The sequence below is a fragment of the Streptomyces sp. NPDC042259 genome, assembly GCF_055582085.1.
The window spans coordinates 128363-186033 of record NZ_JBVJDW010000005.1; the positions used below are offsets into that span (position 1 = coordinate 128363).

Genomic DNA, 57671 nt, shown 5'->3' on the forward strand with positions numbered 1-57671 from the left:
CACTTGCCCTGGTTCTGACCAGTGGTGGAGAGGGAGGGGGGGGCGGGGCCCCCCCCCCCTCCCTCCCAAACCCCCCCCAAAAAAGGGGGGGGCCCCCTGCCACGGACGGTGTCCGTGGCAGGGCCCTCTCCTGTGGGGTTCCGCCGGGCCGATGCCGGGAGAACCCCGAACCTCACTCGCCGATAAGGGCGTCGACGAACGCCTCCGGCTCGAACGGCGCGAGGTCGTCGGCGCCCTCGCCGAGACCCACCAGCTTCACCGGCACGCCCAGCTCGCGCTGGACCGCGACGACGATGCCGCCCTTGGCGGTGCCGTCCAGCTTGGTCAGGACGATGCCCGTGATGTTCACGACCTCGGCGAACACCCGCGCCTGGATCAGACCGTTCTGTCCGGTGGTGGCGTCCAGCACGAGCAGCACCTCGTCGACCGAGCCGTGCTTCTCCACGACCCGCTTGACCTTGCCCAGCTCGTCCATGAGCCCGGTCTTGGTGTGCAGCCGGCCGGCGGTGTCGATGAGGACGACGTCCGCGCTCTCGGCGATGCCCTCCTTGACCGCGTCGAAGGCGATCGACGCCGGGTCGCCGCCCTCGGGCCCGCGGACCGTACGGGCGCCGACGCGCTCGCCCCAGGTCTGCAGCTGATCGGCGGCGGCGGCGCGGAAGGTGTCCGCCGCGCCGAGGACGACGGACTTGCCGTCGGCGACGAGCACGCGCGCGAGCTTGCCGGTGGTGGTGGTCTTGCCGGTGCCGTTCACCCCGACGACCATGACGACGCCGGGCTTCTCCGCACCGTTCGTGCCCACCCCGGGCTCGGTGTGGACGACGCGGTCGTAGTCGGTGCCGATGAGGGTGAGCAGCTCTTCGCGCAGCAGCTCGCGCAGGCCCTCCGGGGTGCGGGTGCCGAGCACCCGGACCCGCTCGCGCAGCCGCTCCACGAGCTCCTGCGTCGGCGTGACGCCGACGTCGGCGGTGAGCAGGGTGTCCTCGATCTCCTCCCAGGTGTCCTCGTCGAGGTGCTCGCGGGAGAGCAGAGTGAGCAGTCCCTTGCCCAGGGAGTTCTGGGAGCGGGAGAGCCGGGTGCGCAGCCGGACGAGCCGGCCCGCGGTGGGCTCGGGAACCTCGATCTCGGGGGCGGCCGGTGCCTCGGGGGCCTCCGGCGGGGCGACGGGTGCCTCCGCGGCCGGCACCTCGGCCGGCGGCAGGTCCACCTCTTCGATGGTCCGGCGCGGCTCCGCGCGCGGGGTCTCGGCCTCCTCGCCGACGTGTGGCTCGGCGGGCGGCGCGGTAACGGACGGGCTGCTCGGCGGGGCCGGGGGCAGCTGCTTCTTCTTGCGGCTGCTGACCACGAGCCCGCTGATCGCGCCGAGCGCGACCACAGCGATGACTACAGCGAGGATGACGATTTCCATAACGGACCCAGTATCGGACACCGGGGCGCCGGGGCTACTCCACCAACGGTGGCGCGCGTGTTCGATCTTGGTGGTGAGGACCAAAGCCACCAACCCGCCAAAGTTGGAGCAAACTACGGTGGCGTGCGACGATGCGACGCGCGTAGAGTCCCCACGTCCCCCTCTGCCCAGGCTTCCCGCCTCGCTTCACCCGCACGGAGCCCCACCTCATGGACAACGTCGTCCTCGCCGATTCCGAAGGCGCGATAGAAACCCGCGGCATCGAGCCCGTACCGGATCAGGAGCGGCACGGCAGAGTCCGGGAGCTCTTCCCGACCTGGGTCGCGGCCAACATCAGCGTGCTGCTGCTCACCATGGGCGCGGCCCTGGTCGTCTTCAACGCCCTGAACTTCTGGCAGGTGCTGATCGTCGCCGCGTGCGCCGCGCTCGCCTCGTTCGGCATGGTCGGCGTGCTGTCGGTGTCGGGCAAGTGGGGCGGCGCCCCGGGCGCGATGCTCTCCCGCGCGACCTTCGGCGTACGCGGAAACCTCTTCCCGAACGCGATCCTGTGGGTCGCCCGCTTCGGCTGGGAGACCATCAACGCGGTCACCGGCGCGTATGCGGTACTGACCGTTCTTGACCTGCTCTTCGGCATCAAGAGCAACAACGTGCTCATCGTGATCACGCTGTTCCTCTTCGTCGCCTGCACGTTCCTGGTCAGCGGCATGGGCCGCAAGGCGCTGAACGTGTGCAACAAGTGGTCGACGTACCTCTTCGGTGTCTTCAGCGTGCTGGTCCTCGGCTATCTGATCGCCACCATGGACTGGGACGAGGTCTTCTCCAAGCCCGCCGGCACCACGGCCATGATGATCACCGGCATCGGCACGATCGCCGCCGGTGGCATCAGCTGGGTGCCCACCGGTCCGGACTTCACCCGTTACCTGCCGCACGCGGCCTCCGGCAAGAAGATCGTCGGCGCGACGATCTCCGGCGCGGGCCTGGTCATGGTCCCGATGGTGCTGATGGGCGCGGTCATGGCCGTGGCCACCCCGGGCCTCGCCGAGGCCCCGGACCCGGTCTCGTTCCTGGGTGACATCCTGCCGACCTGGCTGGCCGTGCCCTACCTCGTCACGGCGATCGTGGGCATGCTGCTGATCAACAGCCTGTCGATGTACTCGGCCGGCTTCACCGCGCAGACCATGGGCGTGAAGCTGCCCCGCGCCATGGCCGTCAGCATCAACGCCGTGATCTCCCTGGTCGGCGGTCTGCTGCTGATGCTGGTCGCGAAGAGCTTCCTCAGCTCCTTCATCACGTTCCTGATCCTGCTCGCGGTCTCCTTCTCCGCCTGGATCGGCGTCTACGCCGTCGACATGGCCCGCCGTCGGGCACGTGCCGTGCGCTACGACGCGGAGGGCCTCATGGACACCGGCCGCACCAGCCGCTACTGGTACGTGGGCGGCTTCTGCTGGCAGGCGATGACGGCCTGGACGGTCGCCCTGATCGCGGGCATCTGCTTCACGAAGTGCGACTGGTTCACCGGGCCGCTCGCCTCGACGTTCGTCGGAAAGTACGGGCTGAGCTGGGCGGCGACGATCGCCATCTCGGCCGTGCTGATGGCGGTGCTGCCGGCTCCTCGTGAGAACGCTGCTGCCGCCTCTGCGGATGCGGCGGAGGCGGGGGCGGCCTCGCGGGAGAAGTCGGCTGTCTGACCGCCGACGTTCCGTCCCGACGTCCCCTTCGCCGCGCCGCGGCGGAGGGGACGTTTCGCTTGCTGCACCGCCCCTACGGCGGTGAGCGCCCTGCGGGCGCGTCCTCAAGCGCCGGACGGGCTGGATCGGGCCGGCCTCAGCCGTCAGCCTGGCCGGCTGTGGAGAACCGGCACGGCACCCCGTGCGGGGCAGCCCACCGGGCGCCTGAGGACACGGCTCAGCGGCCCGCTCGGCGGTACCCAAGCCCGCCCGGCGCTTGAGGGCACACCACCCCAGCCCGTCCGGCGATTGAGGACGCCGCCGCGCAGCGGTGGTGCGCACGGCACGGACCGGTCCGCGAGTCCCCAAACGTGCGGCAAACACAAACGCGCCCCGGCTCACACGGTGAGCCGGGGCAGCGTCCTTCGAGGAGACGGGCAGCGGGGGGGTTAGCCCATCTCCTCCAGCGCCTTGCCCTTGGTCTCCTTCACAAACTTCAGTACGAAGGGGATCGAGAGCACGGCGAAGACCGCGTAGATGACGTACGTACCCGAGAGGTTCCAGTCCGACAGGCTCGGGAAGCTCGCCGTGATGGCCCAGTTCGCGATCCACTGCGCGGCGGCGGCGACGCCGAGGGCCGCGGCGCGGATCTTGTTCGGGAACATCTCGCCCAGGAAGACCCAGACCACGACGCCCCAGGAGAGGGCGAAGAACAGCACGAACGCGTGGGCCGCGACCAGGGCCACCGTGCCCTGGGTGGTGGGCAGCGAGCCGTCCGCCGCCTGGGCGGAGAAGGCCCAGGCCTCCAGGGCGAGGGAAAGGGCCATACCGGCCGAGCCGACGAGGGCGAGCGGGCGACGGCCGACCCGGTCGACGAAGATCATCGCGATCACGGTGCCGACGATGTTGATGATCGACGTGGTGAACGAGTAGAGGAACGAGTCACTCGGGTCGATGCCCACCGACTGCCAGAGGGTCGCCGAGTAGTAGAAGGCGACGTTGATGCCGACGAGCTGCTGGAAGACCGAGAGGCCGATGCCGACCCAGACGATGGGCAGGAAGCCCGCCTTGGAGCCGAGGAGGTCCTTGAACGACGACTTGTGCTCGCTGCGCATCGCCAGCTCGATCTCGTTGACGCGCGCGTCGAGGTCGACGTGGCTGCCCTCGACGTCGGCCAGGACGGCCTTCGCCTTGTCGATCTTGTTGACCGAGATCAGGAAGCGGGGCGACTCGGGGATCGCGAAGGAGAGCAGGCCGTAGAGCACGGCCGGGACGACCATCACGCCGAGCATCAGCTGCCAGGCCTCTATGCCCATCAGCTTGCCGCGCTGGTCACCGTCGGCGAGGTTGAGGATGCCCCAGTTGACCAGCTGCGAGACGGCGATGCCGACCACGATCGCGGCCTGCTGGAAGGAGCCGAGGCGACCGCGGTAGGCGGGCGGCGAGACCTCGGCGATGTAGGCCGGGCCGATGACCGAGGCCATGCCGATCGCGATGCCGCCGAGCACCCGCCAGAAGGCGAGGTCCCACAGGGCGAACGGCAGGGCCGAGCCCACCGCGCTGATCGTGAACAGGGTCGCGGAGATCTGCATCACGCGGATCCGGCCGATGCGGTCGGCGATCCGGCCCGCGGTGGCGGCGCCGATCGCGCAGCCGATCAGGGCGATGGCGATGACCTGGGCGAGGGCGGCGGAACCGATGTCGTACTTACCGCGGATGCCCTCGACCGCGCCGTTGATCACGGAGCTGTCGTAGCCGAAGAGAAAGCCACCCATGGCCGCGGCCGCGGTGATGAAAATGACGTGGCCGAGGTGGTCCGGCTGGGCCTTGCGGCCCTCGGACCCCTGCGCCGTCGCAGTGCTGGTCAACGTGTACTCCTGAGACCCGGCCGCGTTGCCGGGCGTGGGGGGCTGGCCCTTCCAGTGGGACACGGGGCATCGGCACCCACCACTGAAAGGTAAAAGCAACGTTGCAGACCCTATGCCTTCAACTTTCGAAGTCAATAGGTCGTAACCAAGAAGTTTCCTGTGAGTTTGGCCGTGCTTGAGTTCAACACTTGAACTAGAGGGTTTTTGATCATCGAAGTCGCTGGCTGATGACCTTCGAGACGCCGTCGCCCTGCATGGAGACCCCGTACAGCGCGTCGGCCACCTCCATCGTCCGCTTCTGGTGCGTGATCACGATCAGCTGGGAACTCTCCTGGAGCTCTTCCATGATCCCGATCAGCCGCTGCAGGTTGGTGTCGTCCAGTGCCGCCTCCACCTCGTCCATCACGTAGAACGGGCTCGGCCGCGCCTTGAAGATCGCCACCAGCAGCGCCACCGCGGTCAGCGACCGTTCGCCGCCCGACAGCAGTGACAACCGCTTGACCTTCTTGCCCGGCGGCCGGGCCTCCACGTCCACGCCGGTGGACAGCATGTCGTCCGGGTCGGTGAGCACCAGCCTGCCCTCGCCGCCGGGGAACAAACGCGCGAAGACGCCCTCGAACTCCCGGGCCGTGTCGTGGTAGGCCGCAGTGAAGACCTCCTCGACCCGCCGGTCGACGTCCTTCACCACCTGGAGCAGATCGGAGCGCGTCTTCTTCAGGTCTTCAAGCTGCTCCGAGAGGAACTGGTGCCGCTCCTCGAGGGCCGCGAATTCCTCCAGCGCGAGCGGATTCACCTTGCCGAGTTGCTGGTACGCCCGCTCGGCCGCGCGCAACCGCTTCTCCTGTTCGGCCCGTACGTACGGCACGGGCTGGTTCCTCGGGTGGCCGGGGTCCTCGGGCAGTTCCTCGCCCTCGGCGGCGGGCGAGGGCGGCACGGGCAGCTCCGGGCCGTACTCGGCGACGAGAGCGGCCGGCTCGACGCCGAGTTCCTCCAGGGCCTTGGCCTCCAGCTGTTCGATGCGCAGCCGCTTCTCCGCGCCCAGCACCTCGCCCCGGTGCACCGAGTCCGTCAGCTTGTCCAGCTCGGCCTTGAGTTCCCGCGCCCGGTTCCGCTCGACGACCAGCTCCCGTTCCCGCTCGGCCTTCGCCGTCTCCGCGGTCCGCCGCTCCTCGTCGGCCCGGACGAGCGACACCTCGACGTGCGCCAGCAGCTGCCGCGCCCCGGCGGCCACGGCGGTGGCGACCCGGGCCTCGTGGCGCAGCCGCGCCCGGCGCTGTTCGGCCCGGGCGCGGGCCTCCCGCTCGGCACGGGCCGCCCGGTCGAGGGCCTCCGCCCGGCCGGCGAGGCCCTTGACCCGCTCCTCGTGCGTTCGGACCTGGAGCCGTGCCTCCATCTCCGTCTGCCGCGCGTTGGCGCCGTCGGCGGCGAGCCGGTCGCGCACGGACGAGTCCGGCTCGTCCGCCACTTCGTCCCCGTCGGCGGCCGACTCTTCCGCGACGGCCAGTTGCTCGGCCAGTTCCGCGGCCTCCTCGGTGGCCCGTTCGAGCGCCTCGACGGCGCGCTCGGCCGCCGCGGCCGTGCGTCCGGCCTCACCGGCCGCCGCCCGCGCCTGGCCCGCGAGCCGTCCGAGGTCCTGGGCGATCCGCGACGTGTCCCGGTCCGCGGCACTCCGCAGAGCCGCCAGTTCCTCGACCCGGTCGGCGCACTCGGCGCGCCGCCCGGCGGCGGCCCGCAGCGCGGCGTCCAGTTCCGCGCACCGCGCGTCCAGCTCGGTCAGCTCGGCCGTCGCCTCGTCGACGGCCGCCTGGACCTCCAGCAGACTCGGCGCCCCACCGGATCCGCCGTGCGCGAAGTGCGCGCCGAGCACGTCGCCTTCGGTGGTCACGGCGGTCAGCTCCGGCCGGGCCGTCACCAGTTCCTCGGCGTCCTCCAGGGTGGCGACGACCACGACGTCACGCAGCAGCCGGCGTACGGCGGGCATCAATTCCGCCGGGCCGCGCAGCAGTTCCGCCGCCGGGCGCGGGGCGCCTGGCTGCCGGGCGGCGCCGTCGGCCCCCGCCGGAACCGCGTCCGCTCCCCCAGTGCCCTCGGGGGCCTCGGGTGCCCGCGTCGCCATCGACACCAGCAGTGCCGCGCGGCCCGCGTCCTCCTTGCGGAGCAGGCGCAGGGCTTCGACCGCCGTGGCGGTGTCCGTGACGGCGATCGCGTCGGCCGCGGCGCCGAGGGCGGCGGCGACGGGCAGCTCGTATCCGGGGGTGACGGTGAGCAGTTCCGCGGCCGGGCCCAGCAGTCCGGACAAACGATCCTTCGCCGCCAGCAGCGTGCCCGTTCCGTCCTTGCGGCGCAGGCCCAGGGCGAGCGCGTCCCGGCGGGCCGCGAGCGCCGCGCGCCGCCGCTCCGCGTCCGTCGCCGCCTCGCGGGCCGCGTTGAGCCCGGCCTCCGCGGCGGCCAGCTCGTGCTTCGCGCTGTCGTGCCGGCCGGCCAGCTCGGCGTCGTCCGCGCCGCGGCCGTCCACCTCGCTCTGCCGGGCCGCGTACGCGGCCTCGGCCTCGGCGGCCCGTTGCCCGGCCTCGTCGCGGGCGGCGGCCAGCCGGTCGCACTCCGCCTGGGCGGAGGCGACCCTGCCGCGGGCGGTGGTGGCCCGGCCGTGCAGCCGGGCGAGGTGTTCGCGGCGGTCGGCGATGGCGCGGGCGGCGTCCTTCAGGCGCCGTTCCTCCTGCGTCAGCCGTCGCTCCAGCTCGGCGCGGTGCTCGGCCGTGTCCTGGAGCGCCCGGTTCGCCGCCTCCAACGCGGCCTCCAGCTCGGCTTCCTGCTCGCGGACCCGCGCCGCCTCGCGTTCCAGGTCCTCCGGGTCGCGACCGCGCCGCTCCTCCTCGGGGGCGGTGGTCGCGCTGGTGACCCGCGCGTCCGCGAGGCTCACCGTGCCCCGCACACGTTCGGCGAGCCGGGAGAGTTCGTACCAGGTCTGCTGTGCCTGTCCCAGCCGCGGCGTCAGCGTCCGGACCCGCTCCTCCAACGCCGCCTCGCGGTCGGTCGCCGCCCGCAGCTCCGTCTCCACGGCCTCCCTGCGGCTCTTGAGCGCGGCCTCGTCCGCGATCTCGGCGCGCAGCGCCTCGCGCAGGGTCACCAGGTCGTCGGCGAGCAGCCGCAGCCGGGCGTCCCGCAGATCGGCCTGGATGACGGCGGCGCGGCGGGCCACGGCGGCCTGCCGGCCGAGCGGTTTGAGCTGGCGGCGGAGTTCGTCGGTCAGGTCCTGGACGCGGGCGAGATTGGCACGCATCGCGTCGAGCTTGCGCAGCGCCTTCTCCTTGCGCTTGCGGTGCTTGAGGACGCCCGCCGCCTCCTCGATGAACGCGCGGCGCCCGGTCGGGTCGGCGTGCAGCACGGAGTCGAGCTGCCCCTGACCGACGATGACGTGCATCTCGCGGCCGATGCCGGAGTCGGAGAGGAGTTCCTGGATGTCCAGGAGGCGGCAGGTGTCACCGTTGAGCTGGTACTCGCTGCCACCGTTGCGGAACATGATCCGCGTGATGGTCACTTCCGCGTAGTCGATGGGAAGCACACCGTCGGAGTTGTCGATGGTGAGCGAGACCTCGGCGCGGCCCAGCGGGGGTCTGCCGGTCGTTCCGGCGAAGATGACGTCTTCCATCTTGCCGCCGCGCAACGACTTGGCGCCCTGCTCGCCCATGACCCAGGAAAGCGCGTCCACGACATTGGACTTTCCCGAACCATTGGGGCCCACGACGCAGGTGATGCCGGGTTCGAAGCGCAGCGTCGTGGCCGAGGCGAAGGATTTGAACCCACGCAGGGTCAGGCTCTTGAGGTGCACGCGGTGGGACTCTACCGCCCGCCCGTCTTCCCTCGCGTGCTGGCACGAGGCCGGGGCGACACCGCGTCTTCATTTCGGTTTCACCCGGGAAAGCGCAGGGCACATCAGACGTGAGGGGGGCGGCGCGGCGAAAATCGGACAGGTGCCCATACGGGGCGGCGGCCGGGGGGCCAACGACGAAGGGACGCCGAAGCGTCCCTTGCAGATCACAAGCGGCTGACAGTGCAGCCTGACCATACCCCCGTAGGAAGGGCTCGGGGTCAGGCGAGCGCAGGCTCCGCCTGGGGTACGTCGATGCTGTCGAGCAACGAGTCGCCGTGGTGCGCGGCGGCGGACAGTGCGTCGTTCTCGGCCTGCATCCGAATCAGCTCGGATTCGAGGTCCTGGACACGCTGCTGAAGCCGTCGCATCTCGGAGAGGACTCGGGGGTCGGAACCGCCGACGTAACCGAGAAGCGCCTTTGCCATGATGGATGGTCCTCCACACTGAGTGACCGACCGAAGCGGTGTGGGTCGTGAGGGAATCGCACCCGCGGTGTCTGCCATCAGCTACTGCGGTGCTCAATGCCAAACAGTTAAGGTGCGCGGGGCTTCCAGAGTCTCACCAAAAGGTTTGACGGTCAACACGATCACACCCCGTATCCACGGGCGTCCCAGGGGTGCGCGGCGGCGAATGCGCGGCGCTTTCCGCTCCCGGGGCCCAGGGGGGCGTGGAGATCATCCGTTGCCTTGCAGCCTTCCACGACGGGGCCGAGTTGGCAACCATCAGGCAATTTCTCCCGAGCGAATATGCCATTGGCATATGAATACGCCTTCCATGCCCCGTCGAATCACTTCGCTTCACCCCGGAAAGCGCTTTCCGGGCCGTCCGGTCAGCGGATCTCGAACCCCCCATAACCACCCTTGGGTGTGGCCCAGATCTCGGTGACACCGTCCACGCGCCCGGGCGTGTCTCCGTCGCGGAGCCAGTCGAGCAAGCGTTCGCACCGATCGCGGGGGCCCTCCGCGACCACCTGGACGCGTCCGTCGTCGAGGTTCGAGGCAAAGCCGATCAGATTACCGATGCCCAGAGCGTTCTCCCGCGTGAACCATCGGAAGCCCACGCCCTGCACATGACCACGAACCCAGGCGGTAAGACGGACATTCTCGTTCATGTCTGCACGTTAACCGGGCAATTGCGTAGGTAGCACCTCCGCCCCCCATGTCTTGGCGTACAGTCGCCGCTCGTTAAGACTCCGCCGTACGAGTGACGCACGATGACGCCGAGCACGTAAGGAAGGCAGCGGATGGGTCGCCATCGACGCTCTGCCCCCGAGAACTCCGACGACACGGCCGCGATTCCCCAGGCAGCCGGCGCGCCCTTGACGAGCGGGTCGACCGAACGCAGCGATCCGAACGCACCGACGCAACAGTTCACCAGGCCCTTCCCGGCGAACTCCCGCAGTCCCTTCGGCGCCTCCGTCCCCGCGGCCGGCACCGGACGGCACCGGAGCCCCCGCCGCGGGGCCCGGAGCCGGGCGAAGGGACCGGTGCGGACGGGACTGCTGGGCGCGTCCGCCGCGATGGCGATGGGCGCCGTCGTGGTGGCCTCCGGGCTGCTGCCGAGCGCCAGTGACACCTACACGCTCAACAGCGGCACCGGCAGCGAGAGCGCCCGGGGCGAACTGCGGGCCGAAGAGCCGCCCGAACCCGACCTGCCACCCGACCTCGGCGAGGACCTCCCCCGCGACCTCCTCGCCCAACGCCCCCGGCACGTGGGGCCCTTGGAGCGGGGGTGGCTCCCCGGGCACCGGGAGGCCGAGGCCCCGCCCACCCCGCCGGCCGCCCCCTCGGCCGCTCCCTCGGCGGCCCCGTGGCGGGAGCCGGCGCCCGAGCCCTCGGCGGCCGCCACCCCGTCGCCCCGGGAGACCGGCGTCGGCGCCGACCCACGCGAGGGGCAGGCGCCGCCGGAAGCGGCCCGGCCGGCCGCGGAGCCGTCCGCCCCGCCCTCCGCGTCCTCGCCGCCCCGGGCCGAGGACGCCGCGGCGCCGGACGCCGCCCGGGCGATCGCGGCACCCCGGGCCTCGGTCGCCGCCCATCTGCTCGCCCTGGTGAACCGGGAGCGGGTACGGGCGGGCCGCCGCCCGGTCCGCGCCGACACCCGGCTGGCCCGCCTCGCCCAGGACTTCAGCGAGGACATGGCCAAGCGGGGCTTCTTCGCCCACACCGACCCGGACGGCCGGACGCCCTGGGAGCGGGCCGCCCAGCGCGGCATCACCACGCTCGGCGGGGAGAACATCGCCCGTGGCCACAGTGACGCGGAAGCCGTGATGGAAGCCTGGATGCGCAGCCCCGGCCACCGGCGGAACATCCTGAACGGCGACTACCGGACGCTGGGCATCGGCGTGTACGACGGCCCGGGGGGTCCGTGGTGGACACAGGACTTCGGATACTGAGGGAGCGCCCCTCGCCCTGACCGGCGGCAGAACGTCCTCACCGCCGGACGGGCCGGACCGGTGGCCGTCTAGGACACGCGGGGCGGGCGCTGGCAGCGCGGGCAGAAGTAGCTGGACCGGTTCATCCACGGACGGCGGCGCATGGCCGTGCCGCAGCGGCGGCAGGGCTCGTCCTCGCGCCCGTAGGCGTCCAACGACCGGTCGAAGTAGCCGGATTCGCCGTTCACATTGACGTAGAGGCTGTCGAAGCTGGTGCCGCCGACGGCGAGGGCCGCGTGCATGACATCACGGATGTGGGTGAGCAGCTCGGCGCTGCGCGGCCGGGTCAGGGTCGCGGTGGGCCGGTCGTAGTGCAGCCGGGCGCGCCACAGCGCCTCGTCGGCGTAGATGTTGCCCACGCCGCTGATCAGCGACTGGTCCAGCAGGGCCCGCTTGAGGGTCGTACGGCGGCGGCGCAGCGCCGCGTGGAAGGCGTCCTCGTCGAAGGCGGGGTCGAGGGGGTCGCGGGCGATGTGCGCGATGACGTCGGGGAGCCCGTCGGGGTCGCCCGGGACGGTGTCGTGCAGCGACAGGCCGCCGAAGGTGCGCTGGTCGACGAAGCGCAGCTCGGTGCCGGTGGTGTCGGCGAAGCGGATCCGGATGCGCAGGTGCTTCTCGTCGAGCGCGTCGTGCGGCTGGACGAGGAGCTGGCCGCTCATGCCGAGATGGGCGAGGACGGCCCGGTCGGGAGCGGCCGCGCGGGACGTCCCGGCGGGGGGCCCGTCGGGGGTCTCGGCTTCGAGGGGCAGCCAGAGGTATTTGCCGCGGCGCCGGGCGGCGCCGAGCCGGCGCCCGCGCAGTTGCGCGGCGAAGTCGTCGGGTCCGGCGAGATGGCGGCGGATCGCGCGGGGGTGCAGCACGGCCACGTCGGCGACCGTGCGGTCGCGGACCCAGCGCTCCAGCCCGCGTCGTACGACCTCGACCTCGGGCAGTTCGGGCACGGTGCTCCTCCGGAGGGGTTCGCCGGGATTCGCCGGGGTGATCGGCCCCGCGCTGCCGCGACCGCCGGCCGGGCTCGGCGAACCGAGCCCGGCCGGCGGTCGGGGTGCGTCACGGGGCGGCGCTTCAGTGCGAAGCGCCCTGCGCGCCGTCCGTCGCGGCCTCGGCCGCCACGCCGTCGGCGGGCGTCTCGACCGCCGGGGCGGGGGCGGCCTCGGCCGCCGTCCGCGCGGCCGAGGCACGGGCCTCCGCCGCTTCGTGGATGGCGCGCCAGGCGGACTCCGCCGCCTGCTGCTCCGCTTCCTTCTTGCTGCGGCCGGTGCCGGTGCCGTACGCGACACCACCGACGCGGGCAGCAGCCGTGAAGGTCTTCTCGTGGTCGGGACCCGTCTCGGAGACCAGGTATTCGGGAACGCCCAGCCCCTCCGTCGCGGTCAGCTCCTGGAGGCTGGTCTTCCAGTCCAGGCCGGCCCCGAGGTTCGAGGACTTCTCGATCAGCGGGTCGAAGAGCCGGTGCACCAGTTCGGCGGCGGCTTCGAGGCCCTGGTCGAGATAGACCGCACCGATCACCGCTTCCAGGGTGTCGGCGAGGATGGACGCCTTGTCCCGGCCGCCCGTGCCCTCTTCACCGCGGCCGAGCCGGATGAAGGAACCGAGTTCAAGGCCGCGACCGACCTCCGCCAGCGCACGCGAGTTGACCACCGCGGCCCGCAGCTTGGCCAGCTGGCCTTCGGGCAGATCGGGGTGGATGCGGTACAGCGTGTCCGTGACCACCAGACCGAGCACGGAATCCCCGAGGAATTCCAGCCGCTCGTTGGTGGGCAGACCGCCGTTCTCGTATGCGAAGGAACGGTGGGTCAGTGCACGCACCAGAAGGGCGGTCTCGAGTCTGTACCCGAGCCGCCCTTCCAGAAGCGTGTGAGACGAGGCCGTGTCCGCCGGCGCCTTCTTCGGCGTAATGGCGTCTGACATGAAGCCTGTCACCCGCCGATCAGACCTCGAGGACCTGGCGCTTGTTGTAGGTGCCGCAGCTGGGGCACGCGATGTGCTGCAGCTTCGGCTCGTGGCAGCTAGCGCATGCCACCAGGGTGGGGACCGCAGCCTTCCACTGCGACCGGCGGTGGCGCGTGTTGCTGCGCGACATCTTCCGCTTCGGAACAGCCACGGCTACTTCTCCTGTGAGTCATCCCCGCCGGAGCGGGGTGCGTTGTCCATCTCGCCGTCCTGGTTGGACCCGGCGAGGCCCTGCAGTGCCGCCCAACGAATGTCGACGGACTCGTGATGGTGGTCCAGGTCGTCCGCCAGTCGCGCGCCGCACTCGGCGCACAGACCCGGGCAGTCTTCCTGGCACACCGGCTGCAGCGGCAGTGCGAGCACCACCGCGTCGCGCAGCACGGGTTCGAGGTCGAACAGGTCGCCCTCGAGGAAGAGCATGTCCTCCTCTTCCTCGGCGTCGTCGCCGGTGTCCGCGGGGCGGCTCCGGTCGTCGGCGTCGGGGTAGGAGAACATCTCCTGGAAGTCCACTTCGAGCTCACGCTCAAGCGGCTCCAGACACCTTACGCACTCCCCTGTCAGCGGTGCACGGGCGGTGCCTGTGACAAGCACCCCTTCCATGACCGACTCCAGCCGGAGGTCGAGCTCCACGGTCGCGCCCTCGGCGACCCCGATGACCTCGATGCCGAGGTCCTGGGGGGCCGGAATGGAGCGGGAGACCCTCTTCAGCGCACCGGGACGCCGACCCAGCTCACGTGTGTCGAACACGAGAGGGGCACGGTGATCGAGGCGGGTGTTCAGGGCTTCCTGCTTTCTACACTGCGGCGACGACGGCCCGGCGCTGAATGCGCTGAGGGCAGCCGAGATCGCGAACGTACACGCGACCGAAGAGCCAGGATACTGGACGGGCCGCCGTAGACCCAATCCGCACCCGCGAGGGGCGGCCGGGCCGCCGACGGGCGGCACCCGGTCCGGACCAGGTCAAGCCTGGCGGACGGAACCGGTCCGGTTTCACCCTACGGGGGCGGCCGCGGCCACGGGTCACCGGCCCTGCTCGTACCGCCGGAGCTGGTCGAGGTCGATCATGCTCGTGTCGAAGAGGCTCGTCTCGTCGAGCGAGCCGCCGCCTTGCTGCGGCACCGGGGGCTGCGGCGCGGACGGCTGCGGCGCGGTCTGCGCGGGCACGTACCCGCCGTGCGGGTCGTACCCACCGTGAGCCCCGTGGCCCCCATGCCCCCCGTGGCCTTCCTGGCCCGCGCCCTGGCCGCCGTCGTAGGGGGTCCAGGCGTACGGGTCCTGCTGGTAGCCCCCGTGGGCCGCGTACGGATCCGCCTGGGGGGTGTAGTGCTGCTGGTACTCGTACGGGTCCTGCTGGGCGTAGCCGCCCACGGGCGCGTAGTAGTCCTCCCGGGGCGGCGCGGGGGGCGGCACGGCCGGCCCCTGGGAGGCGGCCAGCTCGGAGAGGAAGTCGGCGTCGCTGGTGTGATGGCCGGCGGGAAGACCCTCCTGGGCGGCCATGTGCGCGCCCAGCTCGTCGGCCGGCCGGGCCCCGAGCAGCTTCTCGCGGCCCTTGCCCACGGCTTCGAGCGTCTTGGCCAGCACCGCGGCGACCGCGCCGAGCTTGGCGTCCACGTAGGCGTCGGCGTTCATCCGCTGGGTCCGGGGGTCGGCACTGCGTTCGGGGGCGTCCTCGGCCAGGCCGCCGGAGGGCCCGTACCCCGCGTCGTCCGCGTGACCGAGCAGCTTCTCGCGGCCGCGGTCGACGGAACCGATGGTCTTGGTGAGGACGACCTCGAAGTTGGCGAGCTTGCTGTCGACGTAGTCGTCGGCCTCCGCGCGGATCTCGTCGGCCTCCCGGCGGGCCTCCGCCAGGATGCGGTCGGCCTCCTCCTGGGACTGCCGGGCGACCTCGGTGTCGGAGATCAGCGACCCTCGATGGGCGCGCGCGGACTCGATGATCCGCTCGGCCTCCTCGCGCGCGTCCGCCACGAGCTGCTCCCGGCCGCCGATCAGCTCCCGCGCCTGGGCGAGGGAGCCGGGCAGGGCGGCCCGCACCTCTTCGAGCAGGGCGAGCAGCTCGGCCCGGTTGACCACACAGGAGGCCGACATGGGCATGGACCGGGCGCCGGAGACGGTCGCGACGATCTCGTCGAGCTTCTTCTGCACGTCCACCTTGGCGCTCGCCACTCTCTTTTGACGGATGGGCACGAACGGGGACGACTGTACGGCCAGCGGCCCCCGCCCGGCACCCACCGGCGGCGCGTCATCGGTACGGCCGGTACGTCAGCGCTGGGCGAGCCGCTCGGTGAGCGATTCCAGCACCAGCGGCGGCACCAGATGGGAGACGTCGCCGCCCCAGGCCGCCACCTCCTTGACGAGGCTGGAGGAGAGGAAGCTGTAGGTGGGGTTGGTGGGGACGAAGAGGGTCTCCACGCCCGAGAGCCCGTTGTTCATCTGGGCCATCTGCAGCTCGTAGTCGAAGTCGCTCACCGCCCGCAGCCCCTTGACGATGGCGGGGATCTCACGCTGCTTGCAGAAGTCCACGAGCAGACCGTGGAAGGACTCCACCCGCACATTGCCGTACTCGGCGGTTACCTGGCGGAGCAGCTCTATCCGCTCCTCCACGGTGAACAGGCCCTCCTTGGACTTGTTCACCATCACTGCGACGTGCACGACGTCGTACAGCCTGGAAGCCCGGGCGATGATGTCGAGATGTCCATTGGTGACGGGGTCGAACGACCCCGGACAGACGGCGCGGCGCAACGGTGGTTCCTCGCTCTCCGGTCCATTCATGACGTGCACGGAGCCGGGTCGGCGGTGCGCGTCGAGGCGGCGCGACCGTACCAAAGCGTCCCCTCGCCGTAGCGACGGGCCCTCAGGGCGTCGAAGCCGTCCGGCCAGGGGAATTCCCCTCCCCTGGTGCTCCGCTCCACAGTGACCAGCGCGTCGTCCGCGAGCCACCCCCCGGCACGCAGTGTGAGGAGGATCTCGCACAGTTCGGCGTCGGTGACGGCGTAGGGCGGGTCGAGGAAGACCACGTCGTAGGGGCTCCCCGGGGCGGCACCGGCGACGACCTGTTCGGCCTTGCCGCTGCGCACCTCGGCACCGGGCAGACCGACCGCGCGGACGTTGTCCCGGATGGTGCGGACCGCGCGGGCGTCGGCCTCCACCAGCAGGGCGTGCTCGGCACCCCGCGAGAGCGCCTCCAGGCCGACGGCGCCCGAACCGCCGTAGAGATCCAGGACCCGGCTGCCCTCCAGGGTGCCGTGCAGCGACTCCCAGGTGGAGAACAGGCCCTCGCGCGCCCGGTCGGAGGTCGGGCGGGTGCCAGTGCCCGGCGGTACGGCCAGGCGGCGTCCGCCGGCGGTGCCGGCGATCACGCGGGTCATGGGGTCCTCGGTCCTTCGCGATGGGATGACGGGCTGACGGGTGACGGGCCGCCCCGGTGAACGGTGGCCCGCCCCATCAGCCTAGGGCGTCGATGCCGCCCCGGCCCGGCCCGGTGACCCGGACCGCCCCCACCGGGCCGCCCCGGCCCCTCGCCGGCCCTCCGATCAGCCCTTGCACCCCTTGCCACCCCTTGTCACCCCTTGTCCAGGTAGCGCTCCCGCTCCTTGTCCAGCAGGGCGTCCAGCGCCGTGCGCAGCTCGGGCAGGTGCTCCAGCTCGGGGTCGGCGGCGACGATCGCGGTGGCCTCCTCGCGGGCGGCGGCGATGACCTCCTCGTCGTCGATGACGGTGAGCATCCGCAACGACGAACGGACACCGGACTGCGCCTGGCCGAGCACATCGCCCTCACGGCGCTGCTCCAGGTCGATCCGGGACAGCTCGAAGCCGTCCAGGGTGCCGGCCACGGCGGTCAGCCGGGCCCGCGCGGGACTCGCCTCGGACGCCTCGCTGACCAACAGACAGAGCCCGGGGGCGGAGCCGCGGCCGACGCGGCCGCGCAACTGGTGCAGCTGGGAGACGCCGAACCGGTCCGCGTCCATGATCACCATGACGGTGGAGTTGGGCACGTTCACCCCCACCTCGATGACCGTCGTCGCGACCAGGACGTCGACCTCACCCGCGGCGAAGCGGCGCATGACGTCGTCCTTGGCCTCGGGCTGCATCCGCCCGTGCAGGACCTCCACGCGCAGCCCGCGCAACGGCCCGGTGACGAGCTGCTCGGCGATGTCCAGGACCGCGAGCGGGGGGCGCTTCTCCGCCTCCGGTCCGTCGGCGGCCGCCTGCTTCTTCGCGGTGTCCCCCGGCCCGCCCGGCTCCTCCCCCAGGGTGTCGCCGATGCGCGGGCACACCACGTACGCCTGGTGTCCGCCCTCGGCCTCCTCGCGCACCCGCTCCCAGGTGCGGGCCAGGAAATGCGGCTTGTCCTTGGCGGGCACGACATGGGTGGCGATGGGCGACCGGCCGGCCGGGAGCTGGTCGAGGACCGAGGTCTCCAGATCACCGAAGACGGTCATGGCGACGGTCCGCGGGATCGGGGTCGCGGTCATCACCAGCAGGTGCGGGGGCTGCTTGCCCTTGGAGCGCAGGGCGTCCCGCTGCTCGACGCCGAAACGGTGCTGCTCGTCCACGACCACCAGCCCGAGGTCGTGGAACTGGACCTTGTCCTCGATCAGCGCGTGGGTGCCGATGACGATCCCGGCCTCGCCGGTGACGAGGTCGAGCAGCGCGTGACGGCGCGCGGCGGCGCCCATGGAACCGGTGAGCAGCACGACCTTGGTGCCCTGCTCGGCGCCGCCGAGCATGCCGCCCTCGGCCAGCGCGCCCATCATCTCGGTGACCGACCGGTGGTGCTGCTGGGCGAGCACCTCGGTGGGGGCGAGCATCGCGGCCTGGCCGCCCGCGTCCACGACGGCGAGCATGGCGCGCAGGGCGACCATCGTCTTCCCCGAGCCGACCTCGCCCTGGAGGAGGCGGTGCATGGGGTGCTCGGTGGCCAGGTCGTCGAAGATCTCCGCCGTGACCCTTCGCTGGCCGTCGGTCAAGGTGAAGGGCAGCTTGGCGTCGAAGGCGTCGAGCAGACCGCCCGCCACGGGTTTGCGGGCCACCGCCGGGAGCTGGGCGTCGGTGTGGCGCCGGCGGGCGAGGGCGACTTGGAGCACGAAGGCCTCGTCCCACTTCAGCCGGGCCCGGGCGTCCTCGATGTCGGCCTTCGAGGCCGGGCGGTGGACCTTGCGGAACGCGTCCGCCAGCGGGGCGAGGCCGCGGCCGTCGCGCAGCGCGGGGGGCAGCGGGTCGGCGATGCCCTGCCAGGCGTCCGCCTCGAAGAGGTCCAGCAGGGTGTCGACGGCCTTGGTGAGCTTCCAGGACTGGAACTGCTTGCACGCCGGGTAGATCGGCAGCAGCCGCCCGGCGAAGGACTCGGCGGCGGCCGCGCCGCTCTCGCGGTCCAGGAGTTCGTAGTCGGGGTGGAGCAGCTGCCGGGTGTGGTTGAAGACGGAGACCTTGCCCGCGAACATGCCGCGGCGGCCGGGCAGCAGCTCCTTCTCCCGCACATAGGCGCTGCGGCCGAAGAACACCAGGGTCAGTGAGCCGCTGCCGTCGGTGACCACGACCTCCAGGCGGACGCCCTTGCCGTGGTTGAAGGTCTTCATGGCGGCCTTGGCCACCTGGGCGACGACCGTGACGTGCTCGTCGAGCGGCAGATCGGCGAGCCGGGTCAGCTCGCCGCGCTCGGCGTAGCGGCGCGGGTAGTGGTGCAGCAGATCGCCGGCCGTGTGCAGGTCGAGGTGCTCGGCCATCACCTTCGCGGTGTTGCCGCCGAGGATCTTCTTCAGGGGTTCATCGAGCGCGGGCACGCGACCATTGGACACCACGGCACTGACATCGCGGAGGCACGCCCGGGAAGTCGGGGGGCCGGTCGCGCCGTGCCGCGGGCCGGCTCACTCCACCCCGATGAGCAGGGGCGCCGACTGCTGCCCGCCCCGGTAGACCACGGTGTCCACGGCGAGGTGGCCGCCTCGTACATGCCGCTCCAAGCGGTCCGCGACGGTGTCGGGGACGTCCGCGCCGAGGACGAGGGTGACCATTTCGCCGCCCGCCGCGAGCATGCGGTCGAGGACGGTCTCGGCGGTGGCGGCCAGTTCGGCGCCGATGACGGCCACGTCGCCGTCGATCAGGCCGAGCACGTCGCCGGCCTGGCAGACGCCGGCCATGGTCCAGGACTGCCGCTCGGCGACGGCCAGTTCGGCGTAGCGGGTGGCACCGGCGGCCGCGGTCATCGCCACGACGTCCTCGTCGAAGCGGCGGCCGGGTTCGTGGACGGCGAGGGCGGCGATGCCCTGGACCGGGGAGCGGGTGGGGATGAGGGCGACGCGGACGCCCTCGGCGCGGGCCCGCTCGGCGGCCGCGGTGGCGGTCCGGCGCAGCTCCGCGTCGTTGGGCAGCAGGACCACCTCGCGGGCGTGGGCGCGGCGGATCGCGTCGAGGAGTTCCTCGTCGGCGGGCTGTTGCCCGGGGCGGGCCGCGACGACCGTCGCCCCGGCCTCGGCGCACAGGTGGGCCAGTCCCTCCCCGGGCACGACCGCGACGACGGCCCGCTGGGCGCGTTCGCGGGTGCGCGTCCGCTCCTCCTGGGCCGCGCCGAAGTGGGTGACGCGGATCCGGTAGGGCCGGCCGGCCTCGACACCGGCCTCCACGGCCGCCCCGGCGTCATCGACGTGGACGTGGACGTTCCACAGCCCGTCGCCGCCGACCACGACGAGGGATTCACCGAGGGCGTCGAGGCGGGTGCGCAGCCGTGCGACGGCGGCGTCGTCGGCCTCCAGCAGGTAGATCACCTCGTAGGAGGGTTCGGCGCCTCCGGCGAGGTCGGCGGGGCAGCTCTCGGTCCGCCACGCGCGCGTGGCGGTCGCCTCGGCGGCGGCCTCGGAGGGCCGTCCGGTGCTCTCCCCCGCCAGTGCCCGCGTCAGCGCGCCCAGGACCTCGACCAGGCCGAGTCCGCCCGCGTCCACCACCCCGGCGCGGCCGAGGACCTCCAGCTGTGCGGGGGTGGCCGCGAGGGCGGTGCGGGCCGCCTCGTAGGCGGCCTGGGCCACCGCGGCGCTGTCGCCGGGGGCGTTCGCGGCCCCGTCGGCGGCGGCCGCGGCGACGGTCAGCACCGTGCCCTCCACGGGCCGGGCGACGCCTTCGTAGGCGGACTCCACCGCGCGGCGCAGGGCCCGTCGCAGCGGCTCGCCGTCGTCGGCGTGGGGCGGCGTCCCGGCGTCGCCCGTCAGGACCTCCGCCATGCCGCGCAGCAGCTGCGCGAGGATCGTCCCGGAGTTGCCGCGCGCTCCTATCAGCGCGCCGTGGGCCATGGCCCGGACGGTGTCGGCGAAGGCGGGGGGTGCGGCGGGGTCCGTGGTGGCGTGGCCGTGGAAGACGTCGTCGACGGCCCGGGCGGCGGACTCGACGGTCAGGTAGAGGTTGGTGCCGGTGTCGCCGTCCGCGACCGGATAGACGTTGATCGCGTCGATCTCCTCGCGGGCCCGGCCGAGCGCCTCGAGTGCCAGGGCGCACCAGGCACGCACCGCGTCGGCGTCCAGCATGTGCGACACCTGTGTCCTCCTCGGACTCCTGGGGGCTGTGGCAATGCTGGGCAGGTTAGTCCGTGGGGTGGCCCGGCGGGACCCTGACCAGCCAGGTCGGGGGCGGCCGGACGCCACCGGCACCACCACCGCCGGTGCTGCCGGGCCGGTGGGGGCGGCCCGGGGCGGCCGGGCGGGTGCGGGGGCGTTCGTGGTAGTTTCGTTGAACGGGAGCGGCCGTTGTATGCTGCTCCGGTTGCCTGATGAGAATCAGGCCATCCCTTCCTGGCACTGCCGGTCATCGACTTCCTTTCAGACTTCGATCTCGGCTTGCCGGGATTTCACCGTAAGAGCATCTGAAGTCTTTGGAGTGACCCGTGGCTGCCAACTGCGACGTCTGCGGCAAGGGGCCGGGCTTCGGCAACGCTATTTCGCACTCGCACCGCCGTACCCCCCGCCGTTGGAACCCCAACATCCAGCGGGTGCGTGCAGTGGTCGGGAGCACGCCGAAGCGGCTCAACGTCTGCACCTCGTGCATCAAGGCCGGCAAGGTCTCGCGCTAGCGAGTGGTCCTCCCCGCGCAAGCGGGGGTGAGCCGGTCTCGCAATGACGTTTACGTCGTGGCGCAGCCCCCTCCGGTTGCCTGGAAAACCGGTCCATCTCACGATGGGCCGGTTTTTCGCATGTCCGGGACTTTTCCGTGCGGGGGAGGCTCCCGTGCGGGCCCCGCACGGGGTGGCTCAGGCACGGAAACGCCACCCGTGGTCCACCGGTCCGATCCCGGCGCCGAGCGGAAAGCCGGCCGCGATGGCACCGGTGACGTAGTCCTTGGCCTCCGCCACCGCCTCCGGCACCGAGCGGCCCCGTGCCAGGTGTGCCGCGATGGCGCTCGCCAGCGTGCAGCCGGTGCCGTGGGTGTGGCGGTTGTCATGGCGCACGGCCCGCAGCCAGTGTTCCTCGGTGCCGTCGGTGAGCAGGTCGACGGCGTCGCCCGGCAGATGACCACCCTTGATCAGCGCCCAGCGCGGGCCGTAGGAGAGCACGGCGTCCGCCGCCCGCCGCAGATCGGTCTCGGTGCGCACATGGACGCCGGTGAGCCAGGCGACCTCGTCCAGATTGGGGGTGGCGACCGTGGCGACCGGCAGCAGCCTGGTGCGGACCGCGTCGAGCGCGGAGGCGGCGAGCAGTGCGTCGCCGTGCTTGGAGACGCCCACCGGGTCGACGACCACGGGGGCGTCGAAGCGGGCGGCCGCCTCGGCGAGCAGCCCCGCCACGGTCTCCACCAGTTCCACGGAGGCGAGCATGCCGGTCTTGACGGCCTGGACGCCGATGTCGTCGACCACGCTGCGGAACTGGGCGCGTACGGCCTCGGCCGGCAGCTCCCACGCTCCCTGGACGCCCCGGGAGTTCTGGGCGGTGACGGCGGTGAGCACGCTCATGCCGTGCACGCCGAGCGCGAGCATCGTCTTCAGGTCGGCCTGGATGCCCGCACCGCCGCCGGAGTCGGAGCCGGCGACGGTCAGGACGCGTGGAGGTATGCCCATGGGGCCGAATCTACAGGCCCTCCCGCCGCTCCTCGGGCCCCCTTACTCCTCGGGCTCCATGTCACCGAAGTGGTCCCAGCCGCCGGCCTTGTCCCACGGGGCGCCGTCGACGGTCACCTGCGGCAGGGCGGAGGGATTGACCACCTCGCCGATCACCTTCCAGCGCGCGGGCAGCTTCACGTCCGGCGGGAAGGTCGCCACGATCGCGTGGTCCTCTCCCCCGGTCAGCACCCACTGCAACGGGTCGACGCCGACGGCCTGCCCGATGTCGGACATCTGGGTGGGGACGTCGATCGCGGCCGTGCGCAGATCGATACGGACCTTGCTGGCCTCGGCGATGTGCCCGAGGTCGGCGATCAGGCCGTCGCTGATGTCGGTCATCGCGGTGGCGCCGAGGGAGGCCGCCGCGGGACCTGCGTGGTAGGGCGGTTCGGGCCGCCGGTGGGCCTCGACGAAGGCACGCGGGGAGCGGAAGCCGCGGGAGAGCACCGCGTGCCCGGCCGCGGACCAGCCCAGCCAGCCCGTGACCGCGACCACGTCGCCCGCCTGGGCGCCGGACCGGGTGACCGGCTCGTGATTGCGCAGATCGCCCAGGGCCGTGATGGCGACGGTGATCGTCTCGCCCCGCACCACGTCTCCGCCGACCACGGCCGCGCCCGCGACCTGGCACTCGTCGCGGATGCCGTCCATCAGCTCGGTCGGCCAGGTGACGGGAAGCTCGGCGGGCACGACGAGGCCGAGCAGGATCGCGGTGGGCACCGCGCCCATGGCGGCGATGTCGGCGAGGTTCTGCGCCGCGGCCTTGCGCCCGACGTCGTAGGCGGTGGACCAGTCGCGGCGGAAGTGCCGCCCCTCCAGGAGTACGTCCGTGCTGGCCACGACCCTGCGGTCGGGAGCTGCGACCACCGCGGCATCGTCACCCGGCCCGAGTCGGACCGCCGGGGTGGTGGTGAGCCGGGAGGTCAGCTCTCTGATGAGCCCGAACTCCCCCAACTCGCCCACGGTGCCTTTCACTGAGCTCCTCCTCGGAGTGTCGGTTGCCCTGTTCGTGACGTGTCCCGCGCCGCGCAGGCCGCGCGGGTCTCCCCGCACCGTGCGACGACGCGGTACCGTGGCGTCTCTTCTCCCCACATGATCCTCGAAGCCGCCCTGGAGGTTCCGTGGTACAGGCGTACATCCTGATCCAGACCGAGGTCGGCAAAGCGTCGACCGTGGCCGAAGTCATCGCGAAGATCCCGGGGGTGATCCAGGCCGAGGACGTGACCGGACCCTACGACGTCATCGTGCGCGCCCAGGCCGACACCGTGGACGAACTCGGCCGGATGGTGGTCGCGAAGGTGCAGCAGGTGGACGGCATCACCCGCACACTGACCTGCCCGGTCGTCCATCTGTAGCTCCCCCGTATGCTCGGCCGGTGAACTCATCGCTTCGCCGGCCCCTCGGCCTGTCCGCTGTCGCCGTGCTGTGCGCGGCCGTTGGCTGTTCATCCACGGACGACGCGGCGGGCCTGGCGGTTCCCACGCCGTCGGCGCGGGAGGCCAAGCTCTGCCGGGCCCTGCACGAGGAACTGCCCGAGGCCGTGAACGGGGAGAAGCGGCGTGCCACCGACCCCGTCTCGGACTTCACGGCCGTGTGGGGCACGCCCGCGATCGCGCTGCGGTGCGGGGTGGGCCGCCCCAAGATCCTTACGCCCGGCTCCGAACACTACAACCCCACCGCGGACTCGGTGGAGATCGACGGCGTCGGGTGGCTGCCGGAGCGGCAGCCGGACGGCGGCATCCGCTGCACGACGACGCTGCGGACGGCGTGGGTGGAGGTCACCCTGCCGAAGAAGTACGTGGGCGACACCGGTGACGTCAGTGCGCTCACCGATCTCGCCGACGCGGTCAAGAAGACGATTCCCGAGGGCGTCGTCTGACCCCGTCAAGCGCCCGGGCGGGCCGGCCGTCTCGCGGCCGGCCCGCTTCGCGCGTGGTCAGCGCAGGCCGGTCGAGCGGCGCAGCGCCGCCTGGATGAGCCGGTCCACCAGCTCCTGGTAGCCGACGCCGCTCTCCTGCCACATCCGCGGGTACATGGAGATGGGCGTGAAGCCCGGCATGGTGTTGACCTCGTTGATCACGAACTCGCCGTCCTCGGTGAGGAAGAAGTCCGCGCGGACCAGGCCCTCGCAGGAGGTGGCCTCGAAGGCCAGGACGGCCAGCTCCTGGATCCGGGCGGTCTGCTCCTCGCTCAGCGGCGCGGGCACGATGCCGGCGGCCGAGTCGATGTACTTGGCCTCGAAGTCGTAGAAGTCGTGGGCGGTGACCGGGGGGATCTCGGCGGGCAGGCTCGCGCGGGGCCCGTCCTCGAATTCCAGCACGCCACACTCGATCTCGCGGCCGCTCAGCAGCGACTCGACGATGATCTTCGGGTCGTGGCGCCGGGCCTCGGTGATCGCCTCGTCCAGACCGGCGGCGTCGTCGACCTTGGTGATGCCCATGGAGGAGCCGGCGCGGGCGGGCTTGATGAAGACGGGCCAGCCGTGCTCCCCGGCGAAGTCCACGATCTTCTTCCGGGCGGCGGCCGGGTCGGCCACCCACTCACGGGGCCTGATGACCTCGTAGGGGCCGACGGGCAGTCCGAAGGAGGTGAAGACGCGCTTCATGTACTCCTTGTCCTGGCCCACGGCCGAGGCGAGCACGCCCGCTCCGACGTAGGGGATCTGGGCCAGCTCCAGCATGCCCTGCAGGGTGCCGTCCTCGCCGTAGGGGCCGTGCAGCACGGGGAAGACGACGTCGACCTCGCCCAGGGCCTTGGGCATGGCGCCCGGCTCGGTGTAGACGACCTCGCGGTCGGCGGGGTCGACCGGCAGCACCACGGTGCCGTCGAGGGACTGGGCCAGCCCCTCCACGCTCGGCAGCGCGCGGTCGGTGATGGCCATCCGCTCGGGGTCGTCGGCGGTGAGCGCCCAACGGCCGTCGGTGGTAATGCCGATCGGCAGCACGTCGTACTTCGTGCGGTCGATCGCGCGCAGCACGGCGCCGGCGGTGACGACGGAGATCGCGTGCTCGGAACTGCGACCGCCGAACACGACCGCGACACGCGGCTTCCGGCTCGGGTCAGGGCTGTGGGAGGAGGTCTCGCTGCTCATATCGCGTCGAGAGTACCTCGTGGTCCGCCGGGCGCGGTCCAGCGCTTCAGTGTCGCTCGGGCTTGGCGCTGCGCGACATGAGCTCCTTGAGCGCCACCAGCGGCGGCTTGCCCTCGTGCACGATGTCCACGACCGTCTCGGTGATCGGCATGTCGACATCGTGGCGCCGCGCCAGATCCAGCACGGATTCACAGGACTTGACGCCCTCGGCGGTCTGCTTGGTGACCGCGATGGTCTCGGCGAGGGTCATGCCGCGGCCCAGGTTGGTGCCGAAGGTGTGGTTGCGCGAGAGCGGCGAGGAACACGTGGCGACGAGATCGCCCATGCCGGCCAGTCCGGCGAAGGTGTGCGCGTCGGCACCCATCGCGAGGCCCAGCCGGGTCGTCTCGGCCAGTCCGCGGGTGATGAGCGATGCCTTGGCGTTGTCGCCCAGACCCATGCCGTCCGCGATGCCCACGGCGAGGGCGATGACGTTCTTAACGGCGCCGCCGAGCTCGCAGCCGACCACGTCGGTGTTGGTGTACGGGCGGAAGTAGGGGGTGTGGCAGGCGGCCTGGAGCCGCTTGGCCACGGACTCCGCCCGGCAGGCGACGACGGCCGCGGCGGGCTGCCGGGCGGCGATCTCCCGGGCGAGGTTGGGGCCGGTGAGGACGGCGACCTGATCGGCGGAGACCTTGGCGACCTCCTCGATCACCTCGCTCATCCGCTTGGCCGTGCCCAGTTCGACGCCCTTCATCAGGGAGACGAGCACGGTGTCGGCGGGCAGCAGGGGCGCCCACTCGGCGAGATTGCCGCGCAGCGTCTGGGACGGCACGGCCAGCACCGTGAACCGGGCTCCGTCGGCCGCCTCGGCGGCGTCGGTGGTGGCCCGGACCGAGGCGGGCAGTTCGACGCCGGGGAGGTAGTCGGGGTTGGTGCGGCCGGTGTTGACGGCGTCCACGAGGGCGGCGCGCCGGCCCCACATGGTCACCTCGCAGCCCGCGTCGGCGAGGACCATCGCGAAGGCCGTGCCCCAGGAGCCGGTGCCGTAGACGGCGCAGCGCGTCACTTGCTGTCCCCTTGTGTCTGCTGTGAGATCCGGCGGGCCGCGGCGCGGGCCCGCTTGTGGTTGTACGGCTCGGCGGGCGCCGGCTCGCCGCGGAGTTCGGCGAGGAGTTCGGTGATCGCGGCCATGATCTTCTCGGTGACCTCGCGCAGCACCTCGGCGGTCGGTTCCTTGCCGTAGTACGCGGAGAGGTCGACGGGCGGGCCCGCCAGGACCTTGAGCGTCTTACGGGGGAAGAGCCGCAGCTTCTTCTCCTTGGCGTACGGCGGCATGGCCTCGTTGGCGCCCCACTGGGCGACCGGGATGACCGGGGCCTTGGTGAGCATGGCGACGCGGGCGGCCCCGGTCTTGCCCTCCATGGGCCACATGTCGGGATCGCGGGTGAGGGTGCCCTCGGGGTAGAAGGCCACGCACTCGCCCCTGTTGATGGCGTCGACGGCGGCCCGGAAGGCGGTGGCGGCGTCGGTGGTCTCCCGGTAGACGGGGATCTGCCCGGTGCCGTGCAGCAACGTTCCGACGAAGGTGGTCTTGAACAGGGCGGCCTTGGCGAGGAAGCGGGGGACGCGCCCGGTGTTGTACTGGAAGTGGGCGTACGAGAGCGGGTCGAGATAGGAGTTGTGGTTGACCGCGGTGATGAATCCGCCGTCAGCGGGAATGTGCTCCATTCCCCTCCAGTCCCGCTTGAACAGAACCACGAGCGGCGGTTTTGCCAACACCGCCGTAAAGCGGTACCAGAAGCCGATTCTGTGGCGGGACACTCGGACACCCTTCTCTTTGGGACCTGGAGCCGGGCTCGGGGAGCCTCGTCGAGCCCGGGGGCCGGACAAGTGTGGCCCCAGGTACCCGGTCTGTCGAGAACACCGTAACCCCGGCGGTACCCGGCGGGCTGCGGCAGCGGGTGACAATAAGAGTCATGCGACGGGAGGGATCGGACGTGCTCTGGACGCTGGTGGTGCCCGTGAAGCCGCTGGCCCTGGCCAAGAGCCGCCTCGGCAGGGGTGCCGGGCGGCTGCCCCGGCCCGCCCTCGCGCTGGCGTTCGCCCTGGACACCGTGGGCGCCGCGCTGACCTGCCGGGCCGTGCGGGATGTGGTGGTCGTCACGGACGATCGCCGGGCGGGGGCGGAGCTGTCCGCGCTCGGCGCCTGGGTGCTGCCCGAGCCGGCGGGGGACGGTGGCCTGAACGGGGCCCTCACCCATGGGGCGCGCACGGCCCGGAAACGGTGGCCGCATACCGGGCTGGCGACGCTCAACGCGGATCTGCCGGCGCTGCGCCCGGCGGAACTCGGGCGGGTGCTCGATTCGGCCGCGGAATTCCCGCGCGCATTTCTCGCGGATGCCGCGGGAATCGGCACGACGCTGCTGTCGGCGACCGCGGGAAATGAATTGGCGCCGGCGTTCGAGGGCCGGTCGCGTGCCCGCCACCGCGCTTCGGGAGCCCGGGAGATCGAGCTGACCGGGGTCGATTCCGTACGCCAGGACGTCGATACCGAGCAGGATTTGCGGGTGGCTCTGGCATTGGGCGTGGGCCCGCACACGACCGCCGCGACGACCTCCGACCCGGCGGTCGGCCTCGCGTAGCGCTCGGCTCAGCCCCATCGAGCCCGTCCGGCGATTGAGGACGCGCCCGCAGGGCGCTGAGCCGCCGCAGGCGGCAAGACGGGCCGCAGCCGAAGAAACCGCCGGCCAGGCGAAAGGCGGCCAAGACGGCCCGCAGCCAAAGAAACCGCCGGCCAGGCGAGCGGCGGACAAGACGGGCCCCAGCCCGAAGAACCCGCCGGCCAGGCTTACGCTGGGCACCATGCAGGCCACCGCGTACACCTACGACCCTCTGACCCGCGCCGGGAGCGTGCTCCTGGACGACGGTACCCCGGTGCCGTTCGACGCGGCGGCGTTCGACGCGGGCGGCCTGCGGCTGCTGCGGCCGGGGCAGCGCGTGCGGATCGAACTCGCCGAGGCGCCGGGCGGCGGCCCCGAGGGCGGCGCGGCGGGCCGGCGCGTGACGCTGGTGACGCTGCAGACCTTCTAGCCGGAGCTTCCGCCGCACCCGAGAGGGGCCCGGCGCGCGGCCACGGATCCCGTCCCCACGCGTCCCGGCCGTGAACACACCGCGGGCCGGGCTCCCCGAGGGGAGCCCGGCCCGGCGCGTGACGCCGTGCGTCGCCGTTACTTCTTCTTGGCGGCCGTCTTCTTGGCGGTGGTCTTGCGCGCGGTGGTCTTGCGCGCCGGAGCCTTGGTCGCCGTGGCCTTCTTGGCGGGCGCGGTCTTCTTCGCCGTGGTGGTCTTCTTGGCGGCGGCCGTGGTGGCCTTCTTCGCCGGGGTCGCCTTCTTGGCGGCGGCCTTGGTGGCGGTGGCCGTCGTCTTCTTGGCGGTGGCCTTCTTCGCGGTGGTGGCCTTCTTGGCCGTCGCCGCGGTGGTGGTCTTCTTCGCCGTGGTCTTCGCCGCGGTCTTCTTCGCGGTGGTGGCCGTGGTGGCCTTCTTCGCGGCGGCCTTCTTGGCGGTGGCCTTCTTGGCCGCGGCCTTGGTGGTGGTCTTGACGCCACCGGAAAGGCTGCCCTTGGGCGCCTTCTTCACCGCGACATCGTTCTTCGGGAGCTTCTTCGAGCCGCTCACCAGGTCCTTGAAGCCCTGACCCGCGCGGAAGCGGGGCACCGAGGTCTTCTTGACCCGCACGCGCTCACCCGTCTGCGGGTTGCGGGCGTAACGGGCCGGACGGTCGACCTTCTCGAACGAGCCGAAGCCGGTGACCGAGACCCGGTCGCCGGAGACCACCGCACGGACGATCGCGTCGAGTACCGCGTCGACAGCGTCTGCGGCCTGCTGACGGCCGCCGAGCTTGTCGGCAATCGCTTCAACGAGCTGCGCCTTGTTCACGTCTTCCCCTTCGGAGACATTGCTGGAACGAATGCGTTCCAGCCTTTTCGCACGTTAGGCAGATATATACCGCAAATCAAACACGAAACGGTCTAATCACCCTTGTGCCGCAACGAACTCGACCATCACGGAGTTCCGTCGGGGTCGGGCTCTTCGGGGAAACGGCCTTCGTCGAGGTCGTTCATCAGCCGGTCCAGACGCCTTGCCGCGCCTGAGAGATCGTGCTTTGCCGCGGCCGTGATGACCAGCAGCTTCCGGGACAGCGCCATCCGTACGCCCTCCGGGACTTGCAGTGCGCGCACCCTTGTGTGCGCTTCCTTGAGTTGGTCGGCGACGAGCCGGTAGAGCTCGAGTTGGCTGTCGCGTTCCATGCACCGATTGTGCCATCTGAGGCGAGTTGTCGCTTCACAGGGCCTCAACAGAGCGATGCGCCCCCTGTCCGAAGACAGGGGGCGCATCATGTCAAACCCTGGGGGAACAGCGAAAATCCGGGGTCCGCGCGGGGCTCGGGCCCTGGGCCGTTCGGGCCCGAAATTGATGTCAGATCCGGGCCGTGGACGGCTTGTACGAAGGCCTCCGGGCCTCGTAGGCGGCGATGTCGGCCTCTTGCCGGAGGGTCAGGCTGATGTCGTCCAGCCCTTCCAGGAGTCGCCAGCGAGCGTTCTCGTCAAGGTCGAATCCAGCCGTGATGCCCTCGGCCCGGACCTCACGTGCGACGAGGTCCACCGTCACCTCGGCCGTGGGGTCGGCTTCGGTCAGCTCCCAGAGCGCGTCGACGGTCTCCTGCGGCAGGACGACGGTCAGCAGACCGTTCTTGAGCGAGTTCCCGCGGAAGATGTCGGCGAAGCGCGCGGAGATCACGGCCTTGAAGCCGTAGTTCTGCAGCGCCCACACCGCGTGCTCACGGGAGGAGCCGGTGCCGAAGTCGGGGCCGGCGACGAGCACCGTGGCACCCGCGCGCTCGGGCCGGTTCAGTACGAACTCGGGGTCTTTGCGCCAGGCCTCGAAAAGCCCGTCCTCGAAACCGTCGCGGGTCACCTTCTTGAGCCAGTGCGCCGGGATGATCTGGTCGGTGTCGACATTTCCGCGGCGCAGCGGGACGGCCCGGCCGGTGTGCGTGGTGAAAGCTTCCATGACTGTTCAGGCCCCCACGGGAGTCGTGACGTCGGACGGGGCGGTGAGATCCGCCGGGGAGGCCAGATGGCCCAGTACGGCGGTGGCGGCGGCGACCTGGGGCGAGACCAGGTGGGTGCGGCCGCCCTTGCCCTGCCTGCCCTCGAAGTTGCGGTTGGAGGTCGACGCGGACCTCTCGCCGGGCGCGAGTTGGTCAGGGTTCATTCCCAGGCACATCGAACAGCCCGCGTGCCGCCACTCGGCGCCGGCGGCGGTGAACACCTTGTCCAGCCCCTCCTCGACGGCCTGCAGCGCCACGCGCACCGAGCCGGGGACGACCAGCATCCGGACGCCGTCGGCGACCTTCCGGCCCTCGATCACGTCGGCGACGGAGCGCAGGTCCTCGATCCGTCCGTTGGTGCACGAGCCGACGAAAACGGTGTCCACCCGGATGTCGCGGAGCGCCTGACCGGCCGTCAACCCCATGTATTCCAGGGCCTTTTCGGCGGCGAACCGCTCGGAGGCGTCCTGGTAGGAGGCGGGGTCGGGAACGGCCGCGGACAGCGGGGCGCCCTGGCCCGGGTTGGTGCCCCAGGTGACGAACGGGGACAGCTCGGTGGCGTCGATGACCACCTCGTGGTCGAAGACCGCGTCGTCGTCGGTGCGCAGGGTGCGCCAGTAGGCGACGGCGGCGTCCCAGTCCGCGCCCCGGGGGGCGTGGGCCCGGCCTTCCAGGTAGGCGAAGGTGGTCTCGTCGGGGGCGATCATGCCGGCCCGGGCGCCCGCCTCGATGGACATGTTGCAGACGGTCATCCGGGCTTCCATCGACAGCTTCTCGATGGCGGAGCCGCGGTACTCGATGACGTAGCCCTGGCCGCCGCCGGTGCCGATCCGGGCGATGACGGCGAGGATCAGGTCCTTGGCGGAGACGCCGTCGGGCAGTTCGCCCTCGACGGTGACGGCCATGGTCTTGAAGGGGGCGAGCGGCAGCGTCTGGGTGGCCAGCACGTGCTCGACCTGGCTGGTGCCGATGCCGAACGCCAGCGCGCCGAAGGCGCCGTGGGTGGAGGTGTGGCTGTCGCCGCAGACGACGGTCGTGCCGGGCTGGGTCAGTCCCAGCTGCGGTCCCACGACGTGGACGACACCCTGCTCGACGTCGCCCAGCGGGTGCAGTCGCACGCCGAACTCCGCGCAGTTCTTGCGCAGCGTCTCCAGCTGGGCCCGGGAGACCGGGTCCGCGATGGGCTTGTCGATGTCGAGGGTGGGGGTGTTGTGGTCCTCCGTGGCGATGGTCAGGTCGAGGCGGCGCACGCCGCGGCCGGCCTTGCGCAGCCCGTCGAAGGCCTGCGGGCTGGTGACCTCGTGCAGCAGGTGCAGATCGATGAAGAGGAGGTCCGGCTCGCCTTCGGCGCGCGTGACGACGTGGTCGTCCCAGACCTTCTCCGCGAGTGTCCGTCCCATCGCTGTCCCTCCGGCCGGCGTCGCTGCCGACCCAACTCGTGTGCCAGTGGGGTCCTGTCCGTCCAGGTTGGCGCCAATCTCGGAAAATTGAACTTGCGTTTCACAGTGTGAGACGCGAATATCGTTTCATGGACAACTCTGGTGGCGCCTCGAGTGGCGTGGGCGTTCTCGACAAGGCGGCTCTGGTGCTGAGCGCACTGGAGTCCGGCCCGGCGACGCTGGCCGGGCTGGTGGCGGCGACCGGGCTCGCCCGACCGACCGCGCACCGGCTCGCGGTGGCGCTGGAGCACCACCGGATGGTGGCGCGGGACATGCAGGGCCGTTTCATCCTGGGCCCCCGGCTCAGCGAGCTGGCGGCGGCGGCCGGCGAGGACCGTCTGCTGGCCACGGCCGGGCCGGTGCTCACGCATCTGCGGGACGTGACGGGCGAGAGCGCGCAGCTCTACCGCCGCCAGGGCGACATGCGGATCTGTGTGGCGGCCGCGGAGCGGTTGTCCGGACTGCGGGACACCGTGCCGGTCGGCTCGACCCTGCCGATGAAGGCGGGCTCAGCCGCCCAGGTGCTCATGGCCTGGGAGGAGCCCGAGCGGCTGCACCGCGGTCTGCAGGGCGCCCGTTTCACGGCGACCGCGCTCTCGGGCGTCCGGCGCCGGGGCTGGGCCCAGTCGATCGGTGAGCGCGAGCCGGGCGTCGCCTCGGTCTCCGCCCCTGTGCGCGGCCCCTCGAACCGCGTGGTGGCCGCCGTGTCGGTCTCCGGCCCCATCGAGCGGCTGACCCGCCACCCGGGCCGGATGCACGCCCAGGCGGTCATCGACGCCGCCCTGCGCCTCAGCGAGGCCCTGCGCCGCAACGGCTGAGCCGGCGCCGCAAGGACGGCCGCCCGGCTCCCCCCGGCGGCCGGCGGGAAGGCACCGCCCGCGTGGTCATCCGTGCTCCGCGTCCCGCGGGCCCGCCAGGCGCAGGCTGAGACGGGTGTGCGGGCCCTCGGTGCGCGCCTCCAGGCACTCGCTGAGGGTGCGCGCGAGCCAGAGGCCGTCCTCGGGGTCCGCTACCTCGCCGGGCGGCAGGAAACCGGCGAAGGCCGGGACGTCCGCGCCGGGCGGCTCACCGTGCGGGCCGCCGCGCAGCAGTTCACAGGCCAGCGCGCCCGGCTCCGCCCAGACCCGCAGGGCGACCCGGGCGCCGTCGGCGGCCAGCAGATAGCCCGCCGCCTCGGTGACGGCGAACTCGGCCAGGGCCAGCCGCTCGCCCGTCAGGCCCGCCGCGGCCGCCCGCTCACGGGCGAAGAGCCGTACAGACGAGACGTCGGCCGTCGGGGCCATCCGCGCGGCCGTGGCCGGGGCCCTCTCGGGCGGCGGGCCGATCACCGCCGCGTACGCCGTCGGATCCGTGTAGCCGGCACAGGGGCGGTTCCGTCCGCCCTCCCGCCGCACCGGGTGCGTGACGCAGGCGGCCGCGGCCACGTCGGCGGGCACGGCCCGGGTGTCGTAGGGGCAGATCATCCAGACCGGCAGCTCGGCGAGCAGCACGTTGAGCCCGGATTCCATCCGCTTCCACTCGGCGATCTGGCGGGCGGACTTGCCGCCCCACACCGGCTCGGCGAGCATCCGTGTCCGCCGCCCGGGCCGGGCACGGCGTTGGTGGTAGCGCAGGAAGGCGGAGACGCGCTCCACGGGGCGACGGCCGAAGTACGCGGTCTCGGCGGTGTCCAGGCCGTGCGCGCGCTCGCCGAGGGCCTCTTGGAGCAGCTCGATGTTGGCGGGTGTCGTCGCGGCCAGCACGGGTTCTCCGGCCGCCAGCCCGTCCCGGACGAACGGCAGGGCCGTGGCCAGGAACTCCTCGTCGCTCCCGTACAGGCAGGCGTGGTGGACGAAGCCGGTCGCGCCGGCGTGGTCAGTAGGCATGCGCGGCCCCCAGCCGGAGGCCGGGGGTCCGGTCCCAGCCGATGAGGGTGATGACGCGCAGCAGGTGGGGCAGCAGTCCCGACAGCTCGACGGCGCGGTGGCGGGCGGCGCGGGCCCGGGCGAAGGTCATCAGCAGCCGCAGCCCGCCGAGGTCCAGGAATTCCACCCGGGACATCTCCAGGCGGACGTCGCCCTTGACGGCCGCGACCGATCTCAGGGCCTCCCTGAGGTGCCCGTGCGAGCGGGCGTCGACCGCCCCCTCGATCCGCAGGCCCGGGGGGCTGAAGGTGCGGACCACGACCAGATCGGCCGTGCGGACGAGCGGATCCACTTCGACGCTCCCCGGATGGGCGGCGGCGAGGACGTCCAGCGCGGCGGGGTCACAGCGGCGGCGGTCGTACTGGCAGAAGGCCAGGGCCTCGTCGGCGGCGAACTCCGCGGCCAGCAGGGCTTCGTACCGCAGTAAGCGGTGGACGTCGCGCGCGTCGCGCAGCAGGGATCCCAGATCGGCCGCGACCCGCAGGGCGCGGTAGCCCTCGCGGCGGCCGCGGTCGGCGGCGGCCCGGAGCCGGGTGAGGAGGGCCGTGGGCTCCAACTCCCCCCGCACCGAGGGGAGGTCGGCCGGGCCCACGATCTCCAGCTGTCCGGCCAGGTCCGGCGGCCCGGCGGGGAACCGGCAGCCGGCGAGCAGGGCCTCGTGGCCTGACGGACCGCCCTGGCCCGCGAGATAGAGGATCTTGTCCTTGGCGTCCAGGCCACCGAGCAGGAAACCGCCCAGGACGCGGGCCCGTTCCTCGTCGGAGTCGAAGAGGAGGCACACGTGGTCACCGGGGCGGAGATCACCGACGTAAACCCGGCGGCGCCCGCCGTGGGGATGGACCATGCGGGGAATTATCGGGGCGGCGCCCGGCGGTGCGGAAGGGCGCACGAAAAAATGCCCTCCGCTCGCGCGAAAGGCATTTTTCCTTCTTGTACCCCCGACCGGATTCGAACCGGCGCTACCGCCTTGAGAGGGCGGCGTGCTAGGCCGCTACACAACGGGGGCTAGCTTTGTTTTGCAGAGCTGTCTGCGCTGGGATACCAGGACTCGAACCTAGACTAAGGGAACCAGAAACCCTCGTGCTGCCAATTACACCATATCCCATGGTGATACCAGTACCCCCGACCGGATTCGAACCGGCGCTACCGCCTTGAGAGGGCGGCGTGCTAGGCCGCTACACAACGGGGGCCCTAGCGATCCATTCATCATCGCCTCCGGGCATGACCCGGATGGTGACGGAATTCAGGATCTGTACCCCCGACCGGATTCGAACCGGCGCTACCGCCTTGAGAGGGCGGCGTGCTAGGCCGCTACACAACGGGGGCTCGCACTGCGCTTACTAATTTACCAAAAGAAATTCGATCGAATTTCCTTTGGCTGGGGTACCAGGACTCGAACCTAGACTAAGGGAACCAGAAACCCTCGTGCTGCCAATTACACCATACCCCACCAGAACTCGACCTCTGTTAAAGGGTCTTGCTCGGGCTCGCACCGTCCGCTCCGGCCTCTCGGCCCTCTCGGGCGGCGCAGGAAGAACATTACCCGAAGGTGGACGGGGCTCCAAAACCGATAACCCGCCGGGGCCGGGCCGGCCGCCGCACGGCACCTCACGCGGGGCCGCCCGGGCATCCGCACGGCCGCACGGGCCGCCACACGCCGGGGGCCCGCCCCCGCGGTCGAACAACCGCGGGAACGGGCCCCGGGCCCGCGAACGGGCGCTGTGGCCGCCTGGGCGGCCCCCTGAGGTCAGCCGGCGAGCTTCGCCAGGGCCGCGTCGATACGGGCCAGGGTGCGCTCGCGGCCGAGGATCTCCAGCGACTCGAACAGCGGCAGACCCACCGTGCGGCCCGTGACCGCGACGCGGACCGGGGCCTGGGCCTTGCCGAGCTTCAGACCGTGCTCCTCACCGGCGGCGAGGACGGCGGCCTTGAGGGCCTCGGCGTTCCACTCCGCGGCCTCCAGCCCGGCCCGGGCGGTGCGCAGCAGCGCGTCCGAGCCCTCCTTCATGGCCTTGGCCCAGGACGCCTCGTCGTGGGCCGGCTCGTCGAGGAAGAGGAAGTCGACGTTGGCGGTGATGTCGGAGAGCACCGTCAGCCGGGTCTGCGCGTGCGGCGCGATGGCCTCGAAGACCGCCTGGTCGAAGGACTCGGGCGCCCAGGGGGCGAACGGGGCCTTGAGCCAGGGACCACAGGCCTCGATGAACGCCTTCACGTCCATGCGGCGCATGTGGTCGCCGTTGATCGACTCGCACTTCTTGAGGTCGAAGCGCGCCGGGTTGGCGTTGACGTCCTTGATGTCGAACGCCGCGACCATCTCGTCCATCGTGAAGAGGTCCTGGTCGGCCGAGAGGGACCAGCCGAGCAGGGAGAGGTAGTTCAGCAGGCCCTCGGGGAGGAAACCGCGCTCCCGGTAGAGGTTCAGGGAGGCCTGCGGGTCGCGCTTGGAGAGCTTCTTGTTGCCCTCGCCCATCACGTACGGCAGGTGGCCGAACCGCGGCGTGGTGCCGTTGCCGACGCCGATCTCGGCGAGCGCCCGGTAGAGGGCGATCTGGCGCGGCGTGGAGGACAGCAGGTCCTCGCCGCGCAGCACGTGGGTGATCTCCATCAGCGCGTCGTCGACGGGGTTGACGAGCGTGTAGAGGGGCGCGCCGTTGGCCCGGACGATGCCGAAGTCGGGCACGTTCTCCGGGGTGAAGGTCAGCTCGCCGCGGACCAGGTCGTCGAAGGTGATCGGCTCGTCGGGCATCCGGAAGCGGACGATCGACGCGCGGCCCTCGGCCTCGTACGCCGCCTTCTGCTCGGGGGTCAGCACCCGGCACTGGCCGTCGTAGCCGGACGGCTTGCCGGCGGCGCGGGCGGCGTCGCGGCGGGCGTCGAGCTCCTCGGTGGTGCAGTAGCAGTGATAGGCGTAGCCGCCGTCGAGCAGCTTGCCGGCGACGTCACGGTAGATGTCCATGCGCTGCGACTGGCGGTACGGCGCGTGCGGGCCGCCGACCTCGGGGCCCTCGTCCCAGTCGAAGCCCAGCCAGCGCATCGAGTCCAGCAGCTGCTGGTACGACTCCTCCGAGTCGCGCGCCGCGTCGGTGTCCTCGATGCGGAAGACCAGGGTGCCGCCGTGGTGGCGGGCGAACGCCCAGTTGAACAGGGCGGTGCGGACCAGACCCACGTGGGGGTTGCCGGTCGGCGAGGGACAGAAACGGACGCGTACGGGAGTTGCGCTAGCCACGCTTGATCACCTTATTGGTGAGAGTGCCGATGCCTTCGATGGTGACGGCGACCTCGTCGCCGACGTTCAGGGGTCCGACCCCGGCCGGGGTGCCGGTGAGGACGACGTCGCCGGGGAGCAGCGTCATCGCCTCGGTGATGTGGACGATCAGGTCCTCGATGGAGCGGACCATGTCGCTCGTGCGGCCCAGCTGGCGCTGCCGGCCGTTGACCGTGCACATGATCCCGAGGTCGCTCGGGTCCAGCTCGGTCTCCACCCAGGGGCCCAGCGGGCAGGAGGTGTCGAAGCCCTTGGCCCGGGCCCACTGCTTCTCGCGCTCCTGGACGTCACGCGCGGTGATGTCGTTGGCGCAGGTGTAGCCGAGGATGACGTCCTTCACGCGCTCGCGCGGGACCTCACGGCACATGCGGCCGATGACCACGGCCAGCTCGGCCTCGTGGTGCACCTCGCTGGAGAAGGAGGGGTACGCGATGGGGTCGCCGGGGCCGATGACCGCGGTGGAGGGCTTGAAGAACGCGACGGGGGCGTCCGGGACCTCGTTGCCCAGCTCGGCCGCGTGCTCGGCGTAGTTGCGGCCGATGGCGACGACCTTGTTGGGCAGGACGGGCGGCAGCAGCCGCACCTTGCTCAGCGGGATCTTCTGCCCCGAGCGCTCGAACTCGGCGAAGGGGTGGCCCTTGATGATGTCGAGGACGGGGCCGCCTTCTGTGGAGGCGTCCCCTTCCACGACGCCGAAGGCGACGTTGCCGTCGATGGAGAACCTGGCGATGCGCACGGGAAGCTTTTGCCCCTATCTGGTCCGGCCGGAGACTGACACCCCAGGCTATCGCGGGGGTCGCCGGCGGCCCGTGCGCCGCCTGCGGGTCAGCCCTGGGGGGCCGTCACGGGCGCGGTCATGAGGACGGTGCGGCGCGGGTTGGCGGTGACGGCCGGCAGCTCCACGGCGTGCTCGCGGACGAGGTCGCCCACGGCACCGAGCCCGGTGGCGTCCTTCAGGTGCGCGAGCGTGGTGCGGCGCGGGTTGGCGGTCTTCCGGGACGGCGTCGTCGTCTTCACTGTGAGTGGCCTCGCGTTGTCGTTCTCGCACGGGTGTAAAGGTCCAGGCTAGGCCCGCCCTTCCCCACCGTCCCGCTGGAGAAGTCCTGAGTCTGCTGTGAGTTTGCTCACGAGTACGGCAAAAAATGCCGCATATCGGTCGGACATTTCGCCACCGCGAAACGGACATTGCAGGGCTGAAGCTGACGTTCCGCTCCTGATCATGGCGACTGGGACACCGGACACCCTTCCATGCCGGTGGGGTGAATTGCCGGAATGTGCCCGTTATAAGGGGTGCAGCTTTCTACATCTGGTGACCCATTCCGCACATAGCGTCACAGCATTCCCGGCGCCGGGCACCGGCCTTGTTGGAGATCCGGCACTGTGCTGGAATTCCACGGACCGCCAGGGGGCAACCGCGGTCCCCCCACGACTCGACACCGTCCCGCCGCTCACCCGGAGGGACGCCTGGTCCAGAGGTTGCGACGCTAGTGCAGGGACGTTTCAAGAGGGATGGCAGCGCTGCGGCGGAGCCGGAGCCGCGCGGTGCGACCGACCGCGGCACGCCCGCCGACGCGCCGAACGGTGGCGAGCCCGCCGACAAGCCGAAGGCGAAAAAGCCGAACGGGCCGGGCTCACGAATAGCCCTGCGCAACTGGCGCATCAGCACCCGACTGGTCTCCCTGCTAGCCCTGCCCGTGGTCGCCGCGACGACCCTGGGTGCGCTACGTATCGACGGTTCGCTCGACAACGTCGACCAGCTCGATCACATGAAGATCCTTACCGAGATGACCGGTAAGGCCACTCAGCTCGCGGACGCGCTCCAGGAGGAGCGCGACAAGTCCGCGGGCCCGCTGATCCGCAAGCTCGAGAAGGACGACCAGGTCGTCGCCCCGCGCGAGAAGACCGACCGCGCCATCGACGCGTTCCGGCAGGCGTCCACCAAGTTCGAGTCGGGCGACACGGCGATGGTCGGTGTCCAGACGACCCTGGTCGACATCACCAAGCAGCTCGACAAGATCAAGAACCACCGTCAGAACGCGTACCAGGACTCCGAGTACATCGCGCAGACGGTCAACGACTACAACGCGCTGATCACCTCGCTGCTGTCGCTGTCCCAGGACATGGCCCAGGCCACCAGCAACAGCGACATGATCGCCAGCACCCGCGCCCTGGCGACGTTCTCCTCCGCCAAGGAGTACGCCTCCATCCAGCGTGCGGTGATCAGTGCCGCGCTCGCCAACCCCAAGGGCGCCTCGCTCTCGGCGAACGACCTCCAGTACGGCAAGAACGCGCTGGAGAGCGAGGACGAGCTGCTGGGCCGCTTCACCGCGATCCGCGCCGGCGACTCCGCCGAACTGCTCCAGGCCCTCAACGGCGGCCAGACGGAGATCACCTCCGCGAACACCTTCGCCGAGCGCGCGCTCAGCAAGACGGAGGGGCTCAAGTCCGCTCCGTACACGTACATGGACTGGTACGACCAGGACAGCGTGAAGCTCGAAGAGATGTCCAAGATCGAGCAGACCCTGCTGTCCCAGATGGACCAGAAGGCGCGCGAACTCCGTGACGACGCCCAGCAGGACGCCATCCTCAACGGTGTGCTGATCATCCTGGTCCTCGGCATCTCGCTGGTCGGCGCGTTCGTCGTGGCCCGGTCCATGGTGCGGTCGCTGCGCCGACTGCAGGACACCGCCCAGAAGGTCGCCCAGGAACGTCTGCCGGAGCTCGTCAAGCAGCTCTCCGAGACGGACCCGCAGGACGTCGACACCACGGTCGAGTCGGTCGGTGTGCACAGCACGGACGAGATCGGCAAGGTGGCCGCGGCCTTCGACGACGTGCACCGCGAGGCGGTCCGCCTCGCCGCCGAGCAGGCGTTGCTGCGAGGCAACGTCAACGCGATGTTCACCAACCTCTCGCGCCGCAGCCAGGGCCTCATCCAGCGTCAGCTCTCGCTCATCTCCGAGCTGGAGAGCCGCGAGGCCGACCCCGACCAGCTTTCCTCGCTCTTCCGCCTCGACCACCTCGCGACCCGTATGCGCCGTAACGGCGAAAACCTCCTCGTCCTCGCGGGCGAGGAGCCGGGCCGCCGGTGGACCCGCCCGGTGCCGCTCGTCGACGTGCTGCGCGCCGCCGCGTCCGAGGTGGAGCAGTACGAGCGCATCGAACTGAGCGGTGTGCCGCCGACCGAGGTCGCCGGCCGCGTGGTCAACGACCTCGTGCACCTGCTCGCCGAGCTGCTCGAGAACGCGACGTCCTTCTCGTCGCCGCAGACCAAGGTCAAGGTCACCGGTCACGCCCTGCCCGACGGCCGGGTGCTGGTCGAGATCCACGACACGGGCATCGGCCTCTCGCCGGAGGACCTGGCCGCGATCAACGAGCGGCTCGCCAGCCCGCCCACGGTCGACGTCTCCGTCTCCCGCCGCATGGGTCTGTTCGTGGTCGGCCGTCTGTCCCTGCGACACGGCATCCGCATTCAGCTCCGCCCCTCCGACTCGGGCGGTACCACCGCGCTCGTCATGCTGCCGGTCGATGTCGCCCAGGGCGGCAAGAAGCCGATGCCGGGCATGCCGGGCCAGCCCGCCGCGGGCGGCGGCGCCCCGGGTGCCGGGCAGACCGGCCTCATGGGTGGCGGCCAGGCTCCCCGCCGGCCGGTTCCCCCGGCCAGCGGGCCGCGGCCCGCGCTCCCGGGCCGTCCGGGCACGACGGACAAGGGGCTGCCCACGCGCCCCGCTCCGGGTGCCGGTGCGGCTGCCGGTGCCGGTTCGACCGGCGGCAGCCTCTTCGACAGCGCGCCGCGCGGCGGCGACCGTCCCCCGCTGCCGCCCCGTGGCAACGCCGACGGCCCCGCCGCGACACCGCCCGCCGGTGACCGCGGTGGCCGCCGTCCGCAGCTGCCCGCCCGTGGCGCGGCCCCCGAGCTGCCCGGCCGTACGGCCCCGAGCTGGGGCAACGACCAGTCGCCCGCGGCCCCCAAGCCCGCTTCCGGTCCCTCGGCTCCGGCCGCCCCGGTCGACGACTGGCCGCTGGCCTCGGACGGCGGTGCCCGGCGCCCGGCGCAGGACAGCCCGCGCGGTCACGAGGACGTGGAGAACACCGGCCGGTTCCCCCAGCCCGGAAACGTCCAGCCCGGCAACACGCAGGCCGGCAACGCGCGGTCCGGCTCCGGCGGTCCCGGTGACACGTCCGAGTTCCCGCGGATCGACGCCGCCGGAACGCCCCGGAACGACACCACCGGTCAGTTCCCCCCGCCGAACGGCGCACAGCCGTCCGGCGGCCCCGGCGACACCGGCCAGTTCGCGCTGCCCGGCTCTCCCGCCGACAACGCGCAGAACAGCACCACCGGCCAGTTCGAGCGTCCCGGTGACACCGGGCAGTTCGAGCGGCCCGGCGACGGGCCCGAGGCGGGCCAGCTGCCGGCGGCCGGGCCCGGCGACGGGCGGACGCCGCTGTTCGAGGAGCTGGAGTCGCACTGGTTCCGGGGCGAGAACGGCGGCGAGGGCAACGGTGCGAACACCGCCGCCCCGGCGCCCGAGCAGGCCCCGAGGAACGGGCGCTCGCTGCCGCGACGCGCCCCGCAGCCGACGCCGACCCCCCAGGGCGAGCGGCCCGCCAAGGCCCAGCGCCCGCCGCGCGACGCGCAGGCCCCCAAGGCCCCGCAGGCGGACGACTGGCGCAACCCCAACGACGAGCGCTGGCAGCGGGCCGAACAGGTCCGCGAGCCGGCGGCCGGCGGCATCACCTCTTCCGGTCTGCCGCGGCGTGTGCCGCGTGCGAACCTCGTCGAGGGTGCCGCGCAGGAACAGGAACAGAGCAACCCGACCGGTCCGGCGGTCTCGCGTGCGCCCGATGACGTACGCGGCCGGCTGACCAATCTTCGCCGGGGCATCCAGCAGGGACGTCAGGCCGGAAACGGCTCGACCACCGGCAGTCACCACATTGGCCCCACTTACCAGCAGGAGCGTTAGTTGAGTCCGATGAGCCAGGCGGCGCAGAATCTGAACTGGTTGATCACCAACTTCGTGGCGAACACCCCGGGGGTGTCCCACACGGTGGTGGTGTCCGCCGACGGACTCCTTCTGGCGATGTCCGAAGGCTTTCCGCGCGACCGCGCCGATCAGCTGGCGGCTGTCGCCTCCGGTCTGACCTCCCTCACGGCCGGGGCCTCCCGGATCTTCGAGGGCGGCCCCGTCACCCAGACCGTGGTGGAGATGGAGCGTGGTTTCCTCTTCATCATGTCCGTCTCCGACGGTTCGTCCCTGGCCGTGCTGGCGCACCCCGAGTGCGACATCGGCCTCGTGGGCTACGAGATGGCCCTGCTGGTCGACCGCGCCGGCACCGTGCTGACGCCCGATCTCCGCGCGGAGCTTCAGGGCAGTCTGCTGAACTGACCGTACGCATACCGCAAATACCGTCCGACCGTACGGCCGAAAACCCCCCACCGGCCACCGCTCGACGGCATTATTGCCATCCTGCTGTCCCGTCCGGAGGATTCATGACCCCGCCCGCCTCGCCCGGCCCGTACGGCGCCTCGCATCACCACGCGTCGTACGGGAGTGAAGGCGACCAGCCGCTGGTCCGCCCCTACGCAATGACCGGGGGCCGTACCCGGCCGCGCTACCAGCTCGCCATCGAGGCGCTGGTCAGCTCCACGGCCGACCCGGCCCACCTCGCGGGGCTGCTTCCCGAGCACCAGCGGATCTGCCACCTCTGCCAGGAGGTCAAGTCGGTCGCGGAGGTCTCCGCGCTGCTGAACATGCCCCTGGGCGTGGCGCGGATCCTCGTGGCGGACCTGGCGGAGGCCGGAATGGTGGCGATCCACCAGCCGGGCGGCAGCGGCGAGTCCGGTGGAACGCCGGATGTGACACTGCTCGAAAGGGTGCTCAGTGGACTTCGGAAGCTCTAGCGGGAGCGTCGGCCGTTCCACCACTTCGGCGAAGATCGTGGTGGCTGGCGGCTTCGGCGTGGGCAAGACGACATTCGTCGGCGCGGTCTCGGAAATCTCTCCGCTGCGCACGGAAGCCGTCATGACCTCCGCCTCGGCGGGGATCGACGATCTGAGCCATGTCCAGGACAAAACCACCACCACGGTGGCGATGGATTTCGGCCGCATCACACTGGATGACGATCTGATCCTGTACCTCTTCGGTACGCCCGGTCAGGACCGTTTCTGGTTCATGTGGGACGACCTGGTCCGCGGCGCCATCGGCGCCGTCGTCCTCGTCGACACCCGGCGCCTCGCCGACTGCTTCCCCGCCGTCGACTACTTCGAGAACAGCGGCCTCCCCTTCGTCATCGCCCTCAACGGCTTCGACGGACACCAGCCCTACAACCCCGAAGAAGTCCGCGAAGCACTCCAGATCGGCCCCGACGCACCGATCATCACCACCGACGCCCGCCACCGCAACGAAGCCAAGAGCGCCCTCATCACGCTCGTCGAGCACGCCCTCATGGCCCGGCTCAAGTAGCTTTGCGCGACCCACAGTTGCGATGGGCGGATTTGTGTTATTGGCCACGGACCGCCGTCCGGGGTTCATAACATTTCAACAAGAGAATTGACCGGACGCGAGCACTCGGCGCGTTCGGTCAACTTCGCTCTGCACATAATTCGCCCGTCATTTGGCGCCGCTCGCTCTTAATGCCCGATTTATGTCGGGCAAATCGTCGTGTCCGGCGGCCGTGCCCACTGTTTGGAATGCACCTGCCTGCCGTGCTGGAATTCCGGGGCTGAGCAGTCACGGCTCAGCGGAAATACACGGCACAGGTCAGGTGCCGACGCCGAGAGGTTGTTGGTCGAGTGAGGCGTAGAAAGACGGGCGCCACGCAGCAGGCGCGGGACGAGCGGGGCAACTTCACCCCACCGTCGCGCTCGGCGGCGTTGCCCTCTGACGTGCCCGAAGCCCCCGCCGAGCCCGCGAAGGGCAGTGGCGGCAGGTTCTCCCCACGCAACTGGCGGGTGCCCACCCGGCTGAACGTCATTCTGCTGATCCCGGTGCTCGTCGCCCTGGTCTTCGGCGGTCTCCACGTGAAGACCTCCGTCGACACCTGGAACGAGGCGCAGGACGCCACGGACACCGCGCGCGGTGTGCGGGCCGCCGCCACATACGCCCACGCCGTGCTCGAGGAGCGCGACCAGACGGCGCTGCCGCTGCTGGCCGACAAGCGTGAGGACCCGGTCGTCAAGAAGACGCGGGACGCGACGGACGCCGCCCGGGCCGCGTTCGACAAGGCCGTCAAGAGCATGCCGGACACCCCGAGCCTCAAGCGCCGTCTGAAGCTGCTGCGCGACGCGGAGGCCGGGCTGCCCAGGCTCCGCAGCGCCGCGTACTCGTCCGCTCTGGCCGGTGCCGACACCGAGGACGGCTACGGCGCCATCCAGCGTCCGCTCATGGCGTTCTCCAACGAGCTGGGACTCGGCACGGACAACGCGAGTTCCTTCGGCCGCATGGTCTACGCCGTGCAGCTCGCGAAGGCCGCCGAGTCGCTGCAGCGTTCCCTCGGTGCGCACCTGCTGGAGAAGCCCGGCACCGCGCAGAATCGCGAGAAGCTGACGACCTCCTTCGTCTCCTACAACTTCCTGGAGTACATCGCCCACGGCGAGTACGTCCAGGCGGGCACCGACGACGACATCAACCGGCTCAACAAGGCCCTGGCCGACAAGGCCCAGGTGACCGAGCAGGACAAGATGTACGCCGCGATCTCCAGCACGCCGCCCGCGACGCTGAAGGCCAAGGGCATCACCGCCGATTCGTGGTTCACCACCGCGACGGGCAAGTTCGAGGCCTACCGCTACATCGAGGAACAGCTGGCCGACCGGGCCGTGGCGGACGCCGAGGAGGTCGCGTCCGACGCCCAGCAGGAAGCGATCATCAACTCCTCGATCATGGTGCTGGCCCTGTTCCTCGCCTTCGTGGTGGCGGGCAAGATGGCCCGCTCGATGAGCCGGAGCATGCGCCGGCTGCGCAACGGTGCCTTCGAGATCGCCGAGCAGCGGCTGCCGGCCCTGGTCGACCAGCTCTCGCGCACCGACCCCGGTCACGTCGACACCCGTATCGATCCCATTCCGATCAACACCGGTGACGAGATCGGCGAGGTCGCCCGCGCCTTCGACCAGGTCCACCGCGAGGCGGTCCGGCTGGCCGCCGAGCAGGCACTGCTGCGGGGCAACGTCAACGCGATCTTCACGACCCTGTCGCACCGCAACCAGGCCCTCATCGAGCGTCAGCTGACGCTCATCACGGAGCTGGAGAACAACGAGGCGGACCCGGACCAGCTGGAAAACCTCTTCCGGATGGACCACCTGGCCACCCGTATGCGGCGCAACGGCGAGAACCTCCTCGTCCTCGCGGGCGAGGAGCCCGGCCGCCGCTGGGACCAGCCGATCCCGCTGGTGGACGTGCTCCGCGCCGCCTCCTCCGAGGTGGAGGCGTACGAGCGCATCGAGCTGACCGGTGTGCCGGAGGCCGAGATCCACGGCCTGGCCGTGACCGACCTCGTGCACCTGCTCGCGGAGCTGCTGGAGAACGCCACCACGTTCTCCTCCCCGCACACCAAGGTCCGGGTGACCGCGACCCGGCTGCCCGACGGCCGGGTGATGGTCGAGATCCACGACAAGGGCATCGGTCTGACGCCCACGGACTTCGCGGACATCAACCACCGGTTGGCCAACCCGCCCACCGTGGACGTCGCGATCGCCCAGCGCATGGGTCTGTTCGTGGTCGGCCGGCTGGCGACCCGGCACGGCATCCGGGTCCAGCTGCGCCCGTCGGGCGAGCAGGCCGGCACCACCTCGCTGGTGATGCTGCCGGACGCCATCACGCACGGTGGCGGTGGTTCGCTGGACGAGATGTCCCCCGAGGACTTCACCCTCACGTCGCGGGCCGTGCCCGAGCAGCAGCAGGCCGCGCCGCCGGCGCCCCGGCTGCGCACCGCCGCCGAACTGGGCTTCGACGACTCCCGTTACGACCCCCGGCCGGACGCCGGCGCCGGGCCCTCGCTGGACCCGGTCGGCCGTTCGCTGATGCGTGAGGAGCGGCGCGCGGCGCTGGAGGCGCAGGCCGCCGACAACCGTCCGCTGTTCCGGGACGAGGTTCCGCAGCAGGGTTACGACCAGCGGCCCGGTCTCGCGCAGGCGCCGGAGCCGACTTCGCAGCAGCCGTATACGGAAGCCGGCTATACCGATTCCGGGTACGGCGACCAGCAGGGCTACGCCGACTACAACGCCCCCGCCCACCAAGGCGAGTGGACCGAAGCTGGTCCGTACCAGCACGGCTACGAGCAGGGGCACGGAGCCGATTCGGAATCCCTGCCGTCCGCTGACACGGCCCAGCCCGAGCGCGTAGAGTTCGACCGTCCGGGCCCCTCTTCGAGCGGCTCCCACTCGCTGACCGGGTCCGGTCTGCCGCGCCGCGCGAAGCAGTGGCAGCAGTCCGAGTCGGGCGAGGACGCCGCGGGGGCCGGCGGAGAACCGGAGCAGTCCCAGCAGGAGTCACAGCAGCGTCCAGAGGCCGACAGGTCCGACTGGCAGTCGGCGAACGACGAGCGCTGGCACCGAGCCGAGCAGCTCCGTGAGCCGAAGGCCGGCGGAATCACCTCCTCCGGTCTCCCCCGCCGGGTCCCCAAGGCCAATCTGGTCGAAGGCAAGGCGGAAACCACCCCGCAGGGCGGCCCCCAGATATCCCGCGCCCCGGAGGACGTCCGCGGCAGGTTGAGCAACCTGCGCCGCGGTGTCCAGCAGGGGCGCAGCGCGGGGACCGACACCTCCGCACATGAGCAACACGACCAGGGCTTCGGCCCCGGCGGCACCTACGATCAGGAGCGTTAGTGTGAGCCCGATGAGCCAGGCGGCGCAAAACCTGAACTGGTTGATCACCAGTTTCGTGGACAACACCCCAGGGGTGTCCCACACCGTCGTGGTCTCCGCCGACGGACTTCTTCTGGCCATGTCCGAAGGGTTCCCGCGGGACCGCGCCGACCAGCTGGCGGCGGTAGCCTCCGGCCTGACCTCGCTGACGGCGGGTGCTTCCCGGATCTTCGAGGGCGGCGCGGTCAACCAGACCGTGGTGGAGATGGAGCGTGGTTTCCTCTTCATCATGTCCGTCTCCGACGGATCCTCGCTGGCCGTGCTGGCGCACCCCGAGTGCGACATCGGCCTCGTGGGCTACGAGATGGCTCTGCTGGTCGACCGCGCGGGCAGTGTGCTCACGCCCGACCTCCGCGCCGAATTGCAGGGGAGCCTTCTCAACTAGCAAAGAGGCAGTGCGTTTCGCGCCACCGCCCCATAAGGTGCGGTGGCGCGACCAGCATCAGACAGGCAAGTTGGAGGAGGAGACGTGGCAACGCCCCCCGGCGGTTACCCGTACGGCAATGAACAGCAGGCTCAGCCCCCGCTGAACCGCTTCAATTTCCCCTCCGCACCGAGTCACCAAGCTCAGCCGGAGGCTCCGCGGTCGCCGTATGCCGCGCCCGCCCAGCCCCAGAAGCACCGGCGTGCGACCCCCTCGGGGGGCGCGCACAACCCGCTGGTGCGACCGTATGCGATGACCGGCGGCCGTACCCGGCCGCGCTACCAGCTCGCCATCGAGGCGCTGGTGCACACCACGGCTCAGCCGTCCCAGCTTCAAGGGCAGTTGCCGGAACACCAGCGCATCTGCCATCTGTGCCGTGAGATCAAGTCGGTCGCCGAGATCTCGGCACTTCTTTCCATCCCGCTCGGCGTCGCCCGAATCCTCGTCGCCGACTTGGCGGAGGCCGGACTCGTCGCCATCCATCAGCCCGGCGGCGACGAGTCCGCCGGCGGCCAGCCTGACGTGACACTGCTCGAAAGGGTGCTCAGTGGACTTCGGAACCTCTAGCGGCGAGGCAGCCCGCTCCACCACCTCCGCGAAGATTGTGGTGGCCGGTGGCTTCGGCGTGGGCAAGACCACGTTCGTCGGCGCGGTCTCGGAGATCAACCCGCTGCGCACCGAAGCCGTCATGACCTCCGCCTCGGCGGGGATCGACGACCTCACGCACGCGCCGGACAAGACCACGACGACCGTGGCCATGGACTTCGGCCGCATCACCTTGGACCAGGACCTGATCCTGTACCTCTTCGGTACGCCCGGTCAGGACCGTTTCTGGTTCATGTGGGACGACCTGGTCCGCGGCGCCATCGGCGCCGTCGTCCTCGTCGACACCCGACGCCTCGCCGACTGCTTCCCCGCCGTCGACTACTTCGAGAACAGCGGCCTCCCCTTCGTCATCGCCCTCAACGGCTTCGACGGACACCAGCCCTACAACCCCGAAGAAGTCCGCGAAGCACTCCAGATCGGCCCCGACGCACCGATCATCACCACCGACGCCCGCCACCGCAACGAAGCCAAGAGCGCCCTCATCACGCTCGTCGAGCACGCCCTCATGGCCCGGCTGCGGTAGGGCGGTCAGGGATGGCTGTGCGGATCTGCTGACGCCCGAGTGTCAGCACCTCCGCACAGCCATCGCTTTCGGTCGCGCAGACGAAAAGGTCCCCGCACTCATGACGAGTGCGGGGACCTTTCGCGTTCCGGTGGGCCGCTGTCGCGGCCTGGGCTCAGCCCTGCCAGCTGTGGGGCGCGCGGCTGTGCCCACCCGGGGGACCACCCCCGGACCCCCGGCCGGGAAGGGTCAGCCCTGCCAGCTGTGGGGCGCGCGGAAGCCCGGGGTGCGCTCCAGGCGGCGCCAGCCGGCGGAGGAGCGGCGGGGGCGGGCGGGGGCCTCGTGGCCGTTGCCGGCCGCGGCGCGGGCGAGGAGGACGGCGGTGACCGCGGCCAGCTCCTCGGCGTCGGCGGTGCCCTTCTCGACGCGTACGAGCGTGTCGTTCATGTGTTTCTCCCTTACTGGGGCGGGTTGCCGTGCTTGCGCGAGGGCAGATCGGCGTGCTTCGTCGCGAGCATGGCCAGCGACTTGATCAGCACCGAACGGGTTTCCACCGGGTCGATCACGTCGTCGATCAGCCCGCGCTCGGCCGCGTAGTACGGGTGCATCAGCTCCGCCTTGTACTCCTTGACCATGCGGGCCCGCATCGCCTCCGGGTCGTCGGCCTCCGCGATCTGCTTGCGGAAGATCACGTTCGCCGCGCCTTCCGCGCCCATCACGGCGATCTCGTTGGTCGGCCACGCGTACGTCAGGTCCGCACCGATGGACTGGGAGTCCATCACGATGTACGCACCGCCGTACGCCTTGCGCAGGATCACCGAAATACGCGGAACCGTGGCATTGCAGTACGCGTACAGCAGCTTCGCGCCGTGGCGGATGATTCCACCGTGCTCCTGGTCCACACCCGGCAGGAAGCCGGGGACGTCCAGAAGAGTGACGATCGGGATGTTGAAGGCATCGCACATCTGGATGAATCGCGCGGCCTTCTCCGAGGCCTCGATGTCCAGGACGCCGGCCAGGGACTGCGGCTGGTTGGCGACGATGCCCACGACCTGGCCGTCGAGCCGGGCCAGCGCGCAGATGATGTTGGTGGCCCAGCGCTCGTGGATTTCCAGGTGGTCGCCGTCGTCGACGAGCTCCTCGATCACCTTGCGCATGTCGTAGGGGCGGTTGCCGTCCGCCGGGACCAGGTCCAGCAGTGCGTCGCCGGTGCGGTCGGCCGGGTCCTCGGAGGCGACCCGCGGCGGGTTCTCCCGGTTGTTCTGCGGGAGGAGGGAGAGGAGGTAGCGGACCTCTTCGAGGCAGGTTTCCTCGTCGTCGTAGGCGAAGTGGGCGACGCCGGAGGTCTCGGCGTGCACATCGGCGCCCCCGAGCCCGTTCTGCGTGATCTCCTCGCCCGTCACGGCCCGCACCACATCGGGGCCGGTGATGAACATCTGCGAGGTCTCACGCACCATGAACACGAAGTCCGTCAGCGCCGGGCTGTACGCCGCACCACCCGCGCACGGGCCCAGCATCACACTGATCTGCGGGATGACACCCGACGCCTTGGTGTTGCGCTGGAAGATCCCCCCGTACCCCGCGAGCGCCGAGACACCCTCCTGGATCCGCGCACCCGCACCGTCGTTCAACGACACCAGCGGAGCACCCGCCGAAATCGCCATGTCCATAATCTTGTGGATCTTCGTCGCATGGGCCTCACCCAGCGCACCACCGAAAATCCGGAAATCATGCGCGTACACAAAGACCGTACGCCCGTGCACCGTCCCCCACCCGGTGATCACACCATCGGTATAGGGCTTCTTCGCCTCCAGGCCGAAACCCGACGCACGGTGCCGCCGCAGCGGCTCCACCTCGGAGAAAGAGCCTTCGTCGAGGAGGAGGTCGATACGCTCGCGAGCGGTCAGCTTGCCCTTGGCCTTCTGGGCCTCGGTCGCCCGGTCACTGGGGCCACGCCGAACCTGCTCGCGGATGGCGTGCAGCTCGGCGACGCGCCCACGGACGTCACTCGCCTCTACGGGCGCACCTTCGAGATTGCTCATGCATAGACGGTACGTGCCAGGGGTGCCGGAAACTCATGTCGGTTTCATACAACGTCATGCGGTGTTTCGTGGGCAGGCGGCACAGAAACGCACGCGGGCTTTATCACTTCACCACACCCCTCAGGGGCTCCTGGGGCTGTGGGTATCCCACAAATCTCCACGTCACGAGCCGTAGGCCGAGCGTCTTGACGGCGGGGGCTCATCCGAGGGCCACCTCGCAGGCGTGGGCCGCGCATGCCGTTCCCGGCTGGAAGCGCAACCGCAGCGCTTCTCCCGTGGCGAGCACGCGGACCGAGGCGTCGTGCGCGGTGACCCGGCGCACCGGCCGGTTCCACCGGAGGTCGATCGGGGTGCCGGCCCGCAGCGGATCGGCGAGGTGGAGGGTCGCGGTGCGGCCCCGCCGGCGGACGAGCACCGCCGCGGGGGCCGTGACGCAGAGCGTACCGGCCGTGCCCGGTGACCAGAAATTGGCCGCGGTGAGTCCCTGCGGGGGCACATGGACGGCCTGGCAGTCCCGGGAGTTGGCGAGGACGGTGAGCCGGCCGGGGTCTCGGGCGTGGGCGGTGAGTTCCGGGAGGGTGGCTCCGGGCATGAGGACGTAGACGTACGAGGAGTCGGCGGGGTCGGTGCCATGGGGGCGCAGGAGGGTGAGGTAGCGGCGGGTGATCCGGTCGGGGCTGCCACCGGTGTTGATGTCCCGCCAGGAGCCGGTGCGTGGCCGGCGCAGCGCGGTGAGCGGGGTTCCGCCGGGAAAGAGATAGCCGCCGTGCCCTTCGAGGTGGGCCCAGTGGGCGCGGGCGTAGGACCGCGACCAGTCGTCGTCGTGGGGCTGGGGTGCGCCGTCGACGGTGAGCCGTGGGGCGCCGGTGGCACCGAGGTTGCGGTTGTCGACGACCGTTTCGACGGGGACGCCGTCGTGCGCGGTGATCCCCGCGCCGAGGCAGATGAGGGAGTCGGCGACGCAGAACCAGGACTTCCTGGCCTCCAGGGTGGAGCCCAGCCCCTTGAGGTGCTGGCCGACGGCGGCGAACTCGCCGTCGGTGACGCCGCCCACCCAGCGCACAGCGGGCTTGGGCTCGCCCCAGCCGCCGCCCTCGTTGTCGGCGAGGGGCTTGCTGGAGACGGTGGTGCCGGGCAGCCGGTACGGGTCGACGGTGGGCCAGAAACCGTCCGTGTACTGACTGTCCGAGTGGGGGGTGTGCCACCAGTAGAGCATTCCGGCGCCGGTGTGCCAGCCGCGTGGGTTCTCACCGTTGCCGTTCTCGTAGTGGCTGACGCGGTCGGAGGCCATGGCGATGTTCGCGGTCCAGCCGGGGCGCCGGTGGACGGCCCGGTCCATGGCGGCGAAGAGCCGGTGTCCGACGGGCTCGGGGGCGGCCGGTGCGGGGCCGTCGTCGACGGCGGCGATCCGGGCCAGGTCGGCGACACCGAACTGGGGGTCGGTGCGTACGGGGCTGGTGGTGTCGCGGGCGATCCAGCCTTTGACCAGGGCGTGCCAGCGGTCCCGTTCCGTCGCGTTCGCACTGGCGGACAGCAGCGCGATGGCGGCGATGAGCGCGTGGCCTCTCTGGTGGTCGCTCTGGGGCAGCCGCCGGGGGTCGGTCGTCTGTATTCCTCGGCTGATGGCACGTCCGGAGACGCTGTCCATCATCAGGCCGTTGTGCAGCAGGGGGGCGTAGGCTCGCTCGACGCTGTCGTGGATGATCTGCCGGCGAGGGTCGGTGATCTCCCAACTCGACCCGCGGAGCAGGAAGAAGAGCCGCCCCAGCCCGTCGAGCAGCACCTGTCCGTAGGTGCCGGAGTAGGCGACCGAGGTGTGCTGGATGAAGGAGCCGTCGGCGTAGAGCCCGTCGCCCTTGGTGACATAGGGGAAGACCGGCGAGAGGGCGTCGCGGGCGAGGGCGACCTTGGCGGGGACCGCGCCCAGGATGCCGCGCACGGCCACCACGCGGCACAGGTCGACGCGGTTGGCGCCGGTGCTGGTGCCGGTGTAGGCGCCGAGCATCGTGTCGGGGACGAAGTGGTCGACGGCGGCGAGTTGCCCCGCGCGCCGGGCGGGTTCGACGCGGTCGTGGAGGAGGGTGAGGGTGTCCAGGAGCAGCCGGGGGCTGCCGATCTGCCATTCCCACCAGTTGCCGTAGCGGGTGGTGCCGGGGTGGTAGATCCGGTCGTGGAGGTGGTCGAGCCCGGCGAGGACGTCGGCGGCGAGCCCGGCGTCATCGGTGCCGCCGGTGCCGGGCTGGGCGTAGGCCTGGGCCATGGTGTGCAGCCGCGCGTAGCTCTGGGTAATGCCGGCGGGCGGGTCGAAGGGCGCGTCGGGCCAGAGCGAGGTGGGACCGGGCCGCATGCTCGCCCGGTGGGCACGGGCGAGGTCGCCGGTGCGGCGCAGGGCCGAGGCGTAGGGCTCGGCCGAGGCGTCGAATCCGGTACCAAGCATGAGGGCGCGCCATCTCTCCCGCAGCGTCCGGAACTCGTCGGCCGCGTCCGCTTCCGCGCCGATCGCGGCCGTTCCCTCGTCGCGCGCGGCCGCCGGGGCGGGGAGGGTGAGGCCGAGGGCGGTCACGGCGGAGGCGGCGAGGAAGTCACGACGGGTCCAGCGTGAGGCTGACGGCACGGCGGGTCCTCCCGGGGCACGGGGTGCGGGCGGTACCGGGGCCACACCGTGGCATGGCCCGTGAACGTGCGGCAATACCCCCGACTCGGCCATAGCCGGATCCCCTCCCCCACGGGCCTTCGCGAAGAATCGCGAAGAGCCCGTGACATAAATGTTGAAACTTGAACCAGATCGCGCTACGGTCGTTCTTGTTGAACCTTCAACCACATCGAACCCCCAGGGAGCACGTCATGGGAATCTTCAGCCGCAAGAGCAGCACCGCCCCCGCCGCAGCCGCCTCCGGCGCCACCGCCGTACTCGACGTGGACCCCGCGCTGGCGGCTCTCACCGGCGATTACGTCATCGACCCGGCCCACAGCGGCATCGGTTTCACCGTGCGGCACGCCATGGTGACCAACGTGAAGGGCACCTTCGCCGAGTACGAGGGCCATCTCCACCTCGACGGCACCGACCCGTCCCGCTCCACCGCACTCATCGATGTCAAGATCGAGAGCGTGGACACCGGCATCAAGGACCGCGACGCCCATCTGCGCGGCGAGGACTTCTTCGACGCCGCCGCGTTCCCCCTGATGACCTTCCGCTCCACCACCGCCGAGCAGCTCGGGGGCGACCGCTACCGGATCACCGGCGACCTCACCATCAAGGACGTCACCCGCCCGCTCGCCATCGATCTGGAGTTCAACGGCTCGGCCACCGACGTCTACGGCAGCGAGCGCGTCGGCTTCGAGGGCAGCGCCGACATCCTGCGCTCCGACTGGGGCCTGACCTGGAACGCGGCCCTGGAGACGGGTGGCGTGATGGTCAGCGACAAGGTGAAGCTGACCTTCGACATCTCCGCCGTCAAGACCGCCGCCCAGGCCTGATCCCGTGCGGGTCAGCGACCGAGGCGCCGCAGACAGTCGATGACGTCGGCGCCTCGGTCCGCGGCCGCGGTCAGCGCTATGTGGTTGTCGGGCCGCACGAGCACCAGACTCCCCTCCCCTTCCGCCACCCCGTACGCCGTGCGGGCATGCCCCCCGGGATCCGCGAGCCCCTCGCCGGGCCCCGCGTCCACGAGGCAGGTACGGACGAGGTCACCGCACTCCCCCGCCCCTTCCGCCAGCGCCTTGGCGCTGTCCTCGCCGAAGCCCAGCAGGGTGAAACGCGGTCCCGCGAAGACGTCGAAGAGCCGCACCGGCCGGCCGGTGACCGCGTCCACGCAGGGCGCGTCCGGCGCCCGGTCGCCCGCCGTCTCCCCTCCACACGCCAGTGAACTCCAGCGGTAGCCCACGCCCAGCGTGGTGACGGCGTCGTCGATGACCACCTCCGTGCCGACACCCGCTTCCTTGACGGCCACCCGCACCGCCCGCATCCGCTCGTCGGTCGTCCGGAGCGTCCAGGCCGCGACGGGGAGCCGCTCCTCCTCGTACGTGTCCAACAACCCTTCCCCCGCCTGCCCCTTGGCGACGAGCGCGAGCTTCCAGCCGAGGTTGAAGGCGTCCTGGATGCCGGTGTTCATCCCGAGGCCCCCCGCTATCGGCTGCACATGTGCCGCGTCACCCGCGAGGAAGGCCCGGCCGGCCCTGAAGCGCTCGGCCATCCGTACGTTGATGCGATAGGTCGAGATCCACGTGGGGTTGGCGAGCCGCACCCCGGGCATCCGCGCGTGCCGGTCGAAGAGGCGCTGGAAGGTCTCCAGCGAAGGCGCCACCAAGCGACCCTCGGCATCGCGCTCGGGTGTCCCCTGAAGCTGCCAGGAATCGGTGCCCGGAACGGGCCAGAGCATGATCGCGCCGTCCTCGTCGAACCACTGGTGCCAGTAGGCGCGGTCCAGGCCGTCGGCCTCCACGTCCCCGATGACCATGCATTCCTCGGCCTCGGACTCCCCCTCGAAGGACACGCCGAGCGCCTTGCGCATGATGCCGCGCCCGCCGTCGCACCCCACGACATAGGACGCCTCGATCTCGCGCCCGTCCACCAATCCGACGGTCACCTTCTCTTCGTCCTGCGTCAACGTGGCCAGCTCGCAGCCGAGTTCGACCTCGGTGCCGTACTCGGCGAGCTTGGCGCGGAGGATCTCCTCGGTGCGCCACTGCGGAATGCCCAGGCCCTTCCCGTACGGCGCGCCGGGCGTCGGGGCCGCTCCCGCGAAGATCTCGGTGTCGGCCAGCGGCACCCCTCCCCGGTACTTGCGCAGCACCATGCGCTCGATCCCCGCCGCGTCGAACTCCGCCGCCACGCCGAGATCCGCGAACACCTCGCGGCTGCGCTGATTGGGCCCCTTGGCGCGCGAAGTGCGGTGAAACGCCGGGGACTTGTCGATGATGCGGACCGGCACTCCGGCCCGCGCGATCGTGCACGCGAGAGTCAGCCCGGTCGGCCCGGCGCCCACGATCAGCACGGTGGATGTCATGCGGTGTCCCTCCGTCGTTCGGTGTCTCCATGAAAGACCCCCGGAGCGGAAAACGCAACCCGGTAACGAAACTTCCCCGGTAACGAGAATCTGGTAGGGTGGCTGTGTGAACGAGGCGACCGGACTGCGGGAACGAAAGAAACAGCGCACGCGAGAGGCGCTGTCCAGCACGGCGATCGAGCTTTTTCTGGAGCGCGGCTTCGATCAGGTGTCGGTCGCGGACGTGGCGGCCGCGGTGGAGGTGTCCAAGCCGACCCTCTTCCGCTATTTCCCCGCCAAGGAGGATCTGGCCCTGTACCGGATCGCCGATCACCAGGGCGAGGCCGCCCGCGTCGTGCGCGACCGGGCCGCGGGCCAGTCGCCGCTGGCGGCCCTGCGCGCCCACTTCCACGCGCGGCTCGACGCCCACGACCCGATCACGGGTCTCAACGACGACGCCCGGATACGGGCGTTCAACGACATGCTCTACACCACGCCCAGTCTGCTGGCCCGATTGGTGCGCTACACCGGGCGGGACGAGGAGGAGCTGACCGAGGCGCTCCACGAGACCGCCGACGACGGCACGGCGACGGCACGGTTCGCCGCCGAACTCGCGGCCGCGCAGATCATCACCCTCCACCGGCGTCTCGCCGAGGCGAACTGGCGCAGGATCGCGGACGGCCGCACCGCCGAGCGGGCGCTGCCCGAGGCGCACGCGGCCGCCGAGCTGGCTTACGACCTGCTCGGCGGCGGGCTGGCGGCCCACTACGGTTGACGGGCGGCGCCGAGGCGGCGGGCGGCCGCGCGCACGGCGCCAACCCCGCGCCCCGGGGCTACTCCTGCGGCTCGACCCCCGCGCGCCGCAGGCCATAGGCGTAGGCGTCGTCGAGTGCCTGCCAGGACGCGGCGATGACGTTCTCCGCGACGCCGACCGTGGACCACTCGCCGCGCTCGTCGCTCGTGGAGACCAGGACCCGGGTGATCGAACCCGTGCCCAGGCTGCCCTCCAGGATGCGGACCTTGTAGTCCGTCAGCTTCAGCCCGGCCAACTGCGGATAGATGCGCTCCAGGGCGCCGCGCAGCGCGCGGTCGAGGGCGTTGACCGGGCCGTTGCCCTCCGCCGTGGCGACGATGCGCTCGCCCTTGGCCCACAGCTTCACGGTCGCCTCATTGGCGTGCGTACCGTCGGGGCGGTCCTCGACGATCGCGCGCCAGGACTCCACGCGGTAGTAGCGGCGGGATCTGCCCTCGACCTCCGCGCGCAGCAGCAGTTCGAAGGAGGCGTCGGCGGCCTCGTAGGTGTAGCCGGCGAGTTCGCGCTCCTTGACCCGCTCGACGACCCGCGCGACCAGGGCGCGGTCGTCGCCGAGATCGATGCCCAGCTCCTTGCCCTTGAGCTCGATGGATGCCCGTCCGGCCATGTCGGAGACGAGCATCCGCATGGTGTTGCCGACCCGCTCCGGGTCGATGTGCTGGTACAGATCGGGGTCGACCTTGATCGCCGACGCGTGCAGCCCCGCCTTGTGGGCGAAGGCGGAGACCCCCACATAGGGCTGGTGCGTGGAGGGCGTGAGGTTGACGACCTCGGCGATGGCGTGCGAGATGCGTGTCATCTCCGCCAGCTTCCCCGCTGGAAGGACCCGCCGGTCGTACTTGATCTCCAAGGCCGCGACCACGGGGAAGAGGTTGGAGTTGCCGACCCGCTCGCCGTAGCCGTTGGCGGTGCACTGCACATGTGTGGCGCCGGCGTCCACGGCGGCGAGCGTATTGGCCACCGCGCAGCCGGTGTCGTCCTGGGCATGGATGCCGAGCCGGGCGCCGGTCTCGGTGAGCACGGCCGCCACGACCGCGTGGACCTGGGCGGGGAGCATGCCGCCGTTGGTGTCGCAGAGCACGACCACATCGGCGCCGGCCTCGTGCGCGGTCCGCACGACCCGCGTCGCGTAGCCGGGGTTGGCTTCGTAGCCGTCGAAGAAGTGCTCGCAGTCGACGAAGACACGGCGGCCCCGCGCCCGCAGATAGGAGACGGTGTCCCGCACCATCGCGAGGTTCTCGTCCAGCGTGGTGCGCAGGGCGAGTTCGACGTGCCGGTCGTGGGACTTGGCCACCAGGGTGACGACCGGGGCTCCGGAATCGACCAGTGCGGCGACCTGCGGGTCGGCCTCGGCCCGGACCCCCGCCTTGCGCGTGGCG

At 71.2% G+C, this 57671-nt stretch carries 51 protein-coding genes and 5 tRNA genes (1 of these 56 cut by a window edge); 18 read left to right on the forward strand and 38 right to left on the reverse strand.

Annotation, left to right across the window (positions count from 1 at the left end; translation table 11 throughout):
- Positions 1–172: 172 nt before the first annotated feature.
- Positions 173–1408, reverse strand: a complete 1236-nt coding sequence (gene ftsY / locus ACZ6MA_RS16135; RefSeq protein WP_469434286.1) for a signal recognition particle-docking protein FtsY — start codon at positions 1406–1408, stop codon at positions 173–175.
- A 209-nt stretch (positions 1409–1617) separates the two neighbouring features.
- Here ftsY and ACZ6MA_RS16140 point away from each other — a divergent pair, with 209 nt between their 5' ends.
- Positions 1618–3096 carry a purine-cytosine permease family protein gene (locus tag ACZ6MA_RS16140; protein WP_469434288.1) on the forward strand — a complete coding sequence of 493 codons (1479 nt, stop codon included), beginning with the start codon at positions 1618–1620 and terminating at the stop codon, positions 3094–3096.
- Positions 3097–3524: 428 nt separating this feature from the next.
- Here ACZ6MA_RS16140 and ACZ6MA_RS16145 read toward each other — a convergent pair whose 3' ends face one another.
- The 4 genes from ACZ6MA_RS16145 to ACZ6MA_RS16160 all read right to left on the reverse strand — a co-directional run bounded on the left by ACZ6MA_RS16145 (position 3525) and on the right by ACZ6MA_RS16160 (position 9925).
- Positions 3525–4943, reverse strand: a complete 1419-nt coding sequence (locus tag ACZ6MA_RS16145) for a sugar porter family MFS transporter (protein ID WP_469434289.1) — start codon at positions 4941–4943, stop codon at positions 3525–3527.
- A gap of 208 nt (positions 4944–5151) precedes the next feature.
- Entirely contained in the window at positions 5152–8772 is a 3621-nt protein-coding gene (gene smc / locus ACZ6MA_RS16150) for a chromosome segregation protein SMC (protein ID WP_469434290.1), read from the reverse strand.
- Between the two features lie 260 nt (positions 8773–9032).
- Positions 9033–9239 (reverse strand): hypothetical protein, encoded by a 207-nt coding sequence (locus ACZ6MA_RS16155; protein ID WP_045933597.1) that lies wholly within the window; start codon positions 9237–9239, stop codon positions 9033–9035.
- Between the two features lie 404 nt (positions 9240–9643).
- Positions 9644–9925, reverse strand: a complete 282-nt coding sequence (locus tag ACZ6MA_RS16160) for an acylphosphatase (protein ID WP_469434291.1) — start codon at positions 9923–9925, stop codon at positions 9644–9646.
- Between the two features lie 375 nt (positions 9926–10300).
- Between ACZ6MA_RS16160 and ACZ6MA_RS16165 the strand changes: the two genes are divergently transcribed.
- Positions 10301–11206, forward strand: coding sequence for a CAP domain-containing protein (locus tag ACZ6MA_RS16165; RefSeq protein WP_469434292.1), 906 nt, complete (start codon positions 10301–10303; stop codon positions 11204–11206).
- A 68-nt stretch (positions 11207–11274) separates the two neighbouring features.
- Here the strand turns inward: ACZ6MA_RS16165 and mutM are convergent, their stop codons facing one another.
- The 9 genes from mutM to ACZ6MA_RS16210 all read right to left on the reverse strand — a co-directional run bounded on the left by mutM (position 11275) and on the right by ACZ6MA_RS16210 (position 20711).
- Positions 11275–12186, reverse strand: coding sequence for a bifunctional DNA-formamidopyrimidine glycosylase/DNA-(apurinic or apyrimidinic site) lyase (gene mutM / locus ACZ6MA_RS16170; protein ID WP_469434293.1), 912 nt, complete (start codon positions 12184–12186; stop codon positions 11275–11277).
- Between the two features lie 124 nt (positions 12187–12310).
- Positions 12311–13156 (reverse strand): ribonuclease III, encoded by an 846-nt coding sequence (rnc, locus tag ACZ6MA_RS16175; RefSeq protein WP_469434294.1) that lies wholly within the window; start codon positions 13154–13156, stop codon positions 12311–12313.
- Between the two features lie 19 nt (positions 13157–13175).
- Entirely contained in the window at positions 13176–13349 is a 174-nt protein-coding gene (rpmF, locus tag ACZ6MA_RS16180; RefSeq protein ID WP_030087884.1) for a 50S ribosomal protein L32, read from the reverse strand.
- Positions 13350–13351: 2 nt separating this feature from the next.
- Complete coding sequence (locus tag ACZ6MA_RS16185; RefSeq protein ID WP_356457212.1) at positions 13352–13945, reverse strand: YceD family protein; 594 nt, start codon at positions 13943–13945, stop codon at positions 13352–13354.
- A 273-nt stretch (positions 13946–14218) separates the two neighbouring features.
- The gene (locus tag ACZ6MA_RS16190; protein ID WP_469434696.1) at positions 14219–15349 is read right to left on the reverse strand and encodes an ATP synthase F0 subunit B; all 1131 of its coding nucleotides are present in this window, start codon (positions 15347–15349) and stop codon (positions 14219–14221) included.
- A 111-nt stretch (positions 15350–15460) separates the two neighbouring features.
- The gene (gene coaD / locus ACZ6MA_RS16195; protein WP_469434698.1) at positions 15461–15940 is read right to left on the reverse strand and encodes a pantetheine-phosphate adenylyltransferase; all 480 of its coding nucleotides are present in this window, start codon (positions 15938–15940) and stop codon (positions 15461–15463) included.
- Between the two features lie 26 nt (positions 15941–15966).
- Positions 15967–16566: a 16S rRNA (guanine(966)-N(2))-methyltransferase RsmD gene (gene rsmD / locus ACZ6MA_RS16200; protein WP_469434295.1), complete on the reverse strand. Its 600-nt coding sequence runs from the start codon at positions 16564–16566 to the stop codon at positions 15967–15969.
- Positions 16567–16760: 194 nt separating this feature from the next.
- Positions 16761–18980 (reverse strand): ATP-dependent DNA helicase RecG, encoded by a 2220-nt coding sequence (recG, locus tag ACZ6MA_RS16205; RefSeq protein WP_469434297.1) that lies wholly within the window; start codon positions 18978–18980, stop codon positions 16761–16763.
- A gap of 84 nt (positions 18981–19064) precedes the next feature.
- Entirely contained in the window at positions 19065–20711 is a 1647-nt protein-coding gene (locus ACZ6MA_RS16210; RefSeq protein WP_469434699.1) for a DAK2 domain-containing protein, read from the reverse strand.
- 356 nt (positions 20712–21067) lie between these two features.
- Between ACZ6MA_RS16210 and rpmB the strand changes: the two genes are divergently transcribed.
- Complete coding sequence (gene rpmB / locus ACZ6MA_RS16215; RefSeq protein ID WP_078645170.1) at positions 21068–21253, forward strand: 50S ribosomal protein L28; 186 nt, start codon at positions 21068–21070, stop codon at positions 21251–21253.
- 177 nt (positions 21254–21430) lie between these two features.
- On the opposite strand, the gene thiD is transcribed toward rpmB, so the two are convergent.
- Positions 21431–22234 carry a bifunctional hydroxymethylpyrimidine kinase/phosphomethylpyrimidine kinase gene (gene thiD, locus ACZ6MA_RS16220; RefSeq protein ID WP_469434298.1) on the reverse strand — a complete coding sequence of 268 codons (804 nt, stop codon included), beginning with the start codon at positions 22232–22234 and terminating at the stop codon, positions 21431–21433.
- 42 nt (positions 22235–22276) lie between these two features.
- A complete protein-coding gene (locus tag ACZ6MA_RS16225; RefSeq protein WP_130880114.1) occupies positions 22277–23248 on the reverse strand; it encodes a thiamine-phosphate kinase in 972 nt (323 codons plus the stop codon).
- Positions 23249–23394: 146 nt separating this feature from the next.
- Here ACZ6MA_RS16225 and ACZ6MA_RS16230 point away from each other — a divergent pair, with 146 nt between their 5' ends.
- Positions 23395–23628: an Lrp/AsnC family transcriptional regulator gene (locus tag ACZ6MA_RS16230; protein ID WP_130880113.1), complete on the forward strand. Its 234-nt coding sequence runs from the start codon at positions 23395–23397 to the stop codon at positions 23626–23628.
- Positions 23629–23648: 20 nt separating this feature from the next.
- Positions 23649–24152, forward strand: coding sequence for a DUF3515 domain-containing protein (locus ACZ6MA_RS16235; protein WP_469434299.1), 504 nt, complete (start codon positions 23649–23651; stop codon positions 24150–24152).
- Positions 24153–24209: 57 nt separating this feature from the next.
- On the opposite strand, the gene ACZ6MA_RS16240 is transcribed toward ACZ6MA_RS16235, so the two are convergent.
- From ACZ6MA_RS16240 to ACZ6MA_RS16250, 3 genes are read right to left on the reverse strand one after another with little or no spacing between them, the layout of a single operon-like run.
- Complete coding sequence (locus ACZ6MA_RS16240) at positions 24210–25364, reverse strand: D-alanine--D-alanine ligase family protein (RefSeq protein WP_469434301.1); 1155 nt, start codon at positions 25362–25364, stop codon at positions 24210–24212.
- A gap of 46 nt (positions 25365–25410) precedes the next feature.
- Positions 25411–26412, reverse strand: coding sequence for an NAD(P)H-dependent glycerol-3-phosphate dehydrogenase (locus ACZ6MA_RS16245; RefSeq protein ID WP_469434302.1), 1002 nt, complete (start codon positions 26410–26412; stop codon positions 25411–25413).
- Positions 26409–27167 (reverse strand): lysophospholipid acyltransferase family protein, encoded by a 759-nt coding sequence (locus ACZ6MA_RS16250; RefSeq protein ID WP_469434303.1) that lies wholly within the window; start codon positions 27165–27167, stop codon positions 26409–26411. The genes ACZ6MA_RS16245 and ACZ6MA_RS16250 overlap by 4 nt, the downstream gene beginning before the upstream one ends.
- 155 nt (positions 27168–27322) lie before the next feature.
- Here ACZ6MA_RS16250 and cofC point away from each other — a divergent pair, with 155 nt between their 5' ends.
- Both cofC and ACZ6MA_RS16260 read left to right on the forward strand, forming a co-directional pair.
- Complete coding sequence (cofC, locus tag ACZ6MA_RS16255; RefSeq protein ID WP_469434304.1) at positions 27323–27988, forward strand: 2-phospho-L-lactate guanylyltransferase; 666 nt, start codon at positions 27323–27325, stop codon at positions 27986–27988.
- A 220-nt stretch (positions 27989–28208) separates the two neighbouring features.
- Positions 28209–28436 (forward strand): hypothetical protein, encoded by a 228-nt coding sequence (locus tag ACZ6MA_RS16260; protein ID WP_469434305.1) that lies wholly within the window; start codon positions 28209–28211, stop codon positions 28434–28436.
- Between the two features lie 137 nt (positions 28437–28573).
- On the opposite strand, the gene ACZ6MA_RS16265 is transcribed toward ACZ6MA_RS16260, so the two are convergent.
- The 4 genes from ACZ6MA_RS16265 to leuC all read right to left on the reverse strand — a co-directional run bounded on the left by ACZ6MA_RS16265 (position 28574) and on the right by leuC (position 31855).
- The gene (locus ACZ6MA_RS16265) at positions 28574–29281 is read right to left on the reverse strand and encodes an HU family DNA-binding protein (RefSeq protein WP_469434306.1); all 708 of its coding nucleotides are present in this window, start codon (positions 29279–29281) and stop codon (positions 28574–28576) included.
- 125 nt (positions 29282–29406) lie between these two features.
- Complete coding sequence (locus ACZ6MA_RS16270) at positions 29407–29652, reverse strand: SCO5555 family protein (protein ID WP_130880106.1); 246 nt, start codon at positions 29650–29652, stop codon at positions 29407–29409.
- A gap of 169 nt (positions 29653–29821) precedes the next feature.
- Complete coding sequence (gene leuD, locus ACZ6MA_RS16275) at positions 29822–30415, reverse strand: 3-isopropylmalate dehydratase small subunit (protein ID WP_469434307.1); 594 nt, start codon at positions 30413–30415, stop codon at positions 29822–29824.
- Between the two features lie 6 nt (positions 30416–30421).
- Positions 30422–31855 carry a 3-isopropylmalate dehydratase large subunit gene (gene leuC / locus ACZ6MA_RS16280; protein ID WP_469434308.1) on the reverse strand — a complete coding sequence of 478 codons (1434 nt, stop codon included), beginning with the start codon at positions 31853–31855 and terminating at the stop codon, positions 30422–30424.
- A 128-nt stretch (positions 31856–31983) separates the two neighbouring features.
- On the opposite strand from leuC, the gene ndgR reads away from it, so the two are divergent.
- Positions 31984–32712 (forward strand): IclR family transcriptional regulator NdgR, encoded by a 729-nt coding sequence (ndgR, locus tag ACZ6MA_RS16285; protein WP_130880103.1) that lies wholly within the window; start codon positions 31984–31986, stop codon positions 32710–32712.
- A gap of 66 nt (positions 32713–32778) precedes the next feature.
- On the opposite strand, the gene ACZ6MA_RS16290 is transcribed toward ndgR, so the two are convergent.
- The 10 genes from ACZ6MA_RS16290 to ACZ6MA_RS16335 form a co-directional block, all read right to left on the reverse strand.
- On the reverse strand, positions 32779–33759 hold the full coding sequence (locus ACZ6MA_RS16290) for an anti-sigma factor RsbA family regulatory protein (protein WP_469434310.1): 981 nt from the start codon (positions 33757–33759) through the stop codon (positions 32779–32781).
- Positions 33749–34642: an MEDS domain-containing protein gene (locus ACZ6MA_RS16295; RefSeq protein WP_469434311.1), complete on the reverse strand. Its 894-nt coding sequence runs from the start codon at positions 34640–34642 to the stop codon at positions 33749–33751. The genes ACZ6MA_RS16290 and ACZ6MA_RS16295 overlap by 11 nt, the downstream gene beginning before the upstream one ends.
- Before the next feature lie 89 nt (positions 34643–34731).
- Positions 34732–34804 (reverse strand) — tRNA-Glu (locus ACZ6MA_RS16300).
- A 27-nt stretch (positions 34805–34831) separates the two neighbouring features.
- A tRNA-Gln gene (locus tag ACZ6MA_RS16305) sits at positions 34832–34903 on the reverse strand.
- 12 nt (positions 34904–34915) lie between these two features.
- A tRNA-Glu gene (locus ACZ6MA_RS16310) sits at positions 34916–34988 on the reverse strand.
- A gap of 63 nt (positions 34989–35051) precedes the next feature.
- Positions 35052–35124, reverse strand: a tRNA-Glu gene (locus ACZ6MA_RS16315).
- A gap of 49 nt (positions 35125–35173) precedes the next feature.
- A tRNA-Gln gene (locus tag ACZ6MA_RS16320) sits at positions 35174–35248 on the reverse strand.
- A 297-nt stretch (positions 35249–35545) separates the two neighbouring features.
- Positions 35546–37024: a glutamate--tRNA ligase gene (gltX, locus tag ACZ6MA_RS16325; RefSeq protein WP_469434312.1), complete on the reverse strand. Its 1479-nt coding sequence runs from the start codon at positions 37022–37024 to the stop codon at positions 35546–35548.
- Positions 37017–37799, reverse strand: a complete 783-nt coding sequence (locus ACZ6MA_RS16330) for a fumarylacetoacetate hydrolase family protein (protein WP_469434314.1) — start codon at positions 37797–37799, stop codon at positions 37017–37019. The genes gltX and ACZ6MA_RS16330 overlap by 8 nt, the downstream gene beginning before the upstream one ends.
- Positions 37800–37888: 89 nt before the next feature.
- A complete protein-coding gene (locus ACZ6MA_RS16335) occupies positions 37889–38080 on the reverse strand; it encodes a hypothetical protein (protein ID WP_469434315.1) in 192 nt (63 codons plus the stop codon).
- A 470-nt stretch (positions 38081–38550) separates the two neighbouring features.
- On the opposite strand from ACZ6MA_RS16335, the gene ACZ6MA_RS16340 reads away from it, so the two are divergent.
- From ACZ6MA_RS16340 to ACZ6MA_RS16375, 8 genes are all read left to right on the forward strand, one after another.
- Positions 38551–42024, forward strand: a complete 3474-nt coding sequence (locus tag ACZ6MA_RS16340; protein WP_469434316.1) for a sensor histidine kinase — start codon at positions 38551–38553, stop codon at positions 42022–42024.
- Between the two features lie 9 nt (positions 42025–42033).
- The gene (locus ACZ6MA_RS16345; protein ID WP_165451611.1) at positions 42034–42447 is read left to right on the forward strand and encodes a roadblock/LC7 domain-containing protein; all 414 of its coding nucleotides are present in this window, start codon (positions 42034–42036) and stop codon (positions 42445–42447) included.
- A 104-nt stretch (positions 42448–42551) separates the two neighbouring features.
- Positions 42552–42962, forward strand: coding sequence for a DUF742 domain-containing protein (locus ACZ6MA_RS16350; protein ID WP_130880095.1), 411 nt, complete (start codon positions 42552–42554; stop codon positions 42960–42962).
- Complete coding sequence (locus ACZ6MA_RS16355) at positions 42943–43524, forward strand: GTP-binding protein (protein WP_130880094.1); 582 nt, start codon at positions 42943–42945, stop codon at positions 43522–43524. The genes ACZ6MA_RS16350 and ACZ6MA_RS16355 overlap by 20 nt, the downstream gene beginning before the upstream one ends.
- 329 nt (positions 43525–43853) lie before the next feature.
- Positions 43854–46880 carry a sensor histidine kinase gene (locus ACZ6MA_RS16360; protein ID WP_469434318.1) on the forward strand — a complete coding sequence of 1009 codons (3027 nt, stop codon included), beginning with the start codon at positions 43854–43856 and terminating at the stop codon, positions 46878–46880.
- 1 nt (position 46881) lies between these two features.
- Positions 46882–47304 (forward strand): roadblock/LC7 domain-containing protein, encoded by a 423-nt coding sequence (locus ACZ6MA_RS16365; RefSeq protein ID WP_130880092.1) that lies wholly within the window; start codon positions 46882–46884, stop codon positions 47302–47304.
- An 84-nt stretch (positions 47305–47388) separates the two neighbouring features.
- The gene (locus ACZ6MA_RS16370) at positions 47389–47910 is read left to right on the forward strand and encodes a DUF742 domain-containing protein (RefSeq protein WP_469434319.1); all 522 of its coding nucleotides are present in this window, start codon (positions 47389–47391) and stop codon (positions 47908–47910) included.
- Complete coding sequence (locus tag ACZ6MA_RS16375; protein WP_130880090.1) at positions 47891–48472, forward strand: GTP-binding protein; 582 nt, start codon at positions 47891–47893, stop codon at positions 48470–48472. Before ACZ6MA_RS16370 ends, ACZ6MA_RS16375 begins: the two co-directional genes overlap by 20 nt.
- A gap of 228 nt (positions 48473–48700) precedes the next feature.
- Here ACZ6MA_RS16375 and ACZ6MA_RS16380 read toward each other — a convergent pair whose 3' ends face one another.
- The 3 genes from ACZ6MA_RS16380 to ACZ6MA_RS16390 all read right to left on the reverse strand — a co-directional run bounded on the left by ACZ6MA_RS16380 (position 48701) and on the right by ACZ6MA_RS16390 (position 53107).
- Entirely contained in the window at positions 48701–48898 is a 198-nt protein-coding gene (locus ACZ6MA_RS16380) for an acyl-CoA carboxylase subunit epsilon (RefSeq protein ID WP_130880089.1), read from the reverse strand.
- A gap of 11 nt (positions 48899–48909) precedes the next feature.
- Entirely contained in the window at positions 48910–50493 is a 1584-nt protein-coding gene (locus tag ACZ6MA_RS16385) for an acyl-CoA carboxylase subunit beta (RefSeq protein WP_469434320.1), read from the reverse strand.
- A gap of 199 nt (positions 50494–50692) precedes the next feature.
- Positions 50693–53107, reverse strand: a complete 2415-nt coding sequence (locus ACZ6MA_RS16390) for a polysaccharide lyase 8 family protein (protein WP_469434321.1) — start codon at positions 53105–53107, stop codon at positions 50693–50695.
- Positions 53108–53337: 230 nt separating this feature from the next.
- Here ACZ6MA_RS16390 and ACZ6MA_RS16395 point away from each other — a divergent pair, with 230 nt between their 5' ends.
- Complete coding sequence (locus tag ACZ6MA_RS16395) at positions 53338–53970, forward strand: YceI family protein (protein ID WP_469434322.1); 633 nt, start codon at positions 53338–53340, stop codon at positions 53968–53970.
- 11 nt (positions 53971–53981) lie between these two features.
- Here the strand turns inward: ACZ6MA_RS16395 and ACZ6MA_RS16400 are convergent, their stop codons facing one another.
- Positions 53982–55499, reverse strand: a complete 1518-nt coding sequence (locus tag ACZ6MA_RS16400) for an FAD-dependent monooxygenase (RefSeq protein ID WP_469434324.1) — start codon at positions 55497–55499, stop codon at positions 53982–53984.
- 106 nt (positions 55500–55605) lie between these two features.
- Between ACZ6MA_RS16400 and ACZ6MA_RS16405 the strand changes: the two genes are divergently transcribed.
- Positions 55606–56253 (forward strand): TetR/AcrR family transcriptional regulator, encoded by a 648-nt coding sequence (locus ACZ6MA_RS16405; RefSeq protein ID WP_469434325.1) that lies wholly within the window; start codon positions 55606–55608, stop codon positions 56251–56253.
- A gap of 58 nt (positions 56254–56311) precedes the next feature.
- Here the strand turns inward: ACZ6MA_RS16405 and cimA are convergent, their stop codons facing one another.
- Positions 56312–57671 carry the 3' portion of a citramalate synthase gene (cimA, locus tag ACZ6MA_RS16410; protein ID WP_469434326.1) on the reverse strand. It continues 293 nt past the right edge of the window, so the window shows 1360 of its 1653 coding nt (coding positions 294–1653); the start codon falls outside the window, past its right edge — the gene reads right to left on this strand; its stop codon occupies positions 56312–56314.

Bases quoted from the DNA above. Each gene is read 5' to 3' on its own strand.
- ACZ6MA_RS16155 (WP_045933597.1), bottom strand. From the start codon at position 9,239: ATGGCAAAGGCGCTTCTCGGTTACGTCGGCGGTTCCGACCCCCGAGTC.
- ACZ6MA_RS16345 (WP_165451611.1), top strand. From the start codon at position 42,034: ATGAGCCAGGCGGCGCAGAATCTGAACTGGTTGATCACCAACTTCGTG.
- ACZ6MA_RS16210 (WP_469434699.1), bottom strand. From the start codon at position 20,711: ATGCTGGACGCCGACGCGGTGCGTGCCTGGTGCGCCCTGGCACTCGAG.
- ACZ6MA_RS16290 (WP_469434310.1), bottom strand. From the start codon at position 33,759: ATGCCTACTGACCACGCCGGCGCGACCGGCTTCGTCCACCACGCCTGC.
- ACZ6MA_RS16380 (WP_130880089.1), bottom strand. From the start codon at position 48,898: ATGAACGACACGCTCGTACGCGTCGAGAAGGGCACCGCCGACGCCGAG.
- leuC (WP_469434308.1), bottom strand. From the start codon at position 31,855: ATGGGACGGACACTCGCGGAGAAGGTCTGGGACGACCACGTCGTCACG.
- ACZ6MA_RS16400 (WP_469434324.1), bottom strand. From the start codon at position 55,499: ATGACATCCACCGTGCTGATCGTGGGCGCCGGGCCGACCGGGCTGACT.
- ACZ6MA_RS16260 (WP_469434305.1), top strand. From the start codon at position 28,209: ATGCAGGCCACCGCGTACACCTACGACCCTCTGACCCGCGCCGGGAGC.
- ACZ6MA_RS16295 (WP_469434311.1), bottom strand. From the start codon at position 34,642: ATGGTCCATCCCCACGGCGGGCGCCGCCGGGTTTACGTCGGTGATCTC.
- leuD (WP_469434307.1), bottom strand. From the start codon at position 30,415: ATGGAAGCTTTCACCACGCACACCGGCCGGGCCGTCCCGCTGCGCCGC.
- rnc (WP_469434294.1), bottom strand. From the start codon at position 13,156: ATGTCAGACGCCATTACGCCGAAGAAGGCGCCGGCGGACACGGCCTCG.
- ACZ6MA_RS16160 (WP_469434291.1), bottom strand. From the start codon at position 9,925: ATGAACGAGAATGTCCGTCTTACCGCCTGGGTTCGTGGTCATGTGCAG.
- ACZ6MA_RS16350 (WP_130880095.1), top strand. From the start codon at position 42,552: ATGACCCCGCCCGCCTCGCCCGGCCCGTACGGCGCCTCGCATCACCAC.
- thiD (WP_469434298.1), bottom strand. From the start codon at position 22,234: ATGGGCATACCTCCACGCGTCCTGACCGTCGCCGGCTCCGACTCCGGC.
- cofC (WP_469434304.1), top strand. From the start codon at position 27,323: ATGCGACGGGAGGGATCGGACGTGCTCTGGACGCTGGTGGTGCCCGTG.
- rsmD (WP_469434295.1), bottom strand. From the start codon at position 16,566: ATGACCCGCGTGATCGCCGGCACCGCCGGCGGACGCCGCCTGGCCGTA.
- ftsY (WP_469434286.1), bottom strand. From the start codon at position 1,408: ATGGAAATCGTCATCCTCGCTGTAGTCATCGCTGTGGTCGCGCTCGGC.
- ACZ6MA_RS16240 (WP_469434301.1), bottom strand. From the start codon at position 25,364: ATGAGCAGCGAGACCTCCTCCCACAGCCCTGACCCGAGCCGGAAGCCG.
- ndgR (WP_130880103.1), top strand. From the start codon at position 31,984: ATGGACAACTCTGGTGGCGCCTCGAGTGGCGTGGGCGTTCTCGACAAG.
- ACZ6MA_RS16385 (WP_469434320.1), bottom strand. From the start codon at position 50,493: ATGAGCAATCTCGAAGGTGCGCCCGTAGAGGCGAGTGACGTCCGTGGG.
- ACZ6MA_RS16140 (WP_469434288.1), top strand. From the start codon at position 1,618: ATGGACAACGTCGTCCTCGCCGATTCCGAAGGCGCGATAGAAACCCGC.
- ACZ6MA_RS16270 (WP_130880106.1), bottom strand. From the start codon at position 29,652: ATGGAACGCGACAGCCAACTCGAGCTCTACCGGCTCGTCGCCGACCAA.
- ACZ6MA_RS16395 (WP_469434322.1), top strand. From the start codon at position 53,338: ATGGGAATCTTCAGCCGCAAGAGCAGCACCGCCCCCGCCGCAGCCGCC.